A 57,671-nucleotide genomic window follows, 5' to 3' on the forward strand; every position below is an offset into this window, starting at 1 on the left:
GCGGTGATGCGTCGTCTGGCGATGGTGACGGGGCGGCATCGGGTGAGTCCGGTAGTGACGCGACCAGTGGGTCTTCGGGGGAAGACACCACGGGGGCTGGCACGAGTGGCGATGAAGCCGGTTCCGGTGATGATGCTTCGGGAGATACTGGCGGTACTGAAACCGGTTCTGGCAGCAGCGACAATAGCAGTTCAGATAATAACAGTGCCGGTTCGGATAGCGGCAGCACGGATGGATCGGGTTACACGTCTGGCAGTGGCGGTGATGCGTCGTCTGGCGACGGTGAGGGTACGGCATCGGGTAAGTCCGGCAGTGACGCGACCAGTGGGTCTTCGGGGGAAGATACCACGGGGGCCGGCACGAGCGGGGGTGAAACCGGTTCCGGCGATGATGCTTCGGGCGATGCTGGCGGTAGCGACACCGGCTCTGGCAGCAGCGACAATAGTGGTTCCGACAATAAAGGTGCCGGTTCGGATAGCGGCAGTACGGATGGCTCGGGGGACACGTCGGGCAGTGGCGGTGATGAAACGTCTGACACTGAGTCAGGCGATGCCGGGACCGGGCAGGACACTGGCGGAGATACGCCGTCAGAAGAGGGTTCCGATGGCCCAGATGGTTCGACAAAAAGCGATAATGAGCCGACCAGCGGGCGCGATGTTGTGCATGGCAGCACCGGGGCGGATACTCTTGCCGGGGCAGGCGGGGATGATACCCTCCAGGGTGGCGATGGGGACGATGTTCTCGATGGGGGGGATGGCAACGACATTCTCCAGGGTGGGGACGGAAATGATACGGCCGCTGGCGGAAGCGGCGACGATGTGTTGCAGGGCGGCAATGGCGATGATTCGCTTGATGGTGGTGCGGGCAATGACATCGTTCAGGGCGGGGCTGGCAATGACAGCCTGATTGGCGGTACTGGCAATGATGTTGTTCAGGGCGGCGCAGGTGATGACTATTTGCGTGGCGGCCTGGGCGATGACCAGCTTCAGGGCGGTGAAGGGACGGATACGGCTGATTACAGCGACGCGGTTTCCGGTGTGCGCGTGGACCTGGCCCATGAAACCGCGATTGGCGGGGCGGGCAATGACATTGTCCAGATGGTGGAAAATGTTCAGGGTTCCGCCTTTGATGACCATTTGACCGGCGATGATGGCAATAACGTGCTGTCGGGCGGGGAGGGCATTGATACCCTGACCGGTGGGGCCGGGGATGACACCCTGACCGGTGGGGCCGGGGTGGATGACATTCAACTGACCGAAGGGTTTGGCAATGATACGGTGACGGATTTTGAAGTCGGTGCCGATATTATTGACCTGTCGCGCCTGGCGGTGCCGGATTTTGCCACCCTGCAAGGCATGATGCAGGATGATGGCAATGGCAATACCGTGATCGATTTTGGCGATGACGGCACGCTGACGCTGCAAAATGTTGAGTCATCCAGCCTGAACCAGGACAGTTTCCGTGGCTTTGGTCGTATTTTTGCCGATGAAGCCGATGATACGGTCGCGGGGACCGGCGGTGATGATGCCATTTACGGTTTTGAAGGCGATGATACCCTGCATGGCGGCGAAGGCAATGACGTGCTGTCGGGCGGAGATGGTGACGATACCTTAAGTGGCGGCGTGGGTGACGATACCCTGCGCGGCGAAGAAGGCACGGATACGGTTGATTATTCCGATGCGTCGGGCAGTGTTCAGGTTGACCTGGCCGCAGGTACTGCAACCGGTGCGGCGGGCAATGATGTGCTGGACCGCATTGAAAACGTCATCGGCTCGGATTTTGATGACACCCTTTCTGGGGATGATGGTGTTAACCAGCTTCAGGGTGGTGCTGGTGATGATGTAATCACCGGGGCTGGCGGCGATGATGTGCTCGATGGTGGTGCCGGGAATGACACCTTTTTTGGTGAGTCCGGTAACGACACCTATATGGGTGGCAGCGGGAGGGATACGCTGGATTTAAGCGCCCGTGACGCGGCCCAGAATGTTGATTTGAAGAACGGCACAGCCACAGATAGTGGCACGGGCGAGGTGGACCGCCTGAGCGGCATTGAAAACATTATTACAGGCAACGGCAATGATATTGTTGCCGGGGATGGTGCGGATAACGTTATTCAGACCGGGGCTGGCGATGATGTGCTCTCGGGCGGTGGCGGCAATGATGTGCTGGATGGTGGCGAGGGTCTTGACACCGTAAGCTATGCTGGCGACGGAGCGGTCAATGTTGATCTGGCGGCAGGTCAGGCTGATTTGGCTTCAGGCCACCAGACACTTTCCAATATTGAAAATGTGACCGGCTCGAATGGCGATGACATTATTGCCGGGAATGAGGGCGATAATGTCCTTACGGGCGGGGCTGGTAACGACACCCTGATCGGCGCGGGTGGCGACGACACCCTGCGGGGCGGAACCGGTACGGATACGGTTGATTATTCGGCCAGTACTGCGGATTTGGCGATCAATCTTGCCAATGGAACCGCCACCGGCGAGGGGAATGATACCCTTTCGGGCATTGAAAATGTGATTGCCGGAAGTGGCGATGACATCATTCATGGCGATGGCGGGGCCAACACTATCGATGCCGGTGCCGGAAATGACACGGTTTTTGGCAGTGCCGGTTCGGATGTGCTGGAAGGCGGCAGCGGACGCGATACCCTGTCCTTTGACGATGTTGATGGCGTGAGCCTGAATATTGGCGATGGCACGGCGACTGTCGGGGACAGTGTTACCCGTTTTTCGGGTTTTGAAGAATATGAGGGCTCGGCCGGGGCTGATACCCTGACGGGCGGCGATGGCAGCGACACCATCCGCGCCGGGGCGGGCAATGACACCCTTGATGGCGGTGCCGGTGATGACGTGCTTTCGGGCGGGGCCGGATCCGATACGTTTGTTGTATCGGCTGAAAGCGGCAATGACCGGATCACCGATTTTGACCCGAGCCAGGATGTGCTGGACCTTCAGGGGGTGGACGGGCTGGAGCTGTTTTCCGACGTTGCGCCGATGATTGGCGAAAATGCCGATGGATTTGCCACCATTACCGTCGGTGATAGTGTTATTACGCTGGAAAATGTGAGCCCGGATGACCTGACTTACCGGAATTTTGCCGGTATCCGCTCGCTTGAAGGCACACCGGATGCCGATATTCTGAACGGCACCGATCGCAGCGACGTGATTGATGGTCTGGCGTCTGACGACACGATTAACGGTTTTGCCGGGAATGACAGCCTGATCGGTGGCGATGGCAATGACACGATCAGCGGCGGTGACGGCAATGATGTGATTGACGGTGGTGCCGGTACTGACCGGATCAGCGGCGATGCTGGAAATGACACGATTTCGGCTGGCGACGGCAACGATAATGTTTCGGGTGGCGAAGGTAATGACATCATCAATGGTGGGGCGGGCAATGATTCCCTGTCGGGGGATGATGGTGCCGATACCATTGCTGCGGGGGATGGCGATGACGTTATTTCCGGTGGTGCCGGAGACGATATTATTGATGGTGGCGATGGTACTGACACGGCGACATATCGTAACGCGGCAGGTGGCGTAAATGCCAGCCTTGCAGATGGTACCGCCACTGGTGCCGACGGCAATGACAGCCTGAGTAACATCGAAAACCTGGAAGGGTCCAGGTTTGATGACATTCTGTCGGGCGATGCCGGGGACAATACCCTGACGGGCGATTCCGGCAATGATACCCTGCATGGCGGGGCCGGTGATGACGTGCTGCGCGGCGGCACGGGCAGTGACACCGCCGATTACAGCGATGCGGATGGTGCGGTGAATGTGGACCTTGCGGCCGGAACGGCCACCGGTGCCGCGGGCAATGACACCATCAGCGGCATTGAGAATGTCACCGCCGGTAATGGCGACGATATTTTGCAGGGGAATGACCAGGCCAATATCCTGTCAGGCGGGGCCGGGAATGATACGCTGTCGGGCGCTGAAGGGGCAGATACCCTGACGGGTGGTGCCGGGGCCGATACGCTGGCAGGCGGGGTGGGCAATGACGTTTTGACCGGCGGCAGCGGTGCCGACCAGTTTGTGTTCGGCCCGGATGAAGGCAACGACACGATTACCGACTTTAACCCGGCAGAGGACATGATTGATCTGTCGGGCTTTGCGCTGCCGAACTGGGAAGCCTTGCGTCTGGCGATTGGCAGTAACGAGGCCGGAGATGCGGTTATTCGCCTGAATGGGCAGGAACTGACCCTGACCGGTGTGTCGCCCGATGCGCTAAGTGCGGCAAACTTCAACGATATTGCCTCGCTGGGGGCTACCGAAAATGCCGATGCCCTTACCGGTACCGATTTTGCCGAAATGATTGATGGCCTGGCCGGGGATGACGTGATTTCCGGTGGTGGTGGAGATGACGTTATTCTGGGGGGTGCAGGCAACGATACGCTTGAGGGCGGTGCAGGCAATGACAGCCTGGATGGTGGTGCCGGACAGGATATGGTCGATTATGCGTCCGGGCGCGGTGTTACGGTTAATCTGGCTGACGGTACGGCGACCCAGCAGGGGGGCGAAACCGATACGCTGACCTCGATCGAGGATGTGAACGGGTCGTCTTTGGCTGATACGATCATCGGCAATGATGCCGACAATACCCTGCTTGGCAATGCCGGGAATGACAGTCTTTCCGGTGGTGCCGGTAATGACATGCTTGCGGGGGGAGACGGTGCAGACCGCCTGGATGGCGGTACGGGCAACGACACGCTTGAAGGCGGTGCCGGAAATGACACCCTGTCGGGCGGGGCGGGGGATGACAGCCTGTCGGGCGGGGCGGGCGATGACCTGCTGCGTGGTGGTGCTGGCAATGACAGCATCGATGGTGGTGCTGGCAATGATACCGTGACGTTTGATGATGCCACGGGTGGTGTAAATGCCGACCTGGTGTCAGGCCAGGCCACCGGGAGTGATGGCACCGATCACCTCAGTAATATCGAAAATCTGACCGGGTCGGATTTTGACGATGTGCTGGCCGGGGATGACCAGAATAATATCCTGTCGGGTGGTGCCGGGAATGACGTGCTTGAGGGCCGGGCAGGGGACGATACCCTGTCGGGCGGACAGGGCGATGATACGATTTCGGGTGGCGCGGGGAATGATACCGTCAGCTATGAAAATGCCGGCAATGACGGGGTTACGGTTGATCTTGCCGCCGGAACGGCCAGTGGTGCCGATGGCAATGATACCCTAAGCGGCATCGAGAATATTACCGGGTCGGACGGAAGCGACGTTTTGACCGGCGATGACGGGATGAATGTGATTTCGGCAGGTGCCGGGGATGATACCCTGCGCGGTGGTGCCGGGGACGACACTCTTTCCGGTGGGGCCGGGGCGGACCTGTATAAGGTTGCGGCGAATGACGGGCACGACGTTGTGACCGATTTCAATGTTGCAACCGACCGTATCGATGTGGGTGAACTGGATATCGATACCTATGGCCGCCTGCGCGAAAACATGACCGTCGATGGTGACGGCAACCTGGTGATTGACCTGGGTGACGGCACCAGCATGACCCTGCAGGGTGTGGGGCTAGATGATATTTCGGCGACCAATTTTGTTGGCATTCACGATATTTCCGGCACATCGGGTGATGACATCCTGATTGGAACGTCTGGCAATGACACCATGTCGGGCCTGGAAGGCAATGACACCCTGATCGGCCTTGATGGCGATGATTTCATGCTGGGCGGGGATGGTAATGACCAGCTGACCGGCGGGGCCGGGACCGATTTCATCGATGGGGGGGCCGGGATTGATACCGCCCATTATGATGATGCCAACGGGAATGTAACTGTCGATCTGGCGCAGGGAACGGCGAGCGGTGCCGAAGGGAGCGACACCCTGACCGGCATTGAAAATGTGGTTGCCGGGGATGGCAACGACATTTTGCGCGGCGATGGCGGTAGCAATATTCTCGATGGTGGTGCCGGGGACGATACGCTGGCTGGTGCAGGCGGCGACGATACCCTGTTTGGCGGGAGCGGCAAGGATATGGCCGATTACCGCGCGGCAGGCGGGTCGGTAAATGTCGATCTGCAAAACATGACCGCAACCGGGGCCGATGGCAACGACACGCTGGTGAATATCGAGGATATTTCCGGCAGCCAGTTTAACGATATTCTGGCTGGCAGCACGGTGGATAACGTGATTTCCGCCAATAATGGTGATGACACCATCATTGGCAGCGAAGGCAACGATACCTTGCGGGGCGGGTCGGGAACCGACACGGTTGCTTATGGCAATGCCAGCGGGGCGATGACCATTAACCTGGCGCAGGGCACGGCGACCGGCATGGGCACCGACAGCCTTGAGTCGATTGAAAATGCCAGCGGATCCCGGTTTAACGATACCATCACGGGCGACAACCAGGCCAATATCCTAAGCGGTCTTGAGGGCAATGATACCCTTTCGGGCGGGGCGGGGAATGATACCCTGCTGGGCGGTGCCGGCAATGACATGCTTGATGGTGGTGCCGGTTCGGACGTGATTGATGGTGGCGATGGCATTGATACCGTCAGCTATGCTGGCGAACAGGGTAATGGTGTTGTTGCCGATCTTGCCCGGGGCACGGGGGTAACGGCAAGTGGTACCGACAGCCTGAGCAATATTGAAAACCTGGTCGGATCTGCCGGGAATGACATTCTGGGCGGTAATGATGCCACCAATACCCTGTCGGGCGGGGCGGGGAATGACACCCTGCTGGGCAGTGCTGGCGATGACGTATTGCAGGGCGGCGCGGGCGATGACACGGTTGATTATGGCAATGTCGGTTCCGGGGTGAATGTTGATCTGGCGGGTGGCACGGCCACTGGTGATTTTGGCAACCAGACCCTTGATAGCATTGAAAATGTGACTGGCAGCGCCTTTGATGACCAGCTTTCGGGTACCAGTGCGGCCAATATCATGCGGGGTGGTGCCGGGAATGACACCATTAATGCTCTGGGCGGGAACGATACCGTTTTCGGTGGTGAAGGCAACGATATCATCGATGCCGGGGCGGGGAATGATATCGTATCGGGCGGTGCTGGCGACGATATTCTTGAAGGGGGTGCCGGCACCGACACCCTGGATTACGGTGCAGCCAATGGTGCGGTAAATGTTGATCTGGCCGCAGGAACCGCCAGCGGTGCCGATGGTAATGACGTTGTTTCCGGTTTTGAAAATGTCACCGGCTCTGGTTTTGATGATGTTTTGGCCGGTAATGCCGCCAATAACCTGCTTTCGGGCGGGGACGGCAATGATACGCTGACCGGTGGTGCGGGCAATGACATCCTGGATGGCGGGGCGGGGGATGACCGCTTCCTGGGCGAAGCGGGTGATGATTCCTATATCGGTGGCCAGGGCCACGATGTGCTGGATTACAGCGATGCCACTGGCGGGCTGGATATCAACCTGGATACATCAACGGCCAGCGGCGGCGATATCGGCCAGGACCATTTTAGCGGGATCGAGGAAGTTATTGGTTCCGACCATGCCGATACCTTTACCGGCAGCGCCAATGCCGACACCCTGCATGCTGGGGCCGGGAATGATACCCTTTCGGGCGGGGCGGGGAATGACGTTCTGTTTGGCGATGCGGGCGATGACTTTTTGCGCGGCGGGGCCGGGGCCGACACCCTTGATGGTGGCGATGGCATTGATACGGTCAGTTACGACACCGCAACCGCAGGGGTAAAAGCCGACCTGTCCACCGGGCAGGTCAGTGGCGGCGATACCGACCGTCTGATCAATGTTGAAAATATCGATGGTTCGGCCTTTGACGACGAACTGAGCGGTGATAGCGGCAATAACGTCCTGAGCGGTGGGGCAGGCAATGATATATTGTCAGGCGGTGCCGGGAACGACGTGCTGCTGGGCGGTGCCGGGAATGACACCCTGTCGGGTGGTGCGGGCACTGATACCCTGGATGGCGGATCAGGCGTGGATACGCTTGATACATCGGCCCAGGGCGGGGATCAGGTTGTTGATCTGACGGCAGGCACCGTGACCATTGGCGGTGAAACCGACAGCATCACCAATATTGAAAACATCACCACCGGGGATGGCAACGACATTATCACCGGTGATGCCGGTGCCAACGTCATTATGGCCGGGGCCGGTGATGACACGATTGATGGCGGGGCCGGGATTGATACCGCGTCCTATCGCAATGTTGGTGGCTCGGTCACGGTGGATATGTCCGCCGGGACGGTCAGTGGCGGCGATGCCGGGCTGGACCGGCTTGACAATATCGAAATTGTTGAAGGCACGGATAATGCCGACAGCTTCCTGGGCAGTTCGGGCAGCGATACCTTTATCGGCGGGGCGGGCGATGACTGGTTTGACGCCGGTACCGGCGATGACCGCCTGACCCTTGGCGCGGGCAATGACACGGTTGTCTTTAACCCGGGTGATGGCAACGACACGATCACCGATTTCCAGGTTGGCGGCGATGTGATCGACCTGACGGCCTTTAACATTGGTGGGTTTGATGCCCTTAAATCGATGTTTGGCACCGATGCCAACGGGAATTTGACCATCAGCCTGAATGGCCGTGACAGCATCACGCTTTTGAATGTCAATCCCGACAGCCTGAGCGTGGATAATTTCAAGGGTGTTGACGTTCAGCTTGGCACCGATGAGGTCGATACCCTGACCGGCACCGATGGCAGCGATGTGATCAATGCGCTCGACGGGGATGATACTGTTTCGGCAGGCCAGGGCGATGACCGCGTTATTGGCGGCGGCGGCAATGACACCCTGGATGGCGGGGCGGGAAATGATACCCTGGCCGGTGGTGCGGGTGATGACGACCTGCAAGGGGGCGACGGCATTGACACGGCCGATTATGCCAATGAAAGCAAGGGCATTTCGGCCAGCCTGCAAGACAATACCGTTACCGGCGGGGACGGCAATGACACCCTGAAGGGCATTGAAAACATTACCGGCACCGTGTTTGACGACAGTCTGCAAGGCGATGCGGGCGATAACGTCTTAAGCGGTCTTTCGGGCGATGATGTGCTGGAAGGCGGCGAAGGCAACGATACCCTTTTGGGCGGTGATGGCAGCGATACGGTCGATTTTTCGGCTGCCAGCCAGGGTGTACATGCCGACCTGAATGCAGGTACGGCGACCGGCCAGGGCAGCGATACGCTGGGCAGCATCGAAAATGTTATTGGTTCGGATTTCAATGATGTGATTGTGGGCTCCTCGGCGGATAACACCATCATGGCCGGGGGCGGTAATGATGCCATTACGACCGGCGATGGCAATGACGTGATTGATGCCGGATCGGGTGCGGATGACATTAATGCCGGGGACGGTAACGACACCATTGCGGGTGGTGCGGGTGACGATGCGATCAATGCCGGGGCGGGCAATGATACCCTGCGCGGTGGCGACGGTGATGACGTTCTGCAGGGCAATGACGGGCAGGACTGGATTTACGGCGATGCCGGGGACGACATTCTTGATGGTGGCGAAGGCGACCACGATACGGCCGATTATTCCGAACTGGATGGCCCGGTTGTTGTTGACCTGAAAAACCAGTATGCCACCGGTGCCGGGGGCAATGACATTGTTCGCAATATCGAACATGTGATCGGCACCGACTATGCCGATACCCTGATTGGCAGCGATGGTGTGACCACGCTCGATGGCGGGTCGGGTGATGATACCCTGATCGGCGGGGCATCCGATGATGTGATCATTACCGGTGATGGCAATGATATGGTTGTCGTTAAGCCTGGTGGCGGCAGCGACAATGTTGTCGATTTTGACCCCGAACATGACAAAATCGACCTTTCTGCCTATGGCATTGAAACCTATGAAGACTTGTCGGAGCGCATGTTTACCGATGCGTCGGGCAATGTTGTTATTTCCCTTTCCCCTGATGAAACCCTGACCCTTGAAGGCGTTGATATTAACGACCTTGGGCCGGGCAATTTCTACGGCTATGTCACCATCGAGGGGACGGAATTTGACGATGTTCTGAATGGCAGCCAGCTTGATGACGAAATCAACGCGCTGGCTGGCGATGACATTATCGATGGCAAAAATGGCGATGATGTCATTAATGCCGGTGCGGGCGATGATACCCTGATCGGCGGCGCGGGCGACGATACCCTGCGCGGTGGCGAAGGCAACGATACCGCCGATTACAGTGCCGAAAAAGACCCGGTTACGGTTGACCTGGGGGCAGGCACCGCAAGCGGTGCGGCGGGTAATGACGTTCTGGATAGTATCGAAAATGCCACCGGTGGGGCGGGCAATGACATTCTGGTTGGCGATGAAAACGTCAATATTCTGGATGGCGGTGCCGGGGATGATACGGTGCTGGGTGCGGGCGGCGACGATACACTGATTGGCGGCCTGGGCAATGATACCGTGTCCTATGAGGATGCCAATGGTGGTGTGACAGTCGATCTGGCGGCCGGGACGGCTGGTGGTGCGGCGGGCAATGATACCCTTTCCGGGTTTGAAAATGTCGAAGGCTCCGATTTTGACGACACCATCACCGGCAATGATCAGGATAACGTTATTTCCGGTGGTGCCGGGGATGACACGCTTTCGGGCGGTGCAGGCAACGACACCATTTTGGGCGGTGCCGGAAACGACACCCTTCAGGCCGGTAGCGGTGATGATACGCTGACGGGTGGCGATGGCCTTGATATTGCCGATTATAGCGACCATAGCACGCCGGTTGTCGCCGACCTGGCCGATGGCACGGCCAATACGGCAGACGGCAATGATACCCTGACGGATATTGAAGGTCTGACCGGTGGTGCCGGGGATGACACCCTTGCCGGGTCGAATGGTGATAACGTGCTGACCGGTGGGGCGGGCGATGACAGCCTGTTTGGCCGTGATGGTGCCGATACCCTGGCCGGTGGCCTGGGGGCGGACCTGATTGATGCCGGGGCGGGTGATGACGTCCTGAAATTTGAAGGTGACAGCGTTGCCGATGCGGGCGACAGCACAGACAATGTTGGCAGCCCGACCCATGCGGGCACGGGCGAAATTGCCGATATTTCCGGCAAAAACCTGTCGGCTGACAGCTTTATTGGCGGGGAAGGTAACGACACCCTGGTGGCGGGGGATGGTGACGATGCCATTATCCTGGATCGCGACCATGCCAATGGCGGGGCGGATCAGCCATCGATTGTCGATATTGAAAATATCCAGGCCGGTGATGGCAATGACGTTGTTGACCTGACCAGTGAAAAATTCAGCTATGGCGATGTCACCATCGATGGCGGCGCAGGCGATGACGTGCTGTGGGCCAATGATGGCGATGATGTTATTTCGGGCGGGACCGGCAATGATACCATTCGCGGCGGTGCCGGGGATGACAGCATTGATGGCGGCGAAGGCAATGATACGCTTGCCGGTGATGCCGGAAATGACACGCTGCATGGCGGGGCGGGGGATGACAGCCTTTCGGGCGGTGCCGGTGCCGATACCCTTTCGGGGGATGATGGCAATGACATGCTTGACGGGGGCGATGGCGACGACCTGCTGCGCGGTGGTGACGGCATTGATACCCTGTCTGGCGGGGCGGGCGATGACAGCCTTTCGGGTGGTGCCGATGCTGATACGCTTTCAGGCGATGGCGGCAATGACCAGCTTGAGGGTGGCGACGGGAATGACGTGCTGCTGGGCGGTGATGGTGCCGATACCCTGATCGGCGGTGCTGGTGATGACAGCCTGTTTGGCGGGGCGGATGCCGATACCCTTTTGGGGGGCGAGGGCAATGACCAGCTTGATGGCGGAAACGGCAATGATGTGATTGACGGCGGTGCCGGGAATGACGTGATCAGGGCTGGTGCCGGAGATGATGTGCTTTCGGGTGGTGAGGGCCGCGATACCCTGGATATGGGCGATGCCCACGGCGCACAGATTGACCTTGCCGCCGGTACGGCATCGTCCGATGCCACGGGGACAGACAGCATTGATGGCTTTGAAGACGTTATTGCCACCGATGGGGATGACACCATTACTGGCAGTGATGATGCCAATAGCATTGATGCCGGGGCAGGCAATGACACCATTTCTGCCGGGGCGGGTGATGACCATGTCATGGCTGGCAGCGGCGATGACGTGGTGGCGATTGATGCCGGTGACGATACCCTTGAAGGCGGCGATGGCATTGACACATTGGACCTTTCCAATGCGCAGGGCGGCGTAACGGTTGACCTTGCCGCCGGGACGGCAAATGGCGATCAGACCGGGTCGGATCAGATCAGCGGGTTTGAAAACGTTACCGGATCCGCCGGTGCCGATCAGATTTCGGGTGATGCCGGGGTTAACACCCTTGATGGTGGTGCGGGCGACGACATCCTGTCCGCCGGGGCCGGGGATGACCGCCTGTTGGGCGGCGATGGCAATGACGTTCTTGACGGCGAGGCCGGGAATGACGTGCTTACCGGCGGGGCCGGGAAGGACACATTTGTTTTTGGCGATGGCACCGATCATGACATCGTGACCGACTTTACGCCGGGCGAAGACGTGATTTCCCTGCCCGATAGCAACATTACAACCTGGACGGAATTGCAGCCGCTTTTGGGCAGTAATGATGCGGGTGATGCGGTGATTACCCTGCCGCAGGGCGGGACAGTGACCTTGCAGGGCGTGCCCCTGGATCAGCTTGGCCCTGACCAGTTCGAGGGTGTGCAAAATAGCGGTACGCCGGGCGACGACACCCTGACCGGAACCGATGGCGACGATGATTTTGACACGCTTGGTGGTAATGACACGGTTGCGGCCGGTGGCGGAAACGACACCGTTGCCGGGGGGGCCGGGGATGATACGCTGGATGGTGGCACGGGTGATGACGTGCTTGATGGCGGCGATGATGCCGACACCCTGAGCGGTGGCGCGGGGACGGATACGCTTTCGGGCGGGAATGGCGATGACGTGTTGCAATTTGGCGCGGACCATGTTGGCCAGGCCGGTGATCAGACCGACCATGCCGGCAGCCCCGGCCAGCCCGGAACTGGTGCCGTTGCCGACCTTGAGGGCAAGGGCCTGAGCGATGACAGCCTGGATGGCGGTGCCGGTCACGATACCCTTTTGGGCACATCGGGCGATGATGCGATTATTCTTGATCAGGACCATGCCAATGGCACGGCGGACCCGTCGATCCGCGATGTCGAGGTGATTGACGCGGGCGATGGCAATGACGTGGTTGATTTGACCAGCGGCCAATATGCCTATGGCGATGTCACCCTTGATGGCGGCGCTGGCAATGACACCCTGTGGGGCAATGCCGGGAATGATACGCTGCTGGGGGGCACGGGTGATGATGCGCTAAATGGCGGGGCCGGGAATGATGTTGTCGATGGCGATGAAGGGAATGATACCCTTGTTGCCAGTGCGGGCAACGATACGCTTGCGGGCGGGGCCGGGACAGATACCCTTGATATGGCCGCAGCCAATGGTGCGACGGTGGATCTGGCGTCGGGCAGTGCGTCCTCGGCTGCGACCGGGACGGACCAGATTTCCGGTATTGAAAATGTTTCCGGTTCGGACGGGAACGACACCCTTACGGGGGATGCCGGTACCAACAGCCTTGCCGGGCTGGCGGGCGATGACGTTATTGACGGCGGTGCCGGTAATGACGTGATTGATGCTGGCAGCGGCAACGATACCGTTATGGCGGGTGCGGGCGATGACACGCTGGCCGGTGGTGAGGGCAGCGATACCCTTGATATGTCCGGGGCCGGGCAGGCCAGTGTTAATCTGGGGGCCGGTATTGCCATTGGCGATCATACCGGCAGCGATGCGATTTCCGGTTTTGAAAATGTCATTGGCGCGTCCGGGGATGATTCCATTGCCGGATCGGATGGCGATAACATCATTGATGCAGCCGACGGCAATGACCATGTTCTGGGCGGTGCAGGCAACGATACCCTGCTGGGGGCTGCGGGCGATGACACGCTTGAGGGCGGCACTGGCAATGACAGCCTGGATGGCGGCGACGGCAATGATTCCCTGTTGGGAGGGGCCGGGGATGATACGCTATCAGGTGGTGACGGCAATGATATGCTTGATGGCGGGGATGGCAATGACAGCCTGAACGGCGATGCCGGTGACGATACGCTTTCGGGTGGTGCTGGAAATGATGTGCTCGACGGTGGCGCAGGTCATGATGTGCTTTCGGGCGGAGACGGTGCCGATACGCTGAATGGCGGTGCTGGCGATGACGTGCTTGACGGTGGCGTTGGCAATGACCTGCTTTCGGGCGGAGACGGTGCCGATACGCTGACCGGTGGGGCCGGGGATGACAGCCTGCTGGGCGGTGCCGGTAATGACGTGATCGAGGCCGGGGCTGGCAATGATGTGATTGATGGTGGCGCCGGGGCCGACAAGCTGGTCTTTACCGATGGCACCGACCATGACGTGGTTAATGGCTTTAGCGTTGGGGAAGACGTTATTTCCCTGCCGGACCTGAATGTTTCAAGCTGGACGAGTTTACAGCCCTATCTGGGTGAAAATGCCGATGGCGATGCCGTGATCACCCTGCCGCAGGGCGGGACGGTGACGCTGACCGGTGTGGCTTTGGCGGATTTGAATGCCGATGCCTTTGACGGGGTGGAAAACACCGCGACCGAGGGGGATGACACCCTTGGCGGTGGCAGCGGCGATGACACCATTGATGCCGGTTCGGGCGACGATACCCTGAGCGGGGGTGACGGCAATGATACCCTGGGCGGGGATGCCGGTGACGATACCCTTGATGGCGGTGCCGGAGATGACAGCCTGGATGGTGGCGATGGTTCCGATACACTGGACGGTGGGTCTGGTGATGACACCCTTGATGGCGGCAGTGGCGATGACACGGTTGCGGGTGGTGATGGTAACGACACGCTGGGCGGTGGTGATGGCCGCGATACCATTGCGGGCGGTGATGGCGATGATGTTCTGAAATTCGAGCATGATCACACCGGCACAACTGCGGACAGCACCAACAATGTTGGCAGCCCCGGTGTTGCCGGAACCGGCGAGGTTGCCAGCCTGAAGGATGCGGGCCTGAGCGACGATGTTTTTGACGGTGGCGCGGGCATTGATACCCTGATGGGCACATCGGGCAAGGATGCCATTATCCTTGATAATGATCACAGCACAGGCAGCACGGGTACCCCGGGCATAGTTGATGTTGAAGTTATCAATACCGGTGCGGGTGACGACGTTGTGGATTTGACGTCAACCAAATTTGGCTATGGCGATGTCACGGTTGATGGCGGCACGGGCAACGATACCCTTTGGACCAACCAGGGCAACGATACCATTGACGGCGGTGATGGCAATGATGCGGTACATGCCGGGGCCGGGAACGATACCGTTTTCGGCGGGGCCGGGAATGACCGCCTTGCGGGTGGTGCAGGCGACGATAACGTTGATGGCGGCCTTGGCAATGACAGCCTTGCCGGTGGTGACGGCAACGACATTCTGATCGGCGGTGCGGGCGATGACACCCTGGAAGGCGGGGCTGGCAATGACAGCCTGTCGGGTGGCGATGGCCTTGATATTATTGCCGATGGCGCGGGCAACGACGTTGTTTCGGGTGGTGCTGGCAATGACACGCTGGTCGCCGGTGCCGGGGATGATGTGCTGTCGGGTGATGGCGGGTTTGATACCCTGGATATGTCCCAGGCGCAGTCTGGCGCCGTGGTCAACCTTGCCGATGGGACTGCGTCCTCGAACGAGACCGGTAATGATACCCTAAGCGGGATTGAGAATGTTACCGGCGGGGCCGGGCGTGACTTCCTGACCGGGAATAATGATGGCAACCGCCTGGATGGCGGGGCCGGACATGACGTGATTACCGGCGGGGCCGGGGCTGACCATTTGATCGGCGGCAGCGGCAGTGACGTGCTTGATGGTGCGGCGGGCAATGACAGCATTGATGCCGGAACCGGGGATGACTGGGTTTATGCCGGTGCCGGTGACGATATTCTCAATGGCGATGCCGGAACCGATACCCTGGATATGAGCCGCGCCATCGGCCCGGTCAGTGTGGACCTTGCCGCGGGCAAGGCCAGCAGCGGATCGACCGGGAATGATACGGTTTCGGGCTTTGAAAATGTGGTTGGTGGTGCCGGGAATGATACGCTTCTGGGCGGTGCCGGTGCCAATTCCCTGTTTGGCGGTGCGGGAGATGACCTGCTCGATGGCGGATTGGGCAATGATACCCTGACCGGTGGGGACGGAAACGATACCTTCCGCTTTGCCGATGGCACCGATCATGACGTTGTTACCGACTTCACGCCGGGCGAAGATACCATTTCCCTGCCTGACAGTGGCTATGTCAGTTGGACGCAATTGCGCGAACAGATGGCCGATGACGGGCATGGCAATACCATCATCAACCTGCCTGCGGGTGGCACCATCCTGTTGCAGGGTGTTGCGCTTGGCAGCCTGGGGGCGGATGATTTTGTCAATATCGCGGATGGGGCAACGGACTATGACGATACCCTTGTCGGTGGCGAGGGTGATGATGAAATTGACGGACTGAACGGTAACGACACCCTTTCGGGCGGTGGCGGCGATGATACGCTGTCTGGTGATGCCGGGAATGATACGCTTTCGGGCGGGGCCGGGGATGACACGCTTGATGGCGGTGACGGCAATGACAGCCTGTCGGGTGATGCCGGAGATGATACCCTTGCCGGTGGGGCCGGTGATGACAGCCTGGCGGGCGGCAGCGGTGACGATACCGTAAGCGGGGGCGATGGCAACGATACCCTGGGTGGCGGGGCCGGTACCGACCATGTTGATGGCGGTGCGGGCGATGACGTTTTGCAGTTTAATGGCGATGACCAGGCTGCATCGGGCACGACGACCGAAAACCAGGGCAGCCCGGGTGTCGCTGGCACGGGTGATCTGGCCGATATTGGCAACCACGCGATTACGGCTGACAGCTTTGTCGGCGGAGAGGGTAACGATACCCTGCAGCTTTCGGGCGGGAATGATGCGCTGGTGTTAGATGGGGCCAAACTTGGCCTTGGTGGCGATGGTTCCACCGAAACCCGCAGCTTTGGCCTGACGGGTTCTGCCAGTGCCAGTGCGGTGCAGACGGCGTGGTCCGGTGCGGGGCTTTATGCCTATGATTTTGGCGTGTCGGTCACGGATGAAAACGGCAAGCTGAACCTGGCCGCCGGGACCGATACCGTTACCTATGATGGAAACGGCATTGGCAATAGCGGCGGAAGCCCGGCTGGCAGCCAGATCAATCATGATGGACAGAGCGGACAAAGCGAAAGCATCGTTGTTGACCTGGGGGTCGATTCCGTTCGTGCCACCGTGCAGGTTTCCAACATGATGCGGTCGGAACATGGCGGCGAAACCGGTAGCTGGCAGGCCTTTGATGCCGATGGCAACCTTGTTGCCAGTGGTGATTTGAATGGCGATACCGTCACTTACACCAGTGGCGATGTGGGTACGGCGGAAATCTCGGTGCTGGATGGCAGTGGTCATCCCATTGCCTTCCGTTACCTTTCCTTTGCCGCCGAACCCTATGCCGATGGCAGCCAGGGCAGCGACAGCAGCGATTATTTCGTGCGTTCCATCAGTTTTGATGCCCTGACCGAAACCCCGGCGGGCGCGCAACTTGACGGGATCGAAAATATCTATGCCGGGGATGGCAATGATGTGGTCGATCTGACCAGCGACCATCTTTCTTATGGCGATGTCATGATTGATGGGGGCAATGGCAACGATACCCTGTGGGCCAATGCCGGGAATGACAAGCTTTTGGGCGGTAATGGCAATGACAACCTTTATGGCGGTGCCGGGGATGATACGCTTGATGGCGGGTCGGGCAAGGATATGCTCGACGGGGCATCGGGCAATGATTACCTGATTGGCGGTGTCGGTGCCGATACCATGCGCGGCGGCCTGGGCGATGATACCATCTATGGCGGCGGCGATACCGACACCGTTTTGTATGACGATGCCGTTTCCGGCGTGAATGTGGATCTGTCGGCCAATACGGCCACCGGCGGGGCGGGCAATGACGTCCTGCAATATGTTGAAAATGTTATCGGATCGGATTTTGACGATACGATAACGGGGAACGCATCGGCCAACATCCTTGATGGCGGGGCCGGGAACGATACCCTTGCGGGCGGGGCAGGCAATGACACCCTGATCGGTGGCGATGGCCGCGATACCGCCGATTACAGCGGATCAACCGGCAGTGTGGTTGCCAACCTTGCCACGGGCAACGCACAGATCGGGTCCGAGAGCGACCGGCTTGTTTCGATCGAGGATCTTGTTGGCTCGTCGAAAAACGACATTCTGACCGGCAATGCCGGGGACAACCGCATTGATGGTGGTGCCGGAAACGACCAGCTGACTGGCGGGGACGGTGCCGATACCCTGATCGGTGGTGCGGGAAATGATACGCTCAAGGGCGATAACGGGGCCGACATCCTTTCGGGGGATGCAGGCAATGATACGCTGTGGGGCGGAGACGGTGCCGACAGTCTTTCGGGTGGGGCGGATAATGACGTCCTTTCCGGCGATGCCGGCAACGACATGCTGGATGGCGGCGCAGGTGATGACCGGCTTTCCGGTGGCACTGGCGACGATACCCTGTCGGGCGGGGACGGCAATGATGTCCTGGACGGTGGCGATGGTAATGACCGGCTTGCTGGCGGCGACGGTGCCGATACCCTGAGCGGTGGTGCCGGGAATGACATTGTTGATGGCGGGGCCGGAAACGACACGCTGATTGGCAGTGAAGGGGCCGATACCCTGACGGGTGGTGATGGTATTGATACCGTCGATTACAGCCAGTCGGCCCAGGGGGTTGAGGTTTATCTGGGTGAAACCGATGGCAATGCCCAAAATCCGTGGGCGGAAAACCAGGGCATGAGTGGTGATGCCGCTGGCGATATTCTGTCGGGAATTGAACGGGTTATTGCCTCGGCCCATGATGATTACATTTATGGCAACAGCCAGGATAATGTGGTTGATCTGGGCGATGGCAATGACGTTTTCGACAATATCGAAGCCGATGTCAGTGCCGATACCATTGATGGCGGCAATGGCAATGACACCATTTGGGTCGGTGCCGGGGACGATACCGTTTATGGCGGAGCTGGCGACGATGTTTTGTACGGTGAAAATGGCAATGACACCCTGTTTGGGGGCGATGGCCGCGATATTTTGAATGGAGGATCGGGCAAGGACGTCCTGGATGGTGGTGCGGGTGATGACACCTTTAATACCGGATCCGGGGCTGACCAGGTTGTTGTCACCAGTACCGACGGCCACAAGGTTGTGACCGATTTCAATACCAGTGAAGACAGCGTTTCGCTGGTCGGTGTGGGCATTACCGAATGGTCGGACCTGGCATCGCGCCTGTCCGAGGTAAATGGTGATCTGGTTATTGATCTGGGTGAAAACGGGTCCCTGACCCTGCGCGGTGTGCAGCTGCGCGATGTAACGGCGGATACCTTCGCCGATGTTGACGGCTTTATCAGTGCAACACCGTATGATGACGTTCTGTCCGGGACCTCGGCGGGCGATTATATTGATGCGCTGGCCGGGAATGACGTTGTCGAAGGCGGTGCCGGTGATGACACCCTGATTGGCAATGACGGCAATGACCAGATTTCCGGCGGTTCGGGCGATGACACCATTTATGGTGGCAATCAGGACGACGTGCTTGATGGCGGTTCGGGTGATGACTGGATCGACGGTGAAGATGGCGAAGATGTTATTTCCGGCGGTGATGGCAATGACACGCTGTTTGGTGGTGCCGGGGACGATATTATCGATGGTGAAGGTGGCCAGGATTATATCGACGGCAAGGATGGTGATGATCATCTGATTGGCGGGGCCGCGAATGACACCATTCTGGGCTCGGGCGGCAATGACCGGGTCGAGGCAGGCGATGGCGACGATGTGGCCGCGGGCGGTGACAATGACGATGTGATCTTTGGCGGGGCCGGTAACGATACCCTGTCGGGGGATAATGGCAACGACACCCTTGCTGGCGGAACCGGAGATGACATTGTTTCTGGCGGTGACGGCAATGATACGCTGTCGGGGGATGCCGGAAATGACACCCTGCTGGGCAATGAAGGCAATGATACGCTCGATGGTGGTGCCGGCAATGATACCCTGACCGGCGGGGCGGGCAACGATACCTTTATTGTCAGTGATAATGCGGGCAACAAGGTTGTGACCGACTTTACCATTGGCGCGGATAAAATCTCGCTGGCGGCGATGGGCATTACCGAATGGCATGATCTTGCCGGTCATATGTCGCAGGTGGGCAATGACGTGGTGATCGACCTGAATGGCGAGGGCACCTTAACCCTTCAGGGGCTGAACCTTGGCGACCTGTCAGCCGACGACTTTGACGGTGTAACCGGCAGCACCGGACCGACCGAATATCGCGATGTGCTGTATGGCACCAGCAACAATGATTCCATTGCCGCCCTGGCCGGCGACGATACCGTTTATGGCCTGGGCGGGCAGGATACCCTGCGCGGTATGGATGGCAATGACCTGCTCTATGGTGATGACGGCGATGACCGCCTGTATGGCGATCAGGGCAATGATCACCTTGAAGGAGGCAGCGGCCAGGACCGCCTGTATGGCGGCGATGGTAACGACGTGATGCTGGGCAATGACGGTGATGACAGCCTGTTGGGCGGCACCGGGGATGACACCCTTGAAGGCGGCCAGGGCCAGGATCGCCTGTTTGGCGAGGATGGTAACGACACCATCCTGGGCGGTTCCGGTGATGATTCCATCAAGGGCGGTACCGGTCATGACCTGCTGGATGGTGGCGACAATAATGACCGCCTCTGGGGTGAAGATGGCGATGATACCCTTTATGGTCGGGCCGGTGATGACAGCCTGATGGGCGATAATGGCAACGACGTCCTTGATGGTGGCGATGGCAATGACCGCCTGTGGGGCGGCAATGGCGACGATACCCTGACGGGCGGGGCCGGAGATGACCGTCTTGATGGCGGATGGGGCCGGGATACGGCAAGCTATGCCAATTCCAGTGCTGCCGTTGCGGCAGATTTGTCGGTTCACACGGCCAATGGCGGCGCTGGTCAGGACTTCCTGAGCTCGATCGAAGATCTGATCGGGTCCAATTTCTCTGACGCGCTGTTTGGCGATGACGGGGCGAACCTGCTTTCGGGCCTGAATGGCGATGATTTGCTGTCGGGCGCTGGCGGCAATGATGACCTTCTGGGCGGTGCCGGGAATGATACCCTGTGGGGTGGGTCGGGCGATGACCATCTGTTTGGTGGTGATGGCCGCGACACCTTGTGGGGCGGCAGCGGCCAGGACCAGCTTGATGCGGGTGCCGGTGATGACGTGCTGCAATATCATGATGATGCGGTTTGGAGTCACGGCAAAGTCGTGCGTGACATGGGCGACCCCAATGCAGCGGGCAGCAACCACCAGGTCAATCTGGCGGGCTATCATCAGTCCAACGATATTTTCGAGGGCGGTGAAGGCCACGACACGCTGGTGATGTCGTCGGGCAATGATGCGCTGATCCTGCATGATGACATGTCGGCACCGGGAACATCGCCGCGTATTTCCGGCATCGAGGTAATCAATGCCGGGAATGGCAACGACATTGTTGATCTGACCAGTGCGACCAACAGTTATGGCGATGTCACCATTGATGGTGGCACGGGCGATGACATTTTGTGGTCCAATGCCGGTAATGACGTGCTGATTGGCGGGGAAGGCAATGATACCCTGCATGGCGGCAGTGGCAATGACCAGCTTTCGGGTGGGGCCGGGCAGGATTTGCTTGACGGTGGCGCTGGCGATGATGTGTTGCAATATAATGCCGATGGTCAGTGGAACAGCCGGTGGTATGCCCATAATGACGGGGCGCCGGGCGATGACGACCACAGTCACGATGGCGGCTGGTGGAGCCATTTCTTCGATCAGGATAATGGGGGCGACAGCGGCACTGGCGACAAAATCAATCTTGAAGGGTACAACCAGTCCAATGACATCTTTGAAGGTGGCAGCGGGCACGATACCCTGCAAATGACCGATGGTAACGATGTCCTGTTCCTTGACGATACAACAAGTGACCCGGGTATTTCGCCGCGCATTTCCGGGATCGAGGTGATTGATGCCGGTGATGGCGACGACATTGTTGATCTGACCAGCCAGAACGAAAGTTATGGCGATGTAACGATCAATGGTGGCAATGGCAATGACGTGATCTGGTCCAATGCCGGTGATGATGTGTTAAGCGGTGGTGCTGGGAATGATACGCTCTATGGCGGCCTTGGCGATGATACGCTAAGTGGCGGTAGTGGCTGGGACCAGTTTGTGGCAGGTGATGTGACCGGCCATGACGTGATTACCGATTTTACCGAAGGCGAGGACATTATTGATCTGAGTGAATGGAACTATAGCAGTTTCAGCGAGATCGAAGCCGACATGCACCTTGATGCCAGCGGCCAGAATTTGGTGATTGATCTGGGCCACGATGCCTCGATCACGTTGATGGGCGTGGATCACACCCTGAAAGCGGATGATTTCAATTTCCACGGCTAGCGCGGTTTACCGTCAGGCCTGAAACACGAAACCCGCAGATGTTTGGCATCTGCGGGTTTCGTTTTGCCTTGCCTGTGATGCAGTTTGACCGGGCCAGTCTGGCCCGTGAATGCGGTCAATATTTGCTGCAACGCAAAATGGTGTTGCGGAAAAAATAATCGCCCTTTTGCGCAAATTTACAAAGCAAATGTCGCAAAGTTCCGGTTTTTCCCATGTGCGTTCTGATACGGTTTTAAAAATTGACCACGGCGTTCTGGCCCGGCTTTGAGGAAGGCCGGTTTCTTTCGGCGCAGTCACAAGCCAGGTTTGACGGCAAGTTGCCAAATGGACTTTTGGTGGTCGACCCGTCAGGTTTTCAGGCATCTTTCATTGTCGATGACCCCGTATTTTTCAAGCTGCCTGAAAACCTGATTTGTCAATTGCGTGCCGTGCCTGTGAAAGTGCCAGAACACTCAATAATCCAAAGCCCCGAAAATCAGGGGCATTTCAGTCGGAGGAGGAAACAGATGAGCAATAACAGAGGTGTGGTCTATGTTGGACCCGGCAAGGTCGAGGTCCGCAACATTGACGACCCGGTGATGGCCGCCCCGGACGGGCGCAAGCTGGACCATGCTGTTATCCTGAAAGTGATTTCCACCAATATTTGCGGGTCGGACCAGCACATGGTGCGCGGGCGTACCACGGCCGAACCGGGACTTGTTCTGGGCCACGAAATTACCGGCGAGGTCATTGAAAAAGGCAGTGACGTCGAACAGCTTGAAATTGGCGATATTGTTTCCGTGCCGTTCAATGTGGCGTGCGGGCGCTGCCGGTGCTGCAAATCGCAGGATACCGGTGTGTGCCTGACGGTGAATCCGGCGCGTGCCGGTGGGGCCTACGGGTATGTCGATATGGGCGGCTGGATCGGCGGGCAGGCCCGCTATGTGATGGTGCCCTATGCCGATTTCAACCTGCTGAAATTCCCCGACCGGGATCAGGCGATGGCGAAAATCCGTGATTTGACCATGCTGTCCGACATTTTGCCGACCGGTTTTCATGGTGCGGTGCAGGCCGGTGTTGGCGTTGGATCCATTGTCTATGTTGCCGGTGCTGGCCCGGTGGGCCTGGCGGCGGCGGCATCGGCCCGTATTTTGGGTGCGGCGGTTGTCATGGTTGGCGACTTTAACAAGGACCGTCTGGCCCATGCGTCCAATATGGGCTTTGAGGCGGTTGACCTGTCGAAAAGCGACCGTTTGGGCGAAATGATTGCCGAAATCACCGGCAGCCCCGAAGTGGACAGCGCCATTGACGCCGTTGGTTTTGAAGCCCGGGGTCATAGCGGCGGCGAACAGCCCGCGATTGTGCTAAACCAGATGATGGAAATCACCCGTGCGGCGGGTTCCATCGGTATTCCCGGCCTGTATGTGACGGAAGATCCCGGTGCGGTGGATGATGCGGCCAAGCAGGGCAGCCTGTCGCTGCGTTTTGGTCTGGGCTGGGCAAAGGCGCAGTCCTTCCATACCGGGCAAACCCCGGTGATCAAATATAACCGTCAACTGATGCAGGCGATTTTGCATGATCGTCTGAACATTGCCGACATCGTTAATGCCCAGATTATTTCGCTGGAAGATGCGGCACAGGGTTATGAAAGCTTTGATCAGGGGGCAGCCAAGAAATTCGTGCTTGACCCGCACGGGATGCTGGCCAAGGCAAGCTAAGCCAGGCCAGGCCCGGATTTGCCGGGTTTGACCCGTTTATCGAGCGAAAATCCCCGTCACACTGGCGGGGATTTTCCTGTTTTGGGCTTAAGTCTGTGGCGTTAAGTCTCTCGGGGGTGGTCCCGCCGCATCCGGATCAGTTCAAACGGGCGGCCTTCATCATCGTTGGCGCGGCGCGATATTTCGCGAAATCCCAGCTTGCGATAAAAGGGCGCGGCCAGCGGATTGGCGGCGTATACTTCAAGTTCCAGCCACGGTTTAAGCGGGCTGACATGTTCGACCAGTGACCGGCCAATATTTTTGCCATGAAAGGCCGGATCGACAAAAAGACCGCCGATAAAACAGTCTAGTAATCCGATGAAGCCAACCGGGGTTTGGCCCGATAGGGCCACATGGTTTTCCGCCTGTGGCAAATAGACATCACGTACAATGGCGCATTGGTCCAACAACGTGCTTTCGCCCAAAAAAGCATGACCCAGACGTGATGCGGCCAGCCAGATTTCGAGCAACTGTTCGCAATCCTGCGGTTCATAGGGGCGGATGGTGAGAGCTGGCAAAGACATGGTGGCTCAATTATCGGCGATGTTAAGCTGCGATCAGCTTGTCATGATGCCTGTTTTCGGGTTTGTCACGGTCTTCGGTCAGTTTGGCGCGAAGGTCATGAATATCGCGAATGCGTTTGATTTCGTCAAAGCAGGTCGCGGCGGCGCTGTGACCTTTGCGCATCATCGAAACCCATTGTTTGATGCGTCCGGCCTGGTGGTTTTCGGTGGCGCCGTCTGCGGCCAGAAGGTCGATATAGGCCAGCAGAATGCCCAAAACATCGGCCCAGCTTTGTTTGACCGGCGCTTCGCCGGTTTCAAAGGCCTTGATGCGGGCGGCAAGGTCCGGGCAGGCAATCGCCCCGCGCCCCAGCATAAAGGAGGTGCAGCCGGAAATATTACGACAGCGGATATAATCCTCGAGGGTCCAAATTTCGCCATTGGCGGTCATGGGGATGGAAAGGACTTCGCGGATGCGGGCCAGATATTCCCAGTGTGCGGGAGGCTTGTAGCCTTCCAGTTTGGTGCGTGCATGGACGGTTAAATGCTGTGCACCGCCTTCTTCGACGGCACGGGCATTTTCCAGAAACAGGGTTTTATCGGCATAACCCAGGCGGATTTTACCGCTGACGGGGATATGCGCGGGTACGGCGGCGCGAACCGCGCGTATAATGTTAAACAGGTTTTCCGGGCATTTTAACAGTGATGCACCGGCTTCGCGTTTATTCACGGTTTTGGACGGACAGCCAAAATTGATGTCAATGCCCGGTGCGCCCAGTTCAACGGCAAAGGCGGCATTTTCGCCCAAAAGCTGCGGATCATGGCCCATAAGCTGGACCAGAACCGGTTGCCCGCTGGCGGTTGTGCCGCCCTGGTGCAGTTCGGGACAATACCGGTAAAAGACATGTGCCGGGAACAGGGTTTGGGACACCCGGATAAATTCGGTCACGCATTGGTCAAAGCCGCCCACCGCACTCAGCAATTGCCGAACGCGCCAGTCCACAAGCCCTTCCATTGGTGCCAGCACCAATTGCGTCATTTTTTGTGTCCCTTAAGCGGATGTCGTGTCGCGATCAGGTTGTGCCCGAACCGTTTAACCGGCGTATCAACAGGCCCAATGGCCATCATAATGGCCGTTTTTTCTCTGTCCCGCCATGCGTCGGTATCAATGCGTGTTTTGCCGGTGTCGCGCAGGATCGTCAAGCGGAGTTTGGGTAAAAAAGAACAAATGGGCAGCAACTGGTACAGTGCAAAAAGCGTTATAATCTGGTATGGCATTGCCCAGCATCATTTTGCACGTTCCGGTATGGTAAAGTCGTTGGTCTATATACCCTATCTGGTTTGGTATTGGGAAAAATGGATAGCTACCCTTTTGGTGGTCAAAACGAAGTGATCAAGACTGGTTATTTTTACTGCGAAACCCTATTTACCTGATAGGCGGATAGGATAGAACCTGGCTGGCCTGCGGTCGTTTTTGCAGGTGGCTGGAATTGGTTTGATTATAAAAGATTGTCTAAATCAAAATTTGGAGGACCCCAGCGATGTTGTATATCGTGGAAAAAGCATTGGATGAACTTGAAGCCATGCCGCGTGACAAACGGGAAAGCTATTCCCATGTTGATCGCGAAATTCAGGAAGCCGTCGACAAATTGAAGACGCTTAAGGAAAAGCTTAAAGAATCCGATAGCAAGTAAGCCCTGGCGACTTTTTGATGCGTGCAGGCGTTGATGTAACAGGCCTGCACGCATCAGATATATGGTTTTGAAATCATCAGCCAGACGATCAGCATGACGGCGATGAAGGCCGGAAAGCCAAAGATCACCCAAATACGATAAAGCTTCCGATAGCTTTCATTCAGGCCTGTTCCCAGCCGTGCGGCTTCAAGCGCCATGTTGCGAAGGCGTATTTGAATCCAGACGACCGGCAGCCAGAATATCCCGACAATGACATAAAGCCCCAGCGAGAGCATGATCCAGGGTTCGCCAAGCGACCAGCCTGCCTCGTGGGCAAGAAAGTAGCCGGTAATGGGCTGAAACACAGCCGCGGTTGCGGTGAATATGGTATCGGCCAGAACAACGATCCGCCCCACATGCCCGATCATTTCGGGCGTACCCCAGTAATTTGAAACAACGAAAAAGAACGCGATACCAGCGCCGGTTCCCAGCAATACGCATGCGCCGATGATATGGGCATAAAGCAGTATATGATATGTCATCTGTCATCCAGAATGCCAAGGGTGAACAATGTCAGGATGATGGAAGGCACGACCTTCACCAAAGGCCCCAGCGGGTCAAGCCAGAGGTCGGGTGCTGTTGCCAGGCTGCTGACGAGGTATCCGGCAGACACGGCAATCATGCCAAGGCAGGCATATTTGCTGAACCTGCGCACCAGCACTGCTGTGCCAAGCACAATATCGGCAACCGCACCAATGATAACAAGAAACATGCCTGCTTCTGGTGACATGCCACGATCAACCAGAATGTGCCGGGCATCATTCAGGGCGTAAAAACCGATGGTGCCACTTGCAATCCAGAACAAAGACAGAATGCCGATTGCCAGGGGCAGCATCAGATAGAGCCTGGCAAACCAGCGTTCCTGCACGGTTGCAGGCATGGCTGATAACGTATCGTCGAGCGACCGGCAGGGCGGGTTGCCGGTTTTTTGCCAGCTATCTGCATCGGCGGTGATGCCATCCTGCAGGGATTTCAGGGCGTTTGTGCGCAAAGGTGCGCGCCATCCCAGCAAACCGGCAAGGTCGGCACATTTCCCCAGCAGGCGCGTTATGGCGTCGGGGATTTTCACGTTTATCGTCCATGCAGGCAAGCCAAGCCATTGGCGAAAGGCCGTTTTGAGGTCGTCAAAGCGATGTGAATTCGGTTCGGTAAGGTCGGCAATGGTCCCGCTTCGGATGGCACCGTTTGCTGCCTTGACAACTGCATAGGTCACGTCATCAATCGAGACGGTTTGTATCGGGGTTTCCGGAAATATCTGAAAATTGATCAACGGAAAGGCTGCGGCAGCCCGCAATAGGGCCGTGCCACCATAGGCATCCCGGCTAATGACAAGGGATGGGCGAAAAATCTGCCAGGGGATTTGGCTATTGATCAATATCCGATCACCACGCGCCTTGCTTTGCATGAAGGAGGTGGAGGCCTGTTCGGTTGCACCGGCAGCGGATATTTGAATGAACTGCACATCTCGCCCCTCAAGGGCGCGGGTGATGTTTTCGATCAGCGTGACATGAATGGCCTCAAGGTTGTCCCGGCCCCCGTCCTGAAGCGCACCGGCGGCATTTACCACGATGTCGGCCTCTTTGAGCACTTCCGACCAGTCAGATACCGAAGCCCTGGCAATATCAGTTATACACCACTCTATCCGGCTGTTGCTTTGCAGGCCTTTTTTAAGGGATCGTCCCACACCGGTTACATCAAAACCGGCGTGAAGAAGGTGGCGCACACAGGCTGATCCAATCAGTCCGTAGGCACCCAACACATAGATCTTCTTTTTCATGTGCCGCTGGCTCCCATTCAAACCAAATTAACAGGTTTGTCCTGACCTTAAGGCGATATGAGAGTTCTAACGTGATCGGGATGAGGAAAGCACGGAGAAATTAGCGACCCTGGTTCGACGAATGGATCAGGCCAAGCAATTCCTCGACAGCTGCAGTAGGGTGGGTTGTGCCCTCGAGTACGCCATTTTCCAGTGTTTTCAGGCGTGATTTGACATCCTCGCGCCGGGTGAAGGTTTCCAGCAGGCGGTCGCGCAGCATGGTCCACATCCAGTCATGTTGCTGGCGGGCGCGTTTGGCGGTAAATTCTCCTTCGCTTTCCATGATCTGGCGGTGCTGTTTGATCAGGTCCCAGACGTCATCGAGCCCCTCGCGCGTTAGTGAGGAAACCATCATGGATTGCGGACGCCAGTGGTGGCTGGAAGGCTGTAAAATGCGCAGGGCCGATGAATATTCGCGTTTGGCTTCGCGGGCCTTGGCCGGGTCGGCGTCGGATTTGTTGACCGCGATTAAATCGGCAATTTCCAGAACACCCTTTTTGATGCCCTGCAATTCATCGCCCGCCCCGGGCAGCATCAGCACCAAAAAGAAATCGGTCATTTGCGAAACCATTGTTTCGCTTTGCCCGGCCCCCACGGTTTCGACCAGTACCACGTCAAAACCTGCGGCCTCGCATAGCAAAATGGTTTCGCGGGTCATGCGGTTTACCCCGCCCAAATAGCCGCTGCTGGGTGACGGGCGAATATAGGCATTCGGGTCAATCGAAAGTTCGTTCATCCGGGTTTTATCACCCAGAATGGACCCGCCAGATCGTGCACTTGTCGGGTCAACCGCCAGCACGGCGACCTTGTGCCCTTCGCGGGTCAGCTTGGTGCCAAAGGCCTCGATAAAGGTGGATTTGCCAACACCGGGAACACCGGTAATGCCGATGCGCCGCGAGCCGCCGGTATGGGGCATGAGTTGTTCAAGCACCTGTTGTGCCTGCACAAAATGCTCGGCCTTGCGGCTTTCAACCAGGGTAATGGCACGCGACAGGATGGTGCGGTTGCCCGCAAGGACGCCCTTCACAATTTCATCGGTGCTTAGAACGCGCCGCTTGGCCCGGGGGCGCGGGCTTGTGGTGGTGCTGGTGCCGGGAATGGTTCGCAGGGTTTCCTTCACCGGTAATCCTTTTTGTCGCGCAATTTCGTCGTGTCGCATCATAAGGCGGCATGGATTATGTCGGCAAGCCCGGTGGTTCTATGCTTTTTTCACCGGGCTTGGCCTTGTGTCATGCGTTATGCCGCGTCAGATGTTTCGCCATCCAGCAACTTTTCAAGCAACTCGCTGGCGGCCTCCGCAATTACGGTGCCGGGCGGGAAAATGGCTTCGGCCCCGGCGGCAAACAGTTTGTCGAAATCCTGTGGCGGGATCACGCCACCGGCGACAATCATGATGTCCTCGCGGCCCAGTTTATCCAATTCGGCCCGCAATTGTGGCACCAGCGTCAAGTGGCCTGCGGCAAGCGAGCTTGCACCAACAATATGCACATCGTTTTCAACCGCCTGGCGGGCGGCCTCTTCCGGGGTTTGGAACAGTGGACCAATATCCACATCAAAGCCCAAATCGGCGAAGGCTGTTGCAATCACCTTTTGCCCGCGGTCATGCCCGTCCTGGCCCATTTTGGCAATCAGGATACGCGGGCGGCGGCCTTCGGCCTCGTTAAAGGCATCAATCAGCTTGGACACCTTTTCGAGTGCGGCGTTATTCGCCCCGACCTCGGTTTTATAAACCCCGGCAATGGAGCGGATGACGGCCTGATGGCGGCCATACACCTTTTCCAGTGCATCGGAAATTTCGCCCACGGTGCATTTCGCCCGGGCGGCCTGCACGGCCAGTTCCAGCAAATTGCCCGATTTTTCGCCCGCCGCATTTGTCAGGGCGGTCAGGGCACTTTCAACGCTTGCATCGTCGCGTTCGGCCCGCAAACGTTCCAGCTTGGCAATCTGCTGACGGCGGACTTCGGCATTATCAACCTGCAAAACATCCACCGGGCGGTCGTCGGTGACGCGGTATTTGTTCACCCCAACCAGTGACTGGCGGCCACTATCGATGCGGGCCTGGGTGCGGGCGGCGGCTTCCTCGATGCGCATTTTGGGAATGCCGGCTTCAATCGCCTTTGCCATGCCGCCCTGTTCTTCGACCTCGGCAATATGGCTCCAGGCCTTTTCGGCCAGATCGCGGGTGAGACGTTCGACATAATAACTGCCGCCCCACGGGTCGATCACGTTGGTGGTGCCACTTTCCTGCTGCAAAAACAGCTGGGTATTGCGGGCAATGCGGGCGGAAAAATCGGTCGGCAGGGCCAGGGCTTCGTCCAGTGCATTGGTATGAAGCGACTGGGTATGGCCCTGGGTGGAGGCCATGGCCTCGACACAGGTGCGGATGACATTGTTAAACACATCCTGCGCGGTCAGCGACCAGCCCGATGTCTGGCTGTGGGTGCGCAGCGAAAGCGACTTGTTGCTTTGCGGGTCAAACTGTTTGATTAGCTTGGCCCAGATCATGCGGGCGGCGCGCATTTTGGCAATTTCCATAAAGAAATTCATGCCAATCGCCCAGAAAAACGACAGACGCGGGGCAAATTTATCAATATCCAGCCCGGCAGCCATGCCCGCACGGGCATATTCCACGCCATCGGCCAGGGTATAGGCCAGTTCAAGGTCTGCCGTCGCCCCGGCTTCCTGCATGTGATAGCCGGAAATCGAAATGGAATTGAATTTCGGCATGTTTTGCGATGTGAAGGCAAAAATATCCGAAATGATCCGCATGGATGGTTTGGGCGGATAGATATAGGTGTTGCGCACCATGAATTCTTTGAGAATGTCGTTCTGGATGGTGCCGGAAAGCTGGGCATGTTTAACGCCCTGTTCCTCGGCCGCGGCGATATAAAGCGCCATTACCGGCAAGACCGCGCCATTCATCGTCATGGACACCGACATTTGATCGAGCGGGATGCCATCAAAAAGGGTGCGCATGTCATAGATGCTGTCAATCGCCACACCGGCCATGCCAACATCGCCCGCGACACGGGGATGGTCGCTGTCATAGCCGCGATGGGTGGCAAGGTCAAAGGCGATGGAAAGGCCTTTTTGCCCGGCGGCAAGGTTGCGGCGGTAAAAGGCGTTGGATTCCTCGGCGGTGGAAAAACCGGCATATTGGCGGATCGTCCAGGGGCGCTGCACATACATGGTGGGATAGGGGCCGCGCAAAAAGGGCGGTATGCCCGGCATGGTGTGCAAATGGTCCAGCCCGTTCAGGTCATCGCGGCCATAAACCGGCTTTACATCAATGCCCTCCGGGGTGTGCCACGGCACGGCTGATGCCGGGGCAGAAGGTGCATCACCGGTGCTGTCGAACAGGGGCAGGTCGGAAAAATCGGGGATCCGGGTCATGGTTATTTCACTCCCAGATGGTCAAGGGTGGTGGTGGTTGTGGCAATCACATCCGACCCCATAAAAATGAAATCATCAATGCCTGCTGCCTCAAAGGCAGCGCGGTTATCGCCGGGATGCCCGGCAAGGTAAATTCTGCTCGCCCCGGCTGCCTTTAAGGCCTTTGCCATTTCGGCGGCATGTTCTGCATATTGTGTGTCTGATCCGCAAATGATGGCGACCTTGGCCCCGCTATCGCCAAAGGCAGTGGCGGCATCATGGGCGTTGGCAAAGCCATTATTGGAAATTGCCTCTATCCCACCCGCGCCAAAGAAATTGCGGGAAAAGGAGGCACGCGCCGTATGTTCGGCAACGCGGCCAATATTACACAGGAAAATTTGTGGTGCCGTGCCGGTTTCCTGCTTGTGGGCCGATGCCCGCCTGCGATTGCCCTCGAAGGCTTCGGAGAGGCGATGCCGGGGAAGTGGGGTAATGCGGGTGGGCGTTGCGCCGCCATAAAGGGCGGTGAAAAGCTGCGCGATGCTGGCCCCGTTTTTTGCGGCCTTGACCAGATCGGCAAAGTCATGGCCGATTTTATCATCGGCACTGCCGGGGCGGGATGCGGCAGCGGCGCGAAGGGCGGCGATATCGGGTTGCTCGCAGGTGACGGCGGCCTCGTCAATATTGGGGAACTCGGATACACCGGTTAACGGCTCGCGCCGGGTGGCAAGGCGCGATTCGCGTTTTTGCCACAGATCGGCAATTTCGCGGGCCAGGCTGCCATTTTCAACCGCGCTGACAATGCCGCCATTGCCTTCAATATCCTGGAATTTCTGCCAGGCATTCAGGGCAAGATCACGGGTGAGATTTTCAATAAACCACGAACCACCGGCCGGGTCGATGACGCGATGAACATTGCTTTCTTCCTGCAAAATCAGTTGCGTGTTGCGGGCAATGCGGCGCGAAAAGCTGTCGGGCAGGCCAATGGCATGGTCATAGGGCAGGCACACCACACTATCGGCCCCGCCCAGCCCGGCGGCAAAGCTGGTGACTGTGGTGCGCAGCATGTTCACCCACGGGTCCACCTTGGTGATGATTTGTTCGGCCGACATCGCGCTTATCGAAACCGCGCCATCTTTGACGTCCGATGCCTGCAAAATACGCCGCCACATCAAACGCAGGGCACGCAGCTTGGCGATACCGGCAAAAAAGTCGCTGCCAATGGCGGTGGTGAAGGTGATGCTGGCGGCGGCCCTGGCTCCGTCCATGCCGCCTTTGACCAGCGCACGGAAATAGGCAAGCCCGGTTGCGAGCGCAATGGCAAGTTCCATGCTGTCGGTCGCCCCGGCATTATACCAGCCGGTGCTGTTGACATTGATTGCCGTGGCATGGGGGAATGTTGCGGAAATGTTTTGCGCAAAGGATGCCGCCTGTTCCAGCGCATCCTCGATATTGGTGGGACAGTAACCCTCGCGCGCAAGTGTGCCAATCGGGTCCAGGTTAAATGCCGGGGCGGCATCTTTGCTGCTATCGTCCCGGGCAATGCGCGCGGTTAACACGGCGGCCAAGGGAATGGCCGCCGCCCCGCCATCTAGGGCGATGGGGGCCAGATTGGTGTAAACACCCTCAAGCGCGCTGTTCAGATCATCAAGGTTATAAATCATCACTCCGCCCAGCCCGGCATCATCGCCATCAGGGCCATTGCCAAACCGGGCGGCATGATCCAGGCGCAGCAACACCGATGTCACACCATTTTCCAGATCTTCAAGAATGGCGGTGTTAACGGCTTTGAGGTCCGGGTGGGCATGAAGCTGGCGAATGTCCCAGCCGGTTGCGGCGGCATCATCACCTGCGGGCAATTGTTTGCTTGTGGCAACCAGGCCGTCATGAATCTGTGCCGTGTCACCATCCAGATCGTCGGCTGTATAAATGGGCTGAATGTCAAAACCGTCACGCAGATGCGTGACCAGTTTTTTGTCAAACGGCGCGCCATTCAGGGCGGCTTCGGCCAGTTTGCGCCACGCCGCATAATCGGCAGGCGGAAATTCAGATGCCAGTTTCAAGCTCTGATCGGTCATGGTTGCTCCCGGTCGCGGTCGATAGGAAACACCGGCATGGTCATATGCGGTGCTGTGGGTCCCCGTCGCCCGGTACACCCCGCCCGGCCAGCTAGAGAGCGAAACATTCCCGGTAATCTGACTTGTTCCATCGCGATGAAAGACCCTGTTTGTGGTCTGACGTTACGGAACCAACAGTTGCGGGGGCAGTTTCGGCTTTGGCGGATGCCGCACCGAATTCCCGGAAAAGGTTTCATGTCGCCTTGCTGCGACGGTCCTGTTTATAGCATCCTCTCTTAATTCAGTAAATAGGCATGGAAATACCTATTTATCCGGACAGGGGGTGACAAAGTTGCCGCAAGGGAGCAGGAAAATCGTTTTATCTCAAGCTTCAACAGGGTGTTGTGCCAAACGGGTGATCGCTGCGGGCAAAGCCCAACAGAAGCGCTGATCTCAGACTTTGGTGGGATGTCGCGCTTTTGGCTGGGCATTTTTCGGCGAGGAACGCATCCGTGTGCATCTGTGTGAGATGGAATTTGGATTAATAATTTCTCGTCAAAATGGGGGCATTAAAGCGCGGCTATGGGCATGCAGGGCGTTTCCGGACGGTTTTTATGGTTATTGGCCGGTGGTTTGAAACCGCAGATTTGCTGATGTTTGTCGCAGGCTGGAGCGAACGAGCCGTTTAATTGCGGCAAAATTTCGACATTTAACCAATTCGACATTTTCAGTGTCTATGGTCGGGATGTCCTGAAATTCGGAGAGAAGCCATTCATGAACGCGCTAAGCGCCGTGCCGCCCTATCCCAGCCTGTCGGGTCTGGTGGCCTTTGCAGATGATAGCCCGAGTGCCAAAGCCGCCCTTGAGACGGTTTTGCGCCGTGCCGGTTACGCGGTTGCGGGATTTGATTGCGCCGATGATCTGATCGATTCCCTGGATGGCCTGGCCCCGCGCGCCATTATTCTGGATCTGGAAATGCCGGGCATGAGCGGCTTTGAAGCCTTTTGCGAAATTCGCCGCCGCTTCCCCTGCGCACGTGACGTGCCGGTTCTGTTTTTCTCGGCCCATTTTGATGCCGATACCCGTGCCCAGGCCGAAGCCCTGGGGGCGGCTGATTTTATCAGTAAGGATTCCAGCCCGATGGTTGTGGTGGCACAGCTTAATCGTGTTCTGGAAAACGTGATGAGCCACTAATCGCCTTTATGATGCTTCTTTTGTGCCGGTTATGCCGGGCAAAATAAAACCCGCCGGTCACAATTTTGCAACCGGCGGGCAAGCTCCCTTGTCCAGGCACCTGGTTTTAATTGGTGCCATCGAAGGCGTATCCTTCGTTACCGAAGTGATACACGCGGTCTGATGCCAGTACCCCGGAAGGTGGAATCACCGGCAGGGCGGCCAGCCGCGCATAGAGATTTCCAAAATCCTGCAAAGTGGCCTCGAAAAGCTCATCATAGCTTTCAAGGACAAAGTAGGTTTTTTGAAAATCGTCGATCTTGTAATCCGTTCGCATCACACGTTCCAGTGCAAATCCGATGCGATTGGGTTTGGGGTCGTTAAGGCAATATAAAGTCTCGCTTTTTGACGATAACATGCCCGCACCATAGGCGCGCAGACCCTCCTTGGTCTTGATCAGGCCAAATTCGACCATGTACCAGTAAAGCCGGGCAAGCTGCTTGAGCGCACCCTGGCGGATGGCCTCTGGCCCCTTGGCGCCATAGGCGGCAAGATAATCGGCAAAGACCGGGTCAAACAGCATGGGCACATGGCCGAAAAAATCGTGGAAAATGTCGGGTTCCACCAGATAGTCGATTTCTTCGGGTTTGCGCAGCCACACCGTGACGGGAAAACGCCGGTTGGCAAGATGGTCAAAAAACGCATCGTCGGGCACCAGGCCGGGTACCGCGACCAGCCGCCAGCCGGTGGCGGCAAAAAGCTGTTCGCTGATTTTATCAAAGCGGGGAATCGCATTTGCGGCATCCATGCGCGCCAGATTGGCAATATAGTCATCCGCCGCCTTGCCGGGCAAAATGGTACTTTGACGCTGATAAAGCTCGCGCCACAGGGCATGTTCGGCGTCGGTATATTTCTCCCAATCCTGATCGACGGTGTAATCGTCATGTACATGGCTGTAATCACCGCGCAAATTTGGCGCGGGCGGTTGATGTGTCGTGTGGTCGGCTGCGGAAGCTGCCTTGCTAAAGGCAGGATCCTCGCTCGGGGCGGATGGTTTTTCGGCCTGAAACTTGTTCATGACGTCCTCACTGACAATTTATGCCCGGCATTCTTTGGCCGGTTTTCCGTTTTCAGGCTTTCAATTTTACATCAAAATTGGCGTCATTTCCCGGCGAAGTGGGTGCTGTTTTGCGGCTTATGTGTCATAATATGACGCGATTTTTGAAATATTGGGGTGAAAATGACCGAAATAACATTGTCTGCCACCGATGTGAAAATCCTGAACATTCTGCAAAAGGATGCCGGGATCAGCAATGTGGCACTGGCAGAAATGGTAGGCATGTCGCCATCACCGTGCTTGCGCCGGGTCAAACAGCTTGAAGCGGCAGGGCTGATTCGCAAAACCGTGGCACTGCTGGACCGAAAAAAGATGGGCCTGGGGGTGCTGGCAACCGTGCAGGTCCGTCTGCAACGCCATACCGAGGTCGGGACCGAGGATTTTGCCCGTGCCATGAATGACCTGCCGGAAGTTTTGTCCTGCTGGGCGATGACGGGGCGGCAGGATTTTTTGTTGATGGCCCTGGCGCGCGATATTGAAAGTTTCGGGGATTTTGTCACTCACAAGCTGCTGTCCATGCCCAATGTGCGCGATGTGCAATCCAGCCTGGTATTGAAGGAATATAAAAACGAAACGGCGATTCCGGTGATTTCGTAGCGGTCCGAACTGCGTGGCGTTTCACAGGCAGGTGTTGACCGGACAGGGCGTTATGATTGCTGTCCGGTCTAACATGGCAAATATGTTATTTTGTATCGGCTATTTTAAAGAACGCATCGCAGCAGGTTCCAGCCGGATTGCAGTCATATGCCGGTGAATTGTCTGGTGCGAAATCCGCCTTTTTCCAAAGTTTGTAATGGGCGGGGGTGTAATAGACGATTTTATTGACATAGTCATAGACGATGCGTCCATCGGCTTGGGCAAACGCATACTGGTTATCCTGCAAGATTTCATTTTGCGTAAATTCGACATAACCCGTGAGCGGAATGGTGTCCTGGCCTACCTTGGAAAACCGCGCGGCGTAATAGTTCCATCGCTGACTGTTGAACATGTTACCGGTGTTATTGAGGGTATCCATGACCTCGGCCCGGTTTTTGTCTTTCAGGACTTCTGTCATATGCAGTTCGTTGTGAAACCCTGATATATCAAGAACGGGCAAGTGATCCAGCGCGTTGCCATGCGGGGAACGGGCGGCATCCTGCCAAAATGTGGCATCCATATTTAACGGGCCATCGATGTCAGAAGTTGGATAGAAATGGCCAGCTTCTGTTTCGTCCAGGTCATAGGCCAGCAGCGATTGTGCCATTTGTTTCAGGCCATTGGTTAATACTGCGCGGTCAATGTCGATGGTGGGAATGACCAGCCCGGAATTTGTTCTGGTCGACGCGGCCTGAATGTTGGCAGGCAAGGCATTCCAATTATTGCACTGGTCAACCGGCCAGTCCTTTCCCTGTCCGGCTGGCGCACGGGCAGACCAGAGCTGTGCGATGGCGTCTTGGGGATTAATCCATTTGTCCTCGGCATAGGCGGGCAGGGCAAAAACCTGCATTATGGTGATTGCGCAAATGGCAAAAACTGTGCGTTTCATCGCTGATTTCCTGTTAAGGTTGATTTGTTTGGAATTGAATTTCCATTTTTGCGTTCTTTGCTGGCGGCGATATGGGAATCGTTCCCTTGTTGGCGTGAGGCGGGAATGAACGCGTAAAAAGCTGCACTTTTGCTGCGCTGCGGTTTGTAACGGTTCTTGCCTTTTGCAGGGCATTTCAGGCATAGGAGAGGGCAGTTTTGCTGTTTTTGCGTCCTCCCGATATTTGCGGAGCTTTTTATGTCCAATATTGCCAATCCCATTCTTGCCGAAGCGACCCGGGGCACGATGGTGGAAAGTTTTCATCGGGGCCGCTATGTGGTGATGAAGGCCGATGGCACGGTGATCGAGCAGGGCGGCGATATTGATGCGCTGATGTATCCGCGCTCCGCCATCAAGCCGTTATTGGCCATTCCGCTGATCGAAAGCGGCGCTGCCGATGCCTTTGATTTGCAAGACCAGCATATTGCCCTGGCCTGTTCGTCGCATAATGGCGAGGAACGCCATGCCCATACCGTGGCGGCATGGCTTGAAAAACTGGGCCTGTCGGTTGATACGCTGGAATGTGCGCCGCATTATTCGTTGCGCCTGGCCTCGGCGATTGAACAGGCGGTGGACCATGTGCAACTGACCAAGGCGCACAATAACTGTTCGGGCAAGCATTCGGGCTTTTTGACAACAGCGGTGCATCTGGGTGAAGACCCGGCGGGCTATATTGAAGAAGCCCATCCGGTGCAGCAGCGACTTATTCGCGTGCTGGAAGAAATGGGTGATTGCGATTTGTCCGATACGCCGCGCGGTATTGATGGCTGTGGCATTCCGGTGATCGGGATGCGCCTGCGCGATCTGGGCCTGGCAATGGCCCGCATGGCGGACCCGTCCGGGCTGTCGGAAACCCGTAAAAAGGCGGTTGAACGCATTCGCAAGGGCTGTGCAGCGGATCCGTTTATGGTGGCGGGTACTGGCCGTTTTTGCACCAAGGTGATGGAAGTGTGCGGCGAAGATGCCCTGGTCAAGGTTGGGGCGGAAGGCGTTTATTGCGCAGCATTTCCGCGCCACGGGCTGGGTGTTGCCCTGAAGATCGATGATGGGGCGCAGCGCGGGGCTGAAGTGGCGATGGGTGCCTTGTTGCGCCGTCATGGCGTGATAGACGATGCCCGGGCCGAAACCCTGAAGGATTCTTTGACCCCGGTTCTGACCAACTGGGCCGGTAAATATGCCGGAGATATGCGCCCGGCCTTTTAACGTTTATCGAACCGTCGCAATGACATGATGGAAAGGGCCTTTGATTGCGCCAACAGCACGTCAAGGGTCCTTTTTGCAAGCAGGGGGAGGGGAATGTCGATATTGGTTTATATTTTGGCCGCCCTTGCCGAAATTGCCGGCTGTTTTGCCTTCTGGTCGTGGTTGCGGGCGGGAAAATCGGCGATGTGGCTGTTGCCTGGTATTGTGTCGCTGGTGGTATTTGCCGTGTTGCTGACACGGGTCGATAGCGCCTTTGCCGGACGGGCCTATGCCGCCTATGGCGGGGTTTACATTGCCGCGTCGTTAGGCTGGCTATGGCTGATCGAAGGCATGCGCCCTGATCGCTGGGACCTTGCCGGGGCCAGCCTGTGCCTTTTTGGGGCAATGATCATTTTATTCGCCCCGCGATAGGCAATAGGCAGGGTGGCACACCCTGTTTGCAAACGATCAGGCCTGTTTTTTAGGGGGCGATCCGGCCTTGGTTCCGCTGCGGTCTTCGCCTGGAAGCAGCACGTGAAAAGTGGTGCCTTTGCCCATTTGGGTTTCAAACCAGATCCGCCCGCCATGTTTGATTTGTACAATATCGTGGGTAATCGCCAGGCCCTGACCCGTGCCTTTGCCGACTTCCTTGGTGGTGAAAAACGGGTTGAAGATTTTGGAGCGGTTTTCCTTGGCAATGCCGGTGCCATTGTCGGTGACGCTGACCAAGATTTGGTCGTCAATGGCGGTGGTTTTAACGTGAATATGCCCTTCTTCAACGCTTCTGCCTGCCATTTCAATCGCCTGGGCGGCATTGACGATCAGGTTCAGGAACACCTGGTTGATCTCATTAATAAAACACGGAATATGCGGCAGTTCCGGGTCCAGTTCCTCGGTCAGATTTGCACTGTGTTTCCATTCATTGCGTGAAATGACAATCACGTTGGACAGAATACGGTTAATGTCGGTAGCGGTTTTTTCGCTGCTGCCGGGATGGGAAAATTCCTTCATCGACAGCACGATCCGTGCGACCTGGTTGATGCCATCAAGCGATTGCTGGGTGGCATGGGGAATTTCATCTAGCAGGAATTCAAGGTCGGCATCGCGCATCTGTTTGGAAAATTCGCGAAATGTGCCTTCGGGCAGGGCATCGCGATGTTTCCAAAGGGTGTTTAACGCCGACCCCAACAGGCGGGATAAAGATCCATAGCCGTCATTGAGGAATTTCAGGTTATCGCGAATATATTGGCTGGGCGTGTTGATTTCATGCGCAATACCGCCCGCGAGATGGCCGATGGCCTCCAGCTTAAGGGCCTCGCGCAATTCGCCTTCGAGCTTTTTTTGCGATTCTTCGGCCTGTTTGCGCCGGGTAATATCACGGAAAATATAAAGAAAGCTGTTTTCCCCCATGAAATGCGCCGGGCTGACAATGATTTCCATCGGAAAGCTATCGCCATCGCGGCGCTGGCCCATTGTTTCGGTATAGTCATAGCGCAAAATGCCGCTGCTGATATTGATGCAGCGATTGAGCAATTTGTGGCGCACGGTATTTTTGCGATCGATGAACATTTCATCGGCACCGGAATTGACCAGATGGTCATGTTCGGTGCGCAGTAAAACACAGGCCGATTTGTTGCAATCCTGGATGCGTCCCACACCATCGACAATCAGAATGCCCTCTACCACACTATCAAGGATGGTTTGCAGGCGCTGGGCGGATTCGTGTTCGCGTTTTTTCTGCGCTTCGATCAGCAGTTCCACCCGGGTTGCAATATCGTCGGGCAGGCCCAGTTCGCGCACGGCCGCGATCAGGTCAAAATCGGCCTTGTCATTGGAAGACAGGAGTTCCTTTGGTTCCACTGGTATCTCAAGGGCGGTTTCGGGGATGGCGGCAGATGCAGTCATGGTGTGTCAGCCTTTTGATTCTTGTGCAGGGGATGATGCTGCGGCCTTGGGTGCCTGCCCCGCGCCGGGGCCTTTGTCAGTGCCGGATTTAAAGCCGCGCCCACCCCGGCGCACATCAATTGGTTCACGGAATTTGTGCAGCCGTTCAAAGATGCGCAGGCGTTGCAACTGAACCTCGGAAATGAAGTTTCCGTGGGTCAGCAAAACGCGATTTTCGGCGGTTTCAAGGTCGGTCAGCAGGTAATCTCCCACCCGCAATTCCTTGATCGTGATGGTCAGTTCCTGGCCGTCCGGGTAGATGGTTTCGTCATAAACTGAATCAACAGTCGCAAGCAGCGTGCGCAACCGGGATAGCAGGTCCAGGTCATAGCGGTGTTTCTGATAGAGCAGTTCGTCAAAATCCTGTGTCATCAGGGTATCGCTGCCCGTCCGTTCGGCAAGGGAGTTCAGAATGCGTAAAACCCGCGCCCCCAGCGGAATACCGGTTCCGACCGGGCCGGTATCGGGAAAGCCGGTGCCATCGAAATTGCGGTTTTGCATACCAACAATTTCCGCCACATTTTCGAGGCGGGGGATATTGGCAATCAGTCTGGCGGCAACCTCGGGGGTGCGTTTGACAATGTCGCGTTCAAGCGGTTGCAGGGGTTTGTCGCCCGACATGCGGCTGAGAAGGTCGGGCGGGAGTGAAACCATACCAATCGGACAGAGCAGGGCGGCCAGGCCCAGTTCCCAGGGTTGCGGATAGTCAATTGGCGCAGCGATCTGGTCACACCACCGTTTGACCCGCATGGCACGGCCAAAAATGGTTGGGTTAAGCTGGGCCAGAACATCGGTCAGAACCTTGATGCTGCCTGCCAGGGACTGTTCGATCAGGTTGCGTTCCGCCGTGATCAACTGATACTGGCGCAGGGCGGCGCGAATGCCGTTTTCAAGCAGGGCATCGTCACAGGGTTTGTTGAAAAACCGAAAAATACTGCCGCGATTGATGGCCTCGATCGCCGTACCCTGATCGGCATTGCCGGTCAGCATGATGCCCACCGTTTCCGGATATTTTTTGGAAATGGTTTCAAGCAGTTCCACCCCGGTCATGCCCGGCATGCGCATATCGGCAATACAGACGGCAAAGGGCCCTTCCCCGGCCAGAATTTCAAGGGCCTGTGCGCCGCCAACGGCAACCGACAGATTGAACTTGCCGCGCATGGTGCGACGAACACCCCGCAGCAGGTTTTCATCATCATCAACAAAAAGAACCTTGTCCGTTTCCATCGCACCCTCCTTTTTTCGGTTATTTGGTCAGGGTTTTGTATTGTTCGTTTACCGTGGTGGCGATCTGCCGCCACGTTTCCAGCCTGTCGGCTTTGCCAATTTCGGCGAGATAGGCCATATCAATCTGCTCGGCGAAGGGTTTGGCCCGTTTTTCATTGTTGATGTCGCGGCACAAAAGCTGGGCGACATAAATGGCGGCAAGGGGTGTCATGGTGCGTTCGGGCACCCGTGAAGGCGTATGATGAAAGGCAACTGATTGCACGACGGGGCCGGGAAACCCCCATAATCCCAAAAGATAAGCGCCGATTTCAGGGTGTGCTGCGCCAAACTGCTCGGCTTCGGCATCAATGATCGATATGTTTTCGCTTTCCACCCTGGCCATAACGTCCTGCATCTCATCGGGTTTGTTCATCATCAGGACCAGGCTGCCGATATGGCTTAACATTCCGGCGGATGGCACCATCATTGTGATCTGTTTATCCAGTCCTTCGGCTTCGGCAATTAGGGCGGCGGTAACGCCGATTTGCTGGCTGCGATGGCAAAGACGTTTCAGGCGCGCGGTGACATGGGACGGCCCCGTAAAACTTTGAAACAGGCCAATAAACAGCGCCAGGGATTTCAGGGTATCCATGCCGATCATGCGAATGGCATGGGAAACCGAGCCAATTTTTTGTGTGATGGCAAAATAGGCTGAGTTGGTTAGCTTTAAGACTTCGGCTGTCAGCGCAATATCGGCCGAGACGATGGCGGTAATTTTGTCATTGCCTGCCATCGGGTCTTCCAGGACTTCGACCAGCCGCATATAGGTATCGGGCGGGGAGGCAATCGCATCAATGCCTGACATCAGGGCGCGCAGGGCCGGTCTTTGCAGCATGTCCTTCAGGTCAAGGGCATGTTCGATTGTACTGACGAGCAATTCCTCGTCACAGGGCTTGGCCAGATATTGATGGGCCGGGCCAACCGTGCGTAAAATTGCTTCGTCTTCGGCAAAACCCGAAAGAATGATGCGTGTTGTGGCGGGGTGGGCAATACGGATTTTCTCCAGCAGCGTTGACCCGTCCATATTGGGCATGCGCATATCGCTAACGACAACATCCATATCGGTGCGATCACACAGTTCCAGCGCCATTTTGCCGCTGGTGGCGAAATGGGTTTGCCATGCCGGGCACCGGGCGTGCAGCCGCCGGCGTAATCCGTTCAGTATGTTTTCGTCATCATCGACGAAGAGCACTTTGTCCATTTGTCGGCCCTGCCAAACACTGCATTCCGTTTTTTGTATTTGGGGTTTCGCGACGCTGAAAAAAAGGAACGGCAATGGAAATACTGTTATTGCAGTTTATGCCGGTTTTTATTTCTTTTGGTAGTTCAGTTGTACCTTTTCTTAATTCTGGGTTGACTTTGAACAAAGTGCAAGGAAAAGACCGGGGCAAAGCCCGGCCGTACCGGGTTTGGTCTGAAAACAACAAAGACGCCCGAAGGCGTCTTTGCGACAGCGAAAATCACTGAAAACCCTGAAGACCGACAGGGGCACTATTAGCTGCGGTAATCAGCATTGATCGAGATGTAGCCATGCGTCAGATCGCAGGTCCAGACGGTGGCGCTGCCATTGCCAAAACCAAGATCAACGTCAATATCGACATACTGCCCTTTGATGTGGGCGGTAACGGGGGCTTCATCAAAATCGGCAACGCGTTCGCCCTTATGGGCCAGCGGAATGCCACCGATGGAGACGGTCAGTTTATAAGGGTCGGCCATCACACCGCATTTACCGACCGCCATCACGATACGGCCCCAGTTGGCGTCTTCACCGGCAATGGCGGTTTTCACCAGCGGAGAATTGGCAATGGCCTTGGCGGCAGTTTTGGCTTCGGCATCATTAAGCGCCGAGGTGACATTGACGGTGATAAATTTGCTGGCCCCTTCACCGTCGCGCACGATCTGATGGGCAAGGTCCACCAGCACGGCTTCCAGTGCGGTTTTGAAACCGGCAAGGTCCGCACCGTCGGCATCATCAAATTCCGGGTTGCCTGCCGCACCGGTCGCCGCACATAGCAGCGTATCGGATGTGGAGGTGTCGCTATCGACCGTGATGGCATTGAAGCTGCGGCCATTGCAGTCTGCCAGCATCGCCTGAAGGGTGGCGTGGGGAATTTTGGCATCGGTAAAGACAAAGGCCAGCATGGTGGCCATATTGGGTTCGATCATGCCTGAACCCTTGGCAATACCGGCGATTTTGACCACCTTGCCGCCAATCTCGGCGCTGGCGGTTGCACCTTTGGCAAAGGTGTCGGTGGTCATGATGGCCCGGGCGGCATCGCCCCAGGTGGCGGTTTCTTCCAGCATGGCGGGCAGGGCATCGGTGATGCGGTTTGCCGTGGCCGGTTCGCCAATCACCCCGGTGGAGGCGGTGAAAACCTCGTTCTTTTCGCAAGACAGAAGGGCGCTGGTGGCGGCAACTTCATCGGCGACAAACTGTTCACCAGCCTTGCCGGTAAAGGCAATTGAATTGCCCGCATTGACCAGAAACGCCCGGGCCTTGCCGCCGCGCAGGGCCTCACGGCCCCAGCGCACGGCGGCCGATGCCGTGGTGGAGGTGGTGAAAACGGCAGCCACACTTGTGCCTTCGGCCAGTTCGGCCAGCAAAACATCCGGGCGGCCCTTATAGCGGATGCCAAGGGTGGCGGTGTGCAGTTTCACGCCGTCAATTTCGGGCAGGTCGGGAAAAGAAGCCGGGGCAAGCGGTGAAACGGAATGTGCAGCCATGTGTGTCATGTCCCTTGTCTGGCCGGTGATTACCGGAAATACGAAATGGGGTGCCCGTCTGTTTTAGCAACCCAAAGGCTGTCGTCTATAAAAAACGGGGCCGGCCCCTGCTGGGCCAACCCCGTTTCATTGTCTGCAATGAAGCTGATAACATGCCTTGTGGGCATGCTTTCTTGCTTATTTGCTTTCTTTTGCTTCCGGGGTGTCCAGGGTGTTGTCGATTTTCGCATCGGCACGAAGATCGGCAATGATTTTTTTATAGGCTTCCTGGGTCATTTCGGCGGCCAGCTCCTGACGCTTTTCTTCAAAGGTCGGCTGTTCGCCTTTTTTGGTTTCTTCCACCTTGATCACGTGCCAGCCAAACTGGGTTTTGACCGGTTCCTTGCTGTAGGTGCCCGGTTCCATTTTGAAAGCGGCATCGGCAAATTCCGGCACCATCTGTTCGTGGGTGAAAAAGCCCAGGTCGCCGCCATTGGGGCCGGACGGACCGGTGGATTTTTCTTTTGCCAGTTCGGCAAAATCGGCACCGTCATCGAGTTCCTTGATCACGGCTTTTGCGTCATCTTCGGTTTTCAGCAGGATGTGACGGGCATGAACCTCGTTTTCCGGTTCGTTGGTTTTGACGAACTCTTCATAGCGTTTTTTCAGCGCATCTTCGGTCACGATCTTGTCGATCTGACGGTCCAGATAGGTTTCGGCAACGATGCGGCGCTTCATGGCGGCAACCCGTTCCTTGACCTCTTTGTCGTCATTCAGACCGGCCTTTTCACCCGCCATTGTCAACAGGCGCTGGCTGATTTCGCGGTCCAGCAGCATCGGCTTCAGGGCTTCAAACGGATACTGGCGGTATTGTGCCGGAAGACCCTGCTGCGTTGCACGGACTTCGGATTCCATGATTTTTTCGCCGTTGACGGTTGCCAGAACCTTGTCTTGAGCGGGAGCGGAATCCTGCGCCAAGGCCGGTGATGCAAGAAGGACCGAGGCCAGTGAGGCAGCAAGAAGGGTTTTACGCAGCATGGTTTCTCCAGATTTATTTATTCGGGTCCAGTGGACCCTGTTCCTGATATCCTACGGATAAATCATATCCTTTACCACGGCACAAGAGGCAGCCCGCTGATGTTTCGGATTTTTCCGGCAGGCTGACAGAAACGTGATAATGCGACAGCTATTTCCCCCTTCCTATTGGCATAATGCGGCAATTTAAGGGAGGTTGCGTGCCAATAGGGTGCGTTTTGAACCGTTTTGGCCGTTTCAGGCCTGCATATCAAGCAGGACTTCACCGGTTGTACCCACACTGCCATCATCGCGGACAAATTCCCCCTTTGCGGCCAGGGTGCCGCCAATCAGGCGTTCCGATAACGGGGTAATGGCGGAAACACGAAGGCTGGTAATGCCTTCGTCGGCCAGGCTTGATTGTGTGCCATCGGCATGCAGCAGGATCAGCGACGAAAAAACCCTGTCCTGCGCATCAATGGTACCATCGCCATTATCATCATAGGTGGCAAGTTCGGCAAAGCCATCTTTGGCACCATTCTGGTCGCCAAACAGTTCTTTGCCATCATCGATTTTGCCGTTTTTGTTTTTATCAAGCGCCAGCAGGGCATCCTTGCCGGTAATCCAGGCAACCCGGTCATTGCGGCCATCGCCATCCAGGTCAAAAATCGCCCCGTCGCGCAGGCTGGTAATATCAATGCCGTTGCCATCCAGGTCTAAAATCAGCGGGTCCTGCTGGGTGACATTGCTGATTTCCATACGAATCTGTTCAATGCGCAGTTGGAATTCGGTCACGGAAACGCCGGTTATGGTGCCATTTTGGCTGGCCATTTGCAGGTTGGTTTGGCTGAAATTGAGTTCGATGCTGCTGGCAACCAGCGACAGATTGCCGCTTTGCCGACTGAAATTACGCAACGCGGTGTTGAGCCCGTCCGGGGGTGCGATGTTGCTGGCGGTATCTGAAAGATCTTCTGCCATGTTGCGGGCCTTTTCCGGCGGGAAGCCCAACAGGGTAAACACAATCAACGCGTCGCGATTCATGCGGCGCGAGGCATCATCGATCACATCACTGCCGCTGACCGACATGGGACGTATCTGCGATACGGACGATGCGATTTCAGCACGGACCGAGGCTTCGCGTTCGCGCAGGCCGGGATGGCTGGCAGGATTGCTGCCGGAGCTACCAGAGGTTTGTTGCTGGCGGGCTGTCTGGCCGCGGGAAGCAAGATTTTCGCGTGTTGCGGTGGCGCTGCCGGTAAGCTGTTCGATGCCCTTTTTTGCCCCCTGTTGAGAGACAAGCAGGGCGCTTGCGCGGCTTTGTGCCGCGCTATGGATGCCAAGTGATACCATTGGCTGTCTCCGTTGTGACAGCGTTACTGGAAAAGGCGGTTCAGGCTGTTACGTCGGATGTTTTGGCATCCGGTGCAACTTTCACCGTGTTGCCGTCAGGCATCTGGAAGGTTGGCGAAATGCCATCATTACCGGCACGTCCCAGCGGCATTAACAGATCGATGCTCATATTTAGCACCGGACGATCCTCGCCGTTGGCATCGGGCTGCATCATTTCCTGAACATTGCGGACGATGACGGCAGCCTGCTTCATGATTTGTTCATGCAGGTCGTTGGCCTGTTTAAGGGCCAGATCGGCAGCACTGAGGCCTTCGGATGCAGGCTGGCTTGCTGCCTCGGTATTTGTGGAGCCGTCCGGGTTTTTATCCTTGTTGGCAGCCTTGGTGGCGGCACTGGAATCGCCGGTGGTTTTTTCCAAAAGATCCTTGATGAAATCGGCAACGCCGCTGTCATTCATGTCAAACAGCAGGCCGCCCTGGTCTGCTCCGGCCTGTTGGCCCAGGCTATTGACAAGGTTGTCGCCACCCAGCGCATCCAGCGCGGTGTTAAACGCATTCATCATGGATGCCCCGCTATTGCCCGTGGCAACAACGGCCATGCGCGAAACTTCCAGTTTTTTGGAACTGTAGCTGAATGAAAAATCGCCCGAGTTTTTATCGATGCTGATATCAAGCGAATGAGCGGCATAGACATCCGAGGTGCTGTAGCCTGTCGCGGCGGAATTGCCGTCGCTATAGGCAACTGCGGTCTGGGAATGGGATGCAATCGCCTGCTTGAATGAAAAATCAAAGCTGGCCGATTTTGCCGCCTGATCCTGAATGTTTGCAAACAGGCTTTCGGTCGCCAATTTGGCGGCTTCTTCGGTCATGCCCGTTAGCGCAAACATTTCGGTCACATTGTCGCGTATTTTTTCCAGCGCCATTGAAAGGGCATCGTTGCCCAGCCCGCTGGCGGCAACCTGTTTGCCGGTATCGGGTTTGCCCGCCTTGTCGCTTTCCTGCATGGCATCCAGGGCGCGCGGCGACAATGAAACATTGTCTGACGATTGCTGTGCCGGGCGACCAAGCTGTGATCCTGCACCGGATTCGGCGCCGTGCCCCTTGGCAAAGCGGGGGTCGGTTGTCGGGGTTGAGGCCGCGCGAAGCGGGCCAAACGCGGATATGTCCGCCATATTATCCTCCTCCTGAGGCACGCTGTCGCCGGTTTTGGGCCGTTTTCCGACCATACGACAAGCTTGGGCTACTTGCCCGAATATTAAAAATGCAAGGGTGACACCCTATGGTTTCATCATAAAGCGTTTTTGCGCGTGCCTCAAGAGGCAAAAACAGCGATGTTGGATACCGAATGACATGAATATGTACATTACAGTTGCATGTTAGGCGTTCGTTCCGTTGACAGATCAAAGTCAGGGTTCTATCTGTGATCGGGCCCGGTATTATCCCGGAGCCCGTCTGTTTGTTATTTTCATTTTATCCAGGAACGTTTTAATGCTCGGCGTCATTGCCCGGAAAATTTTCGGTTCAGCTAACGATCGTGAAATCAAAGCCCTTCGGGCCACGGTCGAGCAAATCAACGCCTTGGAACCCGAGGTCGAGAAACTGTCTGACGAGGATCTGCGCGCCCGCACCGACTGGCTGCGCGATCGTCTCCAAAAGGGCGAGACTCTGGCCCAGGTTCTGCCCGATGCCTATGCCACGGTCCGCGAAGCGGCAAAGCGTGTGCGCGGTGAACGTCATTATGATGTGCAGATGACGGGCGGTATCGTTCTCAATGATGGCAAAATCGCCGAAATGAAAACCGGTGAAGGTAAAACGCTGGTTTCGACCCTGCCGGTTTATCTCAACGCGCTTGAAGGCAAGGGCGTGCATGTGGTGACGGTCAACGATTATCTGGCCCGTCGTGATGCGGAATGGATGGGGCAGGTTTACGGCTTCCTTGGCATGTCGGTCGGTGTGATCATGCACGGCATGACCGACGATCAGCGCCGTGCGGCCTATCGGTGTGACATCACCTATGCCACCAATAACGAACTTGGCTTTGACTATTTGCGCGACAACATGAAGTTCCGTCTGGAAGACATGGTCCAGCGCGAATTCAATTATGCCATCGTCGACGAAGTTGACTCGATTCTGGTCGACGAAGCCCGGACCCCGCTGATCATTTCCGGCCCTGCCGAAGACAGTTCCGCCATGTATCAGGCGGTGGATCAGCTTATTCCCAAGCTGGTTGATGAAGATTACGAAAAAGACGAAAAAGCCCGCGCCGTGACCCTGACCGAAGAGGGGACCGAGCATGCCGAACAGTTATTGAAGGAAATGGGAATCCTGACTGAAGGAACCCTTTATGATCTCAATAACATTCATCTGGTGCACCATACCAACCAGGCCTTGCGGGCGCACAAGCTGTTTCAGCGCGATACTGACTATATCGTCAAGGACAACAAGGTTGTCATCATTGACGAATTTACCGGCCGCATGATGGAAGGCCGCCGTTATTCCGATGGTCTGCATCAGGCGCTGGAAGCCAAGGAACGGGTTGAGGTTCAGAACGAAAACCAGACCCTGGCCTCGATCACCTTCCAGAACTATTTCCGTCTGTATCCGAAGCTGGCGGGCATGACCGGTACCGCCATGACCGAGGCCGAGGAATTTGAGGAAATTTACGGCCTGAAGGTTGTGGAAATTCCGACCCATCGTCCGATTGCGCGAAAGGATTATGACGACGAGATTTACCGTACCGCCGCCGAAAAATGGGAAGCGATTGCCGATCTTCTGGTGGAATGCCACGGTCGCGGTCAGCCTGCCCTGGTGGGCACGGTGTCGATTGAAAAGTCGGAAATGCTTAGCGCGCTTCTGAAAAAACGCAAAATCCCGCATGAGATTTTGAACGCCAAGCAGCACGAACGCGAAGCCTATATCGTGGCCCAGGCCGGTGCGCCGGGCGCGATTACGATTGCCACCAACATGGCCGGTCGCGGGACCGACATTAAACTGGGTGGTAACGTTGAAATGCGGGCCGAACTGGAACTGGCCGATGTTGACGATTCCAAACGCGAAGCCGGCATTGCCCGCATTCGCGAAGAGGTCGCCGCCGACCAGAAAAAGGTTCACGAGGCTGGCGGGCTGTTCGTGATTGGGACCGAACGCCACGAATCGCGGCGTATTGACAACCAGTTGCGCGGTCGTTCCGGTCGTCAGGGGGACCCGGGGGCATCGAAATTCTTCCTGTCGCTGGAAGATGATTTGATGCGCATTTTCGGGTCCGAGCGCATGGACAGTATGTTGCAGAAGCTGGGGCTGGAAAAAGGCGAAGCCATTTACCATCCCTGGATCAACAGGGCGCTGGAGAAAGCCCAGCAAAAGGTTGAAGGCCGCAACTTTGACATTCGTAAAAACCTTTTGAAATTTGACGATGTAATGAATGACCAGCGTAAGGTTATTTATGACCAGCGCCGCGATTTGATGCAGGCCAAGGATGTGGCCGAGGACGTTGCCGAAATGCGCGCCGAGGTGATCGAGGGGCTGGTGGAACGTCATTGCCCGGAAAAGGTTTATCCGGAACAGTGGGAAGCCAAATCCCTGCATGAAGAATGCCTGCGCCTGTTTGGCCTGAGCCTGCCGGTTGAAGACTGGATCAAGGAAGAAGGCATTGACCCGTCGATTGTGCAGGAACGCATTTCCAAGGCTGTTGAGTCCAAAATGGCGGCCAAGGTTGCCAATTACGGGGCCGACATCATCCGCCAGGTTGAAAAGAGCCTGCTGTTGCAATTGCTCGATCAGTCCTGGAAGGAACATCTTCTGGCGCTTGATCATCTGCGCCAGGGCATTGGCCTGCGGGCTTATGGTCAGCGGGACCCGCTCAACGAATTCAAGCGCGAAGCCTTTAACCTGTTTGAAGAGATGCTGGGCATGCTGCGCGAACGTGTGACACAGATGATGTCGCATGTTGAATTGCAGTCCACCCCGCGCCCCGAGGATTTGGAGCCGCGCCAGCAGCAGGAAATGCACGAAAACCATCCGTCGCCGGAAAGCGACCCGACGGCCGCAACCGCCGCCGAAGAACGGATGCAGGAAACCGTGCAGTCCCGTCAGTCCGGTGGCACGGTGGACCCAAATAACCCTGCAACCTGGGGCCGCGTTTCACGCAATGCACCGTGCCCGTGCGGGTCGGGTAAAAAATACAAACATTGCCACGGTCAGGTGTCGTAAGACGTTGTCTGTGCCATGATTTCAAAAGAAAAAACGCGCTGCTTTTCGGGCCGCGCGTTTTTTCTGGGCTGATTGGTGTCCACCAGATTATTTCGCGAGTGTTATCGGGGCATTCTGTGCCAGGAACTGGGCAATCGGTTTTGTGACACGGGCATCGCCGGTTAAAAAGGTCCCCAGGGCGACCACCGTGCCAACATGGTTCATATCGGGGATTTTAACCAGTGTTGCCTTCGGGGCCAATTTCGCCAGGCGGATGGAATTGCGCGGGAACACCGTGTGGTCGGCTTCCCCGGTGATCAGCAATAGGGGCGGCATGGTCGCGAGGTCCTGATTGACCGGCTGGCTTTCGGCTCCGGGGGTGTCGCCAAAGGCGTTGCGGGTGGCATCAACATCATAGGGATAAAAATCATACGGGCCGGAAAGGCCGATGATACCGGCAATATCATTACGGGTTAAACCGACCTTTTGCAGGAACGACTGCCGGGCAACAACCTGCATTGCGTTATAGGCGCCGGCACTATGCCCGGCCAATATCAGTTTTTGTGCGGTAATGTCGGCAGGGTGCTCCTGGGCAAATGCCCTGGCGGTTTTGATGGCCTGCGCCCCATCCTGTACGAAGGCCGGATAATGTACCTTGGGCACCAAGCGGTAATCGGGGATGGCAACCGCATAGCCCATGTCGGTAAATCGTTTGGCGACAAAGGCATATTTGGCCTTGTTGCCCGAATCCCATGATCCGCCGTAAAACCAGATAATGAGCGGGGCCGGACGTTGCAGTTTGGCGGGCAGGTAAATATCCATTTTTTGCCGGGCATCCGGCCCATAGGACAGATCGGTTATGGCCGGTTTGATGTCACCGGCCTGTAAACTGTTAAAGGCGCCAAGGCGGTCACACCCGGCAAGCAGCAGGGTTGCCAAAAGGGCGTTGGAGGCAAGAACAAGCAGACGGGGACGGGGCATGGCAGACTTCGTGGTTATGGATTTGTTTTATATACGCAAAAAATCATCAAAAGGATTGCATCCCCTCTTGGCGGGGCATCGTCGGCGCGATAAAACCGTGTCATGACAGTTCAAAAACCAGATAGCGGCTGCATGTCAGTCGATTTGCGTCAGGGCCGTGTGCCTGAACGCACCGTCTTTGTCAGTGCCGTGGCACTGGTTGATATTGATCATCGTGTGCTGATTGCCCAGCGCCCGGAAGGTAAATCGATGGCCGGGCTGTGGGAATTTCCCGGCGGCAAGGTGGAACCCGGTGAAACCCCCGAAATGGCCCTGGTGCGCGAGCTGAAAGAAGAGCTTAATATCGACATTACCGAAAGCTGCCTGGCCCCGTTTACTTTTGCATCTTTCACCTATGACGATTTTCATCTGATGATGCCGCTGTATCTGTGCCGCGTCTGGAAAGGGGAAGTTCGCCCGATGGAAGGCCAGCAGGTAAAATGGGTGCGCCCGGTACGCCTGGGCGATTATCCGATGCCACCGGCCGATGTGCCCCTGGTGGCGATGCTGCGCGATTTTTTATAGGGTTTGTCTTTATGCTGTGCCGGTCCTGGCAGGGTGATTATTAAAGAATGAGGGTGTTATGTCCAAAACCGTTCGTGCCTGTTTGCTGATTATTGGCAATGAGATCCTCTCGGGCCGCACCCATGACAAAAACCTGCCCTATCTGGCCGAACAGCTTAATGAACTTGGCATCCGTCTGGCCGAGGCCCGTGTTATTCCCGATATTGCCCAAACCATTATCGATACAGTGAATGAATGCCGGGCCAAGTTTGATTATGTTTTTACCACGGGGGGCATCGGCCCGACCCATGATGACATTACATCGGACTGCATTGCCGAAGCCTTTGGCGTGCCGCTGGATTTGAATGACGAAGCGGTCAAATTGCTGCGCAGCAATTATGCCAACCCGGATGTGGACCTGAATGAAGCGCGCCTGCGCATGGCGCGCATTCCGCGCGGGGCGGAACTGGTTGAAAACCCGGTCAGCAAGGCACCGGGCTATCGCATGGAAAATGTTTATGTCATGGCCGGTGTGCCCATGATCATGCAGGCGATGTTTCAGGGCATCAAACACCAGCTTGTGGGCGGACGCCCGATGATTTCGCGCTCGGTTGCGGGTTATATTCCCGAGGGCACCATTGCCGAGGCCCTGGGCAAAATCCAGGATGAATTCAAAAATACTGATATAGGGTCCTATCCCTTCTTGCGGGAGGGGAAATTAGGGACCACATTGGTGGTGCGAGGCGAAGAGCAGGCTGATGTCGATGCCGCGATTGCCCGGATTACCAGCGCGATTATCGGTTTTGGCCGCGACGTTATCGACGATGACAGTGCCTCATAACCGCTCTGGTGTCTGATCTCTCACCCGTGATCAGCGAGGGTCCAGCATGAGACAGGATAAACCCGGTTCCGGGGGCGGGACACAAAAACCCGGCGACGAATGGAAGATCGTCAAATTCATGCTGACCCACATGATGTATGGCGGCGTGGGGGCGATCGTTTTTGGCGTGCTGGTGCTTTATTTTGACATTGGTGGCATCTGGACGCTGGCTTCGGCCTCGCGGGATACGGCGATTTTTATCTTTTTGCTGTTTTTTGGCGTGTTCATTACCTTTGGCGGCATCAGCATGGGGGCCGGGGTGATGATGCTGGGCGGTTTTTCCGACAATGACGATTATGACGATGAACGTCGCTATAACCGCAAGGATGATAGTCACGACACATAAATTGCAAAGTTAAATGTACCAAAAATAATTTCAAATTTTCTCCTGCAATTATAATATGCTTCATCACTAAGGTTGGGAGGAAAAATGAAGAGGTTATTAGTAGGCTTTGTTGTTTTTTTATCGGGTTGTGCGACGCCTCCTCCCGAATTCTCCAGTGAGGTGCTGAATAAAGAAAAAATAGAAGTCTCAAGCGTATCAGTTGATGATTTTACGTCAGAAGATGACGCCGGAATATATGATGGCATGTGGTCAAATAGCTATCATGTCATGCCTGGTGATTATATGAAGCCGCATTTTAACAAATTGTTTTATGGTAGGCTGAAAAACCGTTATCTGGCTGTTGGTGGCGAAGGTGGTCCGCGTCTTGAAATAACCGTGATTAAGGCAAACCTTCTGCGGAAGGCTCGAGTTGCCGATAGTATCCTCTTCGTCGCAATTGTATCTGCGCTTAGCCCACGTGATTTTAAGTGTGTTGTTGATGTAAATTTTCGATATGGAGAAAAATCAGAGCGTCAGCAATTTATATCCAATAAAGAGCTTTCTGCTTCTTGGACTGACTCGAAATTGGAAGATAAACGGGAACTTGTTGCTTCATGCCTTGATGATATTTTTAAAGATGTCGACACGTTTGTCCTAAAATTTACGAGAGCGTAAGGTTTCGTAAATTTTAATGTTTGAGTGCCGTAGTGGAGGACTGTTTCTGTAATTAAGGACGGTCGCCACCGGCCTTTTTGCGGATAAAATGGGCAATCACCATGCCGACAATCCAGCAGACCAGCGGTACGGAAAAGATATAATCAAACATCGGGTGGCTGGTGTCGCCCTGGGTGATCATGACGATATACCCCACCCAGCAGGCGGTGAGCAGATAGCCCATGATTTTGAAATAATGGCCGTTTGGCAGTTTTTTGTCCCGGGTTTCGGGGTTTTGTCCGGCCGGTTCGCCTGTCATTTTTGTATTCCCTGATGTTTTAAATGTGCCAATCAGCGTTGGCTGTTATCTGTCCAGCGTCACGTCGTGCGGGTCGATGCGGTCCTGCCAGCCGTGGCGCACCAGTTCGGGCACCACATTGTCCTCTTCCGGGTAGCCGATGCACAAATAGGCAATCAGCCGCCAGTGTTCGGGCACATCAAGCACCTGTTGCACCACATTGGGTTCGAGAATACTGACCCAGCCCATGCCAATGCCCTTGACCCTTGCGGCAAGCCACAAAAGCTGCACGGCCGCAACGGCGGAATAATCCAGCATTTCCGGCATGGTTTTGCGGCCCAGGCCCATGCCGGCCTCGGTTTCCTCGTCGGCGAAAACGGCAAGCTGCACCGGGGCCTGGTCCATGCCCTGAAGTTTCAGCGAGGCATAAAGCTTTGCCCGTTCGCCTTCATAATCATTGAGTGCCTGCTGGTTGGCGCGTTCAAAGCTGTCGCGAATGGCGCGGCGGCGTTCCGGGGCATTGACCTTAACAAACCGCCAGGGCTGACAATTGCCAACCGATGGCGCCAGGCAGGCTTCGGCAATCAGGCCGTCAATGTCGGCCTCGGGGATCGGGTCGGTGCGAAAGCGCCGCACATCGCGCCGCCATAACAGCAAATCGATGAATTGCTGCTGAAAGGACTGGTCAAAGACCGGTGGTGTTAGCGTCTCGCTGCCCTTTGGGCTGGCGGATGCTTCACGGGTCGGATCATCCGGGGTTTTGGCGCGGTCGGTTTCGGTCATGCGATACCTACAGGATAAATCGTGTCTTGTCGCACCCTAGGGGCTTTTGCCCGTTCTGAGAAGCCGTGAGTTTGGATTTATCGCTGGCAGCGTGCCGAATTCACACAGGGGCTACCGGAAAGGGCATAAAAATCAGTTTCCCTGCCTTACATATCAAAACTGAGGGTGACAAGGCCCGATAGCGGGTCTTTGTCAGTTTGATCAAAGGTCAGCGTCTGATTGATCTCAAGTCCGACATGGCCGGAAAACTCTGTCCAGTAATGGTCAAATCCGCCACCCAGCTTGACCGCATCATTATCACGTTCGGTGTTCACGAAGGGCTGGATCGTGCCGTAGTCGCGCGGCAGAATGGTGGAGAAGCGCAATTCCCCCTTGATCCCTTCATAAGGATCGGTGCCCGGGTTGAATTCGCGAAAGGCCTGCAAGGACGCATTCAGGGAAAACGGGCTATAGGCATAGTCGGTGCCGGTAAAATAGCGCCGGGTCTGATCGCTGCCAAACCCTTCATTGAGAACCGACATGGTCTGGTTTTCGCCAAAGAAGGGGGTGAAAAGATGTTCGCCCATTTCGATGCGATAGCGGGCTTCGGCCTCGGAATCAAACAGGGTGGAAGTTGCGATATGGCCCGAGACGATTTCACCGTTGGGTGTGAAATGTTTGCCATAGGATTCGCGCGCGCTGATCAAATTGCCCTTCAGGCGCAGGCTCAGCGGCGTTTGGCCCAAATTCTGTTCGGCATCAAAGCCCAGCGAACCGGAATAGGTCATGCTGGAGCTGGTATTTTCATAGGTACTGGCAAGGCCGGTGCGGGTGATGTCGCTGCTGCCAATGCCCAGGCTGCCATTGAGCTTGAGCCAGTCCGTCATGCGGGTGAGGAAGTAGGGGGAAAAGGTGACGTTGTTTTCCCGATACAGCGTCTGGCGGGCGGCAATGTCGCTTGCCGTGCTGCCCCAGCCCAGCGCAAGGCCAATGATGGTGGATGTATCAACCCGGTAATCCACACCGGTATCCACGGCAATCACATCGCCGTTTAAGCCGGGGTTAAAACCGTCTTGGGCAACGCGATTGTCAATGCTTTGGCGGGTTCCGTGGACCCAAATGCTCATGGCGCGGTCGGTTGCGCGCTCCTGTGTCGGGAAGGAGCCATTGGCGCTGTCAAAGTCAATCCGTTCGGCAAGGGAGCCCAGGGCATCGCGGCCGCTATAGCTTTCGATCTGGGATGCCACATCCGTGCCCATTGCCAGGGCATCGGGCGGCTGTTCGCTGGCGGGTTTGCTGTTATCCAAAAACAATGGTTGCAGGGTATTGTTGACAAAATTGCCATCCAGCCGGTCGGACAGGCGATCCAGATGGCCGAGCCGGTTTTTTGTCCGTGTCATGGTTTCGGTACGCAGAATTGGCGATTCGATGGTGCGCAGTGTTTTGTCCTGGGCGGCGAAGGCGCGATTGATCCACGGCGGAACGCCCCTGTCGGATGGCAGGGTTGAAACGGCAACGCAGGCTGTGCCGATGGCTATGATGCTCCAGCGCAGTTTCATTGTCTGTTGTGTCTCGGCTCGCTTTTATCGGCAATATGCCGCCCGTATATGGTGCTGCCACCTGGTTTTGGCAGCGAAATTCTTCAAATTGTCCGGGGTCTTTGCCCCGTTTTGCTAACTGCTATCATTTTGGTGATAGCCCAGGGGAGTTACCGAATGATAAATCCCTGCAATAGAATGTTGCGTCTGGCGCAAAGGCGCGCTAGAAACCTGACCTGTCTTTGGGGCGTTTTGCCCCGTGGCTTTTCTGCCAAGTTCTTGCGGGCGTGGCGAAATTGGTATACGCAGCGGACTTAAAATCCGCCGGTCCTAACAGACCTTGCCGGTTCAAGTCCGGCCGCCCGCACCATTCTTTTTTTCGTCCCGTCGCTGGTTTTATCCTTCTCCTGTATTTAA

The 57,671-nt window shown here is 56.6% G+C and carries 34 protein-coding genes, 1 tRNA gene, 2 pseudogenes and 1 riboswitch; of the genes and pseudogenes, 15 read left to right on the forward strand and 22 right to left on the reverse strand.

Going from position 1 to position 57,671, the window contains the following annotated elements:
* Positions 1-229 (reverse strand): annotated as a pseudogene (locus tag TH25_RS25260) (hypothetical protein); the annotation flags it as partial.
* Positions 230-241: 12 nt separating this feature from the next.
* On the reverse strand, positions 242-442 hold the full coding sequence (locus tag TH25_RS25265; protein ID WP_220151418.1) for a hypothetical protein: 201 nt from the start codon (positions 440-442) through the stop codon (positions 242-244).
* 211 nt (positions 443-653) lie between these two features.
* Here TH25_RS25265 and TH25_RS25710 point away from each other — a divergent pair.
* From TH25_RS25710 to fdhA, 3 genes and pseudogenes are all read left to right on the forward strand, one after another.
* Positions 654-1,322 (forward strand): annotated as a pseudogene (locus tag TH25_RS25710) (calcium-binding protein); the annotation flags it as partial.
* Between the two features lie 36 nt (positions 1,323-1,358).
* Positions 1,359-22,556 (forward strand): M10 family metallopeptidase C-terminal domain-containing protein, encoded by a 21,198-nt coding sequence (locus TH25_RS25460; RefSeq protein ID WP_404969425.1) that lies wholly within the window; start codon positions 1,359-1,361, stop codon positions 22,554-22,556.
* Between the two features lie 506 nt (positions 22,557-23,062).
* On the forward strand, positions 23,063-24,253 hold the full coding sequence (fdhA, locus tag TH25_RS14610) for a formaldehyde dehydrogenase, glutathione-independent (protein ID WP_114089195.1): 1,191 nt from the start codon (positions 23,063-23,065) through the stop codon (positions 24,251-24,253).
* A gap of 101 nt (positions 24,254-24,354) precedes the next feature.
* Here fdhA and TH25_RS14615 read toward each other — a convergent pair whose 3' ends face one another.
* Both TH25_RS14615 and TH25_RS14620 read right to left on the reverse strand, forming a co-directional pair.
* On the reverse strand, positions 24,355-24,816 hold the full coding sequence (locus TH25_RS14615; protein ID WP_114089099.1) for a GNAT family N-acetyltransferase: 462 nt from the start codon (positions 24,814-24,816) through the stop codon (positions 24,355-24,357).
* 22 nt (positions 24,817-24,838) lie between these two features.
* Positions 24,839-25,834, reverse strand: a complete 996-nt coding sequence (locus TH25_RS14620) for a tRNA dihydrouridine synthase (RefSeq protein ID WP_114089100.1) — start codon at positions 25,832-25,834, stop codon at positions 24,839-24,841.
* A gap of 90 nt (positions 25,835-25,924) precedes the next feature.
* Between TH25_RS14620 and TH25_RS24785 the strand changes: the two genes are divergently transcribed.
* Together TH25_RS24785 and TH25_RS25075 are read left to right on the forward strand one after the other, a co-directional pair.
* Positions 25,925-26,188 (forward strand): hypothetical protein, encoded by a 264-nt coding sequence (locus TH25_RS24785; RefSeq protein ID WP_147253027.1) that lies wholly within the window; start codon positions 25,925-25,927, stop codon positions 26,186-26,188.
* 148 nt (positions 26,189-26,336) lie between these two features.
* Complete coding sequence (locus tag TH25_RS25075) at positions 26,337-26,489, forward strand: hypothetical protein (protein ID WP_181847632.1); 153 nt, start codon at positions 26,337-26,339, stop codon at positions 26,487-26,489.
* A 53-nt stretch (positions 26,490-26,542) separates the two neighbouring features.
* Here the strand turns inward: TH25_RS25075 and TH25_RS14630 are convergent, their stop codons facing one another.
* The 5 genes from TH25_RS14630 to TH25_RS14650 all read right to left on the reverse strand — a co-directional run bounded on the left by TH25_RS14630 (position 26,543) and on the right by TH25_RS14650 (position 33,794).
* Positions 26,543-27,010: a DUF2269 family protein gene (locus TH25_RS14630; RefSeq protein WP_114089102.1), complete on the reverse strand. Its 468-nt coding sequence runs from the start codon at positions 27,008-27,010 to the stop codon at positions 26,543-26,545.
* Positions 27,007-28,305, reverse strand: a complete 1,299-nt coding sequence (locus tag TH25_RS14635) for an SDR family oxidoreductase (RefSeq protein ID WP_114089103.1) — start codon at positions 28,303-28,305, stop codon at positions 27,007-27,009. The genes TH25_RS14630 and TH25_RS14635 overlap by 4 nt, the downstream gene beginning before the upstream one ends.
* Before the next feature lie 100 nt (positions 28,306-28,405).
* The gene (gene meaB / locus TH25_RS14640; protein ID WP_258549166.1) at positions 28,406-29,464 is read right to left on the reverse strand and encodes a methylmalonyl Co-A mutase-associated GTPase MeaB; all 1,059 of its coding nucleotides are present in this window, start codon (positions 29,462-29,464) and stop codon (positions 28,406-28,408) included.
* Between the two features lie 116 nt (positions 29,465-29,580).
* A complete protein-coding gene (gene scpA / locus TH25_RS14645; RefSeq protein ID WP_114089104.1) occupies positions 29,581-31,737 on the reverse strand; it encodes a methylmalonyl-CoA mutase in 2,157 nt (718 codons plus the stop codon).
* A gap of 2 nt (positions 31,738-31,739) precedes the next feature.
* Positions 31,740-33,794 carry a methylmalonyl-CoA mutase family protein gene (locus TH25_RS14650; protein WP_114089105.1) on the reverse strand — a complete coding sequence of 685 codons (2,055 nt, stop codon included), beginning with the start codon at positions 33,792-33,794 and terminating at the stop codon, positions 31,740-31,742.
* Between the two features lie 110 nt (positions 33,795-33,904).
* A riboswitch (cobalamin riboswitch) is annotated at positions 33,905-34,017 on the reverse strand.
* 530 nt (positions 34,018-34,547) lie between these two features.
* Between TH25_RS14650 and TH25_RS14655 the strand changes: the two genes are divergently transcribed.
* Positions 34,548-34,967: a response regulator gene (locus TH25_RS14655; RefSeq protein ID WP_114089106.1), complete on the forward strand. Its 420-nt coding sequence runs from the start codon at positions 34,548-34,550 to the stop codon at positions 34,965-34,967.
* A gap of 106 nt (positions 34,968-35,073) precedes the next feature.
* Here TH25_RS14655 and phhA read toward each other — a convergent pair whose 3' ends face one another.
* Positions 35,074-36,024, reverse strand: a complete 951-nt coding sequence (phhA, locus tag TH25_RS14660) for a phenylalanine 4-monooxygenase (protein WP_114089107.1) — start codon at positions 36,022-36,024, stop codon at positions 35,074-35,076.
* Between the two features lie 162 nt (positions 36,025-36,186).
* Here phhA and TH25_RS14665 point away from each other — a divergent pair, with 162 nt between their 5' ends.
* On the forward strand, positions 36,187-36,660 hold the full coding sequence (locus TH25_RS14665; RefSeq protein ID WP_114089108.1) for an Lrp/AsnC family transcriptional regulator: 474 nt from the start codon (positions 36,187-36,189) through the stop codon (positions 36,658-36,660).
* A gap of 85 nt (positions 36,661-36,745) precedes the next feature.
* Here TH25_RS14665 and TH25_RS14670 read toward each other — a convergent pair whose 3' ends face one another.
* Complete coding sequence (locus TH25_RS14670) at positions 36,746-37,588, reverse strand: hypothetical protein (RefSeq protein WP_114089109.1); 843 nt, start codon at positions 37,586-37,588, stop codon at positions 36,746-36,748.
* Between the two features lie 237 nt (positions 37,589-37,825).
* Here TH25_RS14670 and TH25_RS14675 point away from each other — a divergent pair, with 237 nt between their 5' ends.
* Positions 37,826-38,830, forward strand: coding sequence for an asparaginase (locus tag TH25_RS14675; protein ID WP_114089110.1), 1,005 nt, complete (start codon positions 37,826-37,828; stop codon positions 38,828-38,830).
* A gap of 93 nt (positions 38,831-38,923) precedes the next feature.
* Positions 38,924-39,241: a YnfA family protein gene (locus TH25_RS14680; RefSeq protein ID WP_114089111.1), complete on the forward strand. Its 318-nt coding sequence runs from the start codon at positions 38,924-38,926 to the stop codon at positions 39,239-39,241.
* A 36-nt stretch (positions 39,242-39,277) separates the two neighbouring features.
* Here TH25_RS14680 and TH25_RS14685 read toward each other — a convergent pair whose 3' ends face one another.
* The 7 genes from TH25_RS14685 to TH25_RS14715 all read right to left on the reverse strand — a co-directional run bounded on the left by TH25_RS14685 (position 39,278) and on the right by TH25_RS14715 (position 48,257).
* Positions 39,278-40,714 carry a two-component system sensor histidine kinase NtrB gene (locus TH25_RS14685; protein WP_114089112.1) on the reverse strand — a complete coding sequence of 479 codons (1,437 nt, stop codon included), beginning with the start codon at positions 40,712-40,714 and terminating at the stop codon, positions 39,278-39,280.
* 6 nt (positions 40,715-40,720) lie between these two features.
* Positions 40,721-41,980 (reverse strand): HD domain-containing phosphohydrolase, encoded by a 1,260-nt coding sequence (locus TH25_RS14690; RefSeq protein WP_114089113.1) that lies wholly within the window; start codon positions 41,978-41,980, stop codon positions 40,721-40,723.
* A 19-nt stretch (positions 41,981-41,999) separates the two neighbouring features.
* Positions 42,000-43,220, reverse strand: a complete 1,221-nt coding sequence (locus TH25_RS14695) for a response regulator (RefSeq protein ID WP_114089114.1) — start codon at positions 43,218-43,220, stop codon at positions 42,000-42,002.
* 293 nt (positions 43,221-43,513) lie between these two features.
* Positions 43,514-44,743 (reverse strand): bifunctional glutamate N-acetyltransferase/amino-acid acetyltransferase ArgJ, encoded by a 1,230-nt coding sequence (argJ, locus tag TH25_RS14700; RefSeq protein WP_114089115.1) that lies wholly within the window; start codon positions 44,741-44,743, stop codon positions 43,514-43,516.
* A gap of 177 nt (positions 44,744-44,920) precedes the next feature.
* Positions 44,921-45,760 carry a peptidylprolyl isomerase gene (locus TH25_RS14705; protein ID WP_114089116.1) on the reverse strand — a complete coding sequence of 280 codons (840 nt, stop codon included), beginning with the start codon at positions 45,758-45,760 and terminating at the stop codon, positions 44,921-44,923.
* A 234-nt stretch (positions 45,761-45,994) separates the two neighbouring features.
* On the reverse strand, positions 45,995-47,086 hold the full coding sequence (locus TH25_RS14710) for a hypothetical protein (protein ID WP_114089117.1): 1,092 nt from the start codon (positions 47,084-47,086) through the stop codon (positions 45,995-45,997).
* A gap of 40 nt (positions 47,087-47,126) precedes the next feature.
* Entirely contained in the window at positions 47,127-48,257 is a 1,131-nt protein-coding gene (locus TH25_RS14715) for a hypothetical protein (protein ID WP_147253028.1), read from the reverse strand.
* Between the two features lie 316 nt (positions 48,258-48,573).
* Here TH25_RS14715 and secA point away from each other — a divergent pair, with 316 nt between their 5' ends.
* Complete coding sequence (gene secA / locus TH25_RS14720; protein ID WP_114089119.1) at positions 48,574-51,294, forward strand: preprotein translocase subunit SecA; 2,721 nt, start codon at positions 48,574-48,576, stop codon at positions 51,292-51,294.
* Between the two features lie 87 nt (positions 51,295-51,381).
* On the opposite strand, the gene TH25_RS14725 is transcribed toward secA, so the two are convergent.
* A complete protein-coding gene (locus TH25_RS14725) occupies positions 51,382-52,254 on the reverse strand; it encodes an alpha/beta hydrolase (RefSeq protein ID WP_114089120.1) in 873 nt (290 codons plus the stop codon).
* A gap of 132 nt (positions 52,255-52,386) precedes the next feature.
* Between TH25_RS14725 and mutT the strand changes: the two genes are divergently transcribed.
* From mutT to TH25_RS14745, 4 genes are all read left to right on the forward strand, one after another.
* A complete protein-coding gene (gene mutT / locus TH25_RS14730) occupies positions 52,387-52,818 on the forward strand; it encodes an 8-oxo-dGTP diphosphatase MutT (protein WP_114089121.1) in 432 nt (143 codons plus the stop codon).
* 58 nt (positions 52,819-52,876) lie between these two features.
* Positions 52,877-53,638 carry a competence/damage-inducible protein A gene (locus tag TH25_RS14735; protein WP_114089122.1) on the forward strand — a complete coding sequence of 254 codons (762 nt, stop codon included), beginning with the start codon at positions 52,877-52,879 and terminating at the stop codon, positions 53,636-53,638.
* A gap of 46 nt (positions 53,639-53,684) precedes the next feature.
* Positions 53,685-54,023, forward strand: a complete 339-nt coding sequence (locus TH25_RS14740; RefSeq protein WP_181847634.1) for a hypothetical protein — start codon at positions 53,685-53,687, stop codon at positions 54,021-54,023.
* A gap of 84 nt (positions 54,024-54,107) precedes the next feature.
* Positions 54,108-54,677, forward strand: a complete 570-nt coding sequence (locus TH25_RS14745; RefSeq protein WP_114089123.1) for a hypothetical protein — start codon at positions 54,108-54,110, stop codon at positions 54,675-54,677.
* A gap of 52 nt (positions 54,678-54,729) precedes the next feature.
* Here TH25_RS14745 and TH25_RS14750 read toward each other — a convergent pair whose 3' ends face one another.
* The 3 genes from TH25_RS14750 to TH25_RS14760 all read right to left on the reverse strand — a co-directional run bounded on the left by TH25_RS14750 (position 54,730) and on the right by TH25_RS14760 (position 57,275).
* Positions 54,730-54,975 carry a hypothetical protein gene (locus TH25_RS14750; protein ID WP_114089124.1) on the reverse strand — a complete coding sequence of 82 codons (246 nt, stop codon included), beginning with the start codon at positions 54,973-54,975 and terminating at the stop codon, positions 54,730-54,732.
* A gap of 45 nt (positions 54,976-55,020) precedes the next feature.
* A complete protein-coding gene (bluB, locus tag TH25_RS14755) occupies positions 55,021-55,737 on the reverse strand; it encodes a 5,6-dimethylbenzimidazole synthase (protein ID WP_114089125.1) in 717 nt (238 codons plus the stop codon).
* 146 nt (positions 55,738-55,883) lie between these two features.
* Positions 55,884-57,275 carry an autotransporter domain-containing protein gene (locus TH25_RS14760; protein WP_114089126.1) on the reverse strand — a complete coding sequence of 464 codons (1,392 nt, stop codon included), beginning with the start codon at positions 57,273-57,275 and terminating at the stop codon, positions 55,884-55,886.
* A gap of 260 nt (positions 57,276-57,535) precedes the next feature.
* Here TH25_RS14760 and TH25_RS14765 point away from each other — a divergent pair.
* A tRNA-Leu gene (locus TH25_RS14765) sits at positions 57,536-57,624 on the forward strand.
* Positions 57,625-57,671 lie beyond the last annotated feature (47 nt).

This window comes from Thalassospira profundimaris, from assembly GCF_003326755.1.
Classification (GTDB): Bacteria; Pseudomonadota; Alphaproteobacteria; order Rhodospirillales; family Thalassospiraceae; genus Thalassospira; species Thalassospira profundimaris_B.

Excerpts from the sequence above, each read along its gene's own strand:
- TH25_RS25460 (WP_404969425.1), top strand. The coding sequence starts at position 1,359 with ATGCAGGATGATGGCAATGGCAATACCGTGATCGATTTTGGCGATGAC.
- fdhA (WP_114089195.1), top strand. The coding sequence starts at position 23,063 with ATGAGCAATAACAGAGGTGTGGTCTATGTTGGACCCGGCAAGGTCGAG.
- TH25_RS14615 (WP_114089099.1), bottom strand. The coding sequence starts at position 24,816 with ATGTCTTTGCCAGCTCTCACCATCCGCCCCTATGAACCGCAGGATTGC.
- TH25_RS14620 (WP_114089100.1), bottom strand. The coding sequence starts at position 25,834 with ATGACGCAATTGGTGCTGGCACCAATGGAAGGGCTTGTGGACTGGCGC.
- TH25_RS24785 (WP_147253027.1), top strand. The coding sequence starts at position 25,925 with ATGGCCGTTTTTTCTCTGTCCCGCCATGCGTCGGTATCAATGCGTGTT.
- TH25_RS25075 (WP_181847632.1), top strand. The coding sequence starts at position 26,337 with ATGTTGTATATCGTGGAAAAAGCATTGGATGAACTTGAAGCCATGCCG.
- TH25_RS14630 (WP_114089102.1), bottom strand. The coding sequence starts at position 27,010 with ATGACATATCATATACTGCTTTATGCCCATATCATCGGCGCATGCGTA.
- TH25_RS14635 (WP_114089103.1), bottom strand. The coding sequence starts at position 28,305 with ATGAAAAAGAAGATCTATGTGTTGGGTGCCTACGGACTGATTGGATCA.
- scpA (WP_114089104.1), bottom strand. The coding sequence starts at position 31,737 with ATGACCCGGATCCCCGATTTTTCCGACCTGCCCCTGTTCGACAGCACC.
- TH25_RS14650 (WP_114089105.1), bottom strand. The coding sequence starts at position 33,794 with ATGACCGATCAGAGCTTGAAACTGGCATCTGAATTTCCGCCTGCCGAT.
- TH25_RS14655 (WP_114089106.1), top strand. The coding sequence starts at position 34,548 with ATGAACGCGCTAAGCGCCGTGCCGCCCTATCCCAGCCTGTCGGGTCTG.
- phhA (WP_114089107.1), bottom strand. The coding sequence starts at position 36,024 with ATGAACAAGTTTCAGGCCGAAAAACCATCCGCCCCGAGCGAGGATCCT.
- TH25_RS14665 (WP_114089108.1), top strand. The coding sequence starts at position 36,187 with ATGACCGAAATAACATTGTCTGCCACCGATGTGAAAATCCTGAACATT.
- TH25_RS14670 (WP_114089109.1), bottom strand. The coding sequence starts at position 37,588 with ATGAAACGCACAGTTTTTGCCATTTGCGCAATCACCATAATGCAGGTT.
- TH25_RS14675 (WP_114089110.1), top strand. The coding sequence starts at position 37,826 with ATGTCCAATATTGCCAATCCCATTCTTGCCGAAGCGACCCGGGGCACG.
- TH25_RS14680 (WP_114089111.1), top strand. The coding sequence starts at position 38,924 with ATGTCGATATTGGTTTATATTTTGGCCGCCCTTGCCGAAATTGCCGGC.
- TH25_RS14685 (WP_114089112.1), bottom strand. The coding sequence starts at position 40,714 with ATGACTGCATCTGCCGCCATCCCCGAAACCGCCCTTGAGATACCAGTG.
- TH25_RS14690 (WP_114089113.1), bottom strand. The coding sequence starts at position 41,980 with ATGGAAACGGACAAGGTTCTTTTTGTTGATGATGATGAAAACCTGCTG.
- TH25_RS14695 (WP_114089114.1), bottom strand. The coding sequence starts at position 43,220 with ATGGACAAAGTGCTCTTCGTCGATGATGACGAAAACATACTGAACGGA.
- argJ (WP_114089115.1), bottom strand. The coding sequence starts at position 44,743 with ATGGCTGCACATTCCGTTTCACCGCTTGCCCCGGCTTCTTTTCCCGAC.
- TH25_RS14705 (WP_114089116.1), bottom strand. The coding sequence starts at position 45,760 with ATGCTGCGTAAAACCCTTCTTGCTGCCTCACTGGCCTCGGTCCTTCTT.
- TH25_RS14710 (WP_114089117.1), bottom strand. The coding sequence starts at position 47,086 with ATGGTATCACTTGGCATCCATAGCGCGGCACAAAGCCGCGCAAGCGCC.
- TH25_RS14715 (WP_147253028.1), bottom strand. The coding sequence starts at position 48,257 with ATGGCGGACATATCCGCGTTTGGCCCGCTTCGCGCGGCCTCAACCCCG.
- secA (WP_114089119.1), top strand. The coding sequence starts at position 48,574 with ATGCTCGGCGTCATTGCCCGGAAAATTTTCGGTTCAGCTAACGATCGT.
- TH25_RS14725 (WP_114089120.1), bottom strand. The coding sequence starts at position 52,254 with ATGCCCCGTCCCCGTCTGCTTGTTCTTGCCTCCAACGCCCTTTTGGCA.
- mutT (WP_114089121.1), top strand. The coding sequence starts at position 52,387 with ATGTCAGTCGATTTGCGTCAGGGCCGTGTGCCTGAACGCACCGTCTTT.
- TH25_RS14735 (WP_114089122.1), top strand. The coding sequence starts at position 52,877 with ATGTCCAAAACCGTTCGTGCCTGTTTGCTGATTATTGGCAATGAGATC.
- TH25_RS14740 (WP_181847634.1), top strand. The coding sequence starts at position 53,685 with ATGAGACAGGATAAACCCGGTTCCGGGGGCGGGACACAAAAACCCGGC.
- TH25_RS14745 (WP_114089123.1), top strand. The coding sequence starts at position 54,108 with ATGAAGAGGTTATTAGTAGGCTTTGTTGTTTTTTTATCGGGTTGTGCG.
- TH25_RS14750 (WP_114089124.1), bottom strand. The coding sequence starts at position 54,975 with ATGACAGGCGAACCGGCCGGACAAAACCCCGAAACCCGGGACAAAAAA.
- bluB (WP_114089125.1), bottom strand. The coding sequence starts at position 55,737 with ATGACCGAAACCGACCGCGCCAAAACCCCGGATGATCCGACCCGTGAA.
- TH25_RS14760 (WP_114089126.1), bottom strand. The coding sequence starts at position 57,275 with ATGAAACTGCGCTGGAGCATCATAGCCATCGGCACAGCCTGCGTTGCC.